The sequence below is a fragment of the Cupriavidus sp. GA3-3 genome (assembly GCF_000389805.1).
Taxonomy (GTDB): domain Bacteria; phylum Pseudomonadota; class Gammaproteobacteria; order Burkholderiales; family Burkholderiaceae; genus Cupriavidus; species Cupriavidus necator_D.
Genome location: NZ_KB944480.1, coordinates 1 through 49,622, shown reverse-complemented (window position 1 = coordinate 49,622; position 49,622 = coordinate 1). Strand labels below are relative to the sequence as shown.

At 68.2% G+C, this 49,622-nt stretch carries 50 protein-coding genes and 1 rRNA gene; 27 read left to right on the top strand and 24 right to left on the bottom strand.

Going from position 1 to position 49,622, the window contains the following annotated elements; all coding sequences use genetic code 11:
- The 5 genes from C265_RS17495 to C265_RS17475 form a co-directional block, all read right to left on the bottom strand.
- Positions 1–162, bottom strand: a 16S ribosomal RNA gene (locus C265_RS17495); the annotation flags it as partial.
- A gap of 574 nt (positions 163–736) precedes the next feature.
- On the bottom strand, positions 737–1,513 hold the full coding sequence (locus C265_RS17490) for an enoyl-CoA hydratase (RefSeq protein ID WP_010809914.1): 777 nt from the start codon (positions 1,511–1,513) through the stop codon (positions 737–739).
- Between the two features lie 93 nt (positions 1,514–1,606).
- Positions 1,607–2,359 carry an amino acid ABC transporter ATP-binding protein gene (locus C265_RS17485; protein ID WP_010809913.1) on the bottom strand — a complete coding sequence of 251 codons (753 nt, stop codon included), beginning with the start codon at positions 2,357–2,359 and terminating at the stop codon, positions 1,607–1,609.
- 37 nt (positions 2,360–2,396) lie between these two features.
- Positions 2,397–3,050 carry an amino acid ABC transporter permease gene (locus tag C265_RS17480; protein ID WP_010809912.1) on the bottom strand — a complete coding sequence of 218 codons (654 nt, stop codon included), beginning with the start codon at positions 3,048–3,050 and terminating at the stop codon, positions 2,397–2,399.
- A 112-nt stretch (positions 3,051–3,162) separates the two neighbouring features.
- Complete coding sequence (locus C265_RS17475) at positions 3,163–3,948, bottom strand: amino acid ABC transporter substrate-binding protein (RefSeq protein WP_010809911.1); 786 nt, start codon at positions 3,946–3,948, stop codon at positions 3,163–3,165.
- 266 nt (positions 3,949–4,214) lie between these two features.
- On the opposite strand from C265_RS17475, the gene paaG reads away from it, so the two are divergent.
- From paaG to paaK, 3 genes are read left to right on the top strand one after another with little or no spacing between them, the layout of a single operon-like run.
- Positions 4,215–5,039 carry a 2-(1,2-epoxy-1,2-dihydrophenyl)acetyl-CoA isomerase PaaG gene (paaG, locus tag C265_RS17470; RefSeq protein WP_052181647.1) on the top strand — a complete coding sequence of 275 codons (825 nt, stop codon included), beginning with the start codon at positions 4,215–4,217 and terminating at the stop codon, positions 5,037–5,039.
- Between the two features lie 40 nt (positions 5,040–5,079).
- Positions 5,080–5,532: a hydroxyphenylacetyl-CoA thioesterase PaaI gene (paaI, locus tag C265_RS17465; protein WP_010809909.1), complete on the top strand. Its 453-nt coding sequence runs from the start codon at positions 5,080–5,082 to the stop codon at positions 5,530–5,532.
- A 49-nt stretch (positions 5,533–5,581) separates the two neighbouring features.
- On the top strand, positions 5,582–6,886 hold the full coding sequence (gene paaK, locus C265_RS17460; protein ID WP_010809908.1) for a phenylacetate--CoA ligase PaaK: 1,305 nt from the start codon (positions 5,582–5,584) through the stop codon (positions 6,884–6,886).
- 57 nt (positions 6,887–6,943) lie between these two features.
- Here paaK and C265_RS17455 read toward each other — a convergent pair whose 3' ends face one another.
- Positions 6,944–8,080, bottom strand: coding sequence for a murein transglycosylase A (locus tag C265_RS17455; protein WP_010809907.1), 1,137 nt, complete (start codon positions 8,078–8,080; stop codon positions 6,944–6,946).
- Positions 8,081–8,195: 115 nt separating this feature from the next.
- Between C265_RS17455 and C265_RS17450 the strand changes: the two genes are divergently transcribed.
- Positions 8,196–8,411 carry a hypothetical protein gene (locus C265_RS17450; RefSeq protein WP_010809906.1) on the top strand — a complete coding sequence of 72 codons (216 nt, stop codon included), beginning with the start codon at positions 8,196–8,198 and terminating at the stop codon, positions 8,409–8,411.
- A 13-nt stretch (positions 8,412–8,424) separates the two neighbouring features.
- Here C265_RS17450 and apaG read toward each other — a convergent pair whose 3' ends face one another.
- The gene (gene apaG / locus C265_RS17445; protein ID WP_010809905.1) at positions 8,425–8,799 is read right to left on the bottom strand and encodes a Co2+/Mg2+ efflux protein ApaG; all 375 of its coding nucleotides are present in this window, start codon (positions 8,797–8,799) and stop codon (positions 8,425–8,427) included.
- 241 nt (positions 8,800–9,040) lie between these two features.
- Between apaG and rpe the strand changes: the two genes are divergently transcribed.
- The 8 genes from rpe (at position 9,041) to C265_RS17405 (ending at position 16,473) form a co-directional block, all read left to right on the top strand.
- Positions 9,041–9,742 carry a ribulose-phosphate 3-epimerase gene (gene rpe / locus C265_RS17440; RefSeq protein WP_010809904.1) on the top strand — a complete coding sequence of 234 codons (702 nt, stop codon included), beginning with the start codon at positions 9,041–9,043 and terminating at the stop codon, positions 9,740–9,742.
- Entirely contained in the window at positions 9,739–10,482 is a 744-nt protein-coding gene (gph, locus tag C265_RS17435) for a phosphoglycolate phosphatase (protein WP_010809903.1), read from the top strand. Before rpe ends, gph begins: the two co-directional genes overlap by 4 nt.
- 421 nt (positions 10,483–10,903) lie before the next feature.
- Positions 10,904–12,421 (top strand): anthranilate synthase component I, encoded by a 1,518-nt coding sequence (trpE, locus tag C265_RS17430; protein ID WP_010809902.1) that lies wholly within the window; start codon positions 10,904–10,906, stop codon positions 12,419–12,421.
- A gap of 20 nt (positions 12,422–12,441) precedes the next feature.
- Positions 12,442–13,011: an aminodeoxychorismate/anthranilate synthase component II gene (locus C265_RS17425; protein ID WP_010809901.1), complete on the top strand. Its 570-nt coding sequence runs from the start codon at positions 12,442–12,444 to the stop codon at positions 13,009–13,011.
- 62 nt (positions 13,012–13,073) lie between these two features.
- Entirely contained in the window at positions 13,074–14,099 is a 1,026-nt protein-coding gene (gene trpD, locus C265_RS17420) for an anthranilate phosphoribosyltransferase (protein WP_010809900.1), read from the top strand.
- 11 nt (positions 14,100–14,110) lie between these two features.
- Positions 14,111–14,914, top strand: coding sequence for an indole-3-glycerol phosphate synthase TrpC (gene trpC / locus C265_RS17415; protein ID WP_010809899.1), 804 nt, complete (start codon positions 14,111–14,113; stop codon positions 14,912–14,914).
- Positions 14,915–15,035: 121 nt separating this feature from the next.
- Complete coding sequence (locus tag C265_RS17410; RefSeq protein ID WP_010809898.1) at positions 15,036–15,665, top strand: CYTH domain-containing protein; 630 nt, start codon at positions 15,036–15,038, stop codon at positions 15,663–15,665.
- A gap of 31 nt (positions 15,666–15,696) precedes the next feature.
- Positions 15,697–16,473 (top strand): uracil-DNA glycosylase, encoded by a 777-nt coding sequence (locus C265_RS17405; protein ID WP_010809897.1) that lies wholly within the window; start codon positions 15,697–15,699, stop codon positions 16,471–16,473.
- A 4-nt stretch (positions 16,474–16,477) separates the two neighbouring features.
- Here the strand turns inward: C265_RS17405 and C265_RS17400 are convergent, their stop codons facing one another.
- A complete protein-coding gene (locus tag C265_RS17400; protein WP_010809896.1) occupies positions 16,478–16,756 on the bottom strand; it encodes an acylphosphatase in 279 nt (92 codons plus the stop codon).
- A 211-nt stretch (positions 16,757–16,967) separates the two neighbouring features.
- Between C265_RS17400 and C265_RS17395 the strand changes: the two genes are divergently transcribed.
- The gene (locus C265_RS17395; protein ID WP_010809895.1) at positions 16,968–18,719 is read left to right on the top strand and encodes an ABC transporter permease subunit; all 1,752 of its coding nucleotides are present in this window, start codon (positions 16,968–16,970) and stop codon (positions 18,717–18,719) included.
- Between the two features lie 7 nt (positions 18,720–18,726).
- Positions 18,727–20,058 (top strand): nitrate/sulfonate/bicarbonate ABC transporter ATP-binding protein, encoded by a 1,332-nt coding sequence (locus C265_RS17390; RefSeq protein ID WP_010809894.1) that lies wholly within the window; start codon positions 18,727–18,729, stop codon positions 20,056–20,058.
- 10 nt (positions 20,059–20,068) lie between these two features.
- Here C265_RS17390 and C265_RS17385 read toward each other — a convergent pair whose 3' ends face one another.
- The 5 genes from C265_RS17385 to C265_RS17365 form a co-directional block, all read right to left on the bottom strand.
- Positions 20,069–22,456 carry an FUSC family protein gene (locus tag C265_RS17385; protein WP_010809893.1) on the bottom strand — a complete coding sequence of 796 codons (2,388 nt, stop codon included), beginning with the start codon at positions 22,454–22,456 and terminating at the stop codon, positions 20,069–20,071.
- 50 nt (positions 22,457–22,506) lie between these two features.
- A complete protein-coding gene (locus C265_RS17380; protein ID WP_010809892.1) occupies positions 22,507–24,321 on the bottom strand; it encodes a M61 family metallopeptidase in 1,815 nt (604 codons plus the stop codon).
- 76 nt (positions 24,322–24,397) lie between these two features.
- Positions 24,398–25,402 (bottom strand): MDR family oxidoreductase, encoded by a 1,005-nt coding sequence (locus C265_RS17375; protein WP_010809891.1) that lies wholly within the window; start codon positions 25,400–25,402, stop codon positions 24,398–24,400.
- A 112-nt stretch (positions 25,403–25,514) separates the two neighbouring features.
- A complete protein-coding gene (locus C265_RS17370; RefSeq protein ID WP_010809890.1) occupies positions 25,515–26,273 on the bottom strand; it encodes a DsbC family protein in 759 nt (252 codons plus the stop codon).
- A 51-nt stretch (positions 26,274–26,324) separates the two neighbouring features.
- Positions 26,325–27,620: a UbiH/UbiF family hydroxylase gene (locus C265_RS17365; RefSeq protein WP_010809889.1), complete on the bottom strand. Its 1,296-nt coding sequence runs from the start codon at positions 27,618–27,620 to the stop codon at positions 26,325–26,327.
- Positions 27,621–27,732: 112 nt separating this feature from the next.
- Here C265_RS17365 and ychF point away from each other — a divergent pair, with 112 nt between their 5' ends.
- A complete protein-coding gene (ychF, locus tag C265_RS17360) occupies positions 27,733–28,824 on the top strand; it encodes a redox-regulated ATPase YchF (protein WP_010809888.1) in 1,092 nt (363 codons plus the stop codon).
- 74 nt (positions 28,825–28,898) lie between these two features.
- Here the strand turns inward: ychF and C265_RS17355 are convergent, their stop codons facing one another.
- From C265_RS17355 to C265_RS17345, 3 genes are read right to left on the bottom strand one after another with little or no spacing between them, the layout of a single operon-like run.
- Positions 28,899–29,396: a GDYXXLXY domain-containing protein gene (locus tag C265_RS17355; RefSeq protein ID WP_010809887.1), complete on the bottom strand. Its 498-nt coding sequence runs from the start codon at positions 29,394–29,396 to the stop codon at positions 28,899–28,901.
- The gene (locus C265_RS17350) at positions 29,393–30,511 is read right to left on the bottom strand and encodes a DUF4401 domain-containing protein (protein WP_010809886.1); all 1,119 of its coding nucleotides are present in this window, start codon (positions 30,509–30,511) and stop codon (positions 29,393–29,395) included. Before C265_RS17350 ends, C265_RS17355 begins: the two co-directional genes overlap by 4 nt.
- Positions 30,508–31,533: a DUF2157 domain-containing protein gene (locus C265_RS17345; RefSeq protein ID WP_010809885.1), complete on the bottom strand. Its 1,026-nt coding sequence runs from the start codon at positions 31,531–31,533 to the stop codon at positions 30,508–30,510. The genes C265_RS17350 and C265_RS17345 overlap by 4 nt, the downstream gene beginning before the upstream one ends.
- A gap of 155 nt (positions 31,534–31,688) precedes the next feature.
- Here C265_RS17345 and C265_RS17340 point away from each other — a divergent pair, with 155 nt between their 5' ends.
- Positions 31,689–32,489 (top strand): 5'-methylthioadenosine/adenosylhomocysteine nucleosidase, encoded by an 801-nt coding sequence (locus C265_RS17340; protein WP_010809884.1) that lies wholly within the window; start codon positions 31,689–31,691, stop codon positions 32,487–32,489.
- Positions 32,490–32,538: 49 nt separating this feature from the next.
- On the opposite strand, the gene C265_RS17335 is transcribed toward C265_RS17340, so the two are convergent.
- Complete coding sequence (locus C265_RS17335; RefSeq protein WP_010809883.1) at positions 32,539–32,784, bottom strand: hypothetical protein; 246 nt, start codon at positions 32,782–32,784, stop codon at positions 32,539–32,541.
- Between the two features lie 180 nt (positions 32,785–32,964).
- On the opposite strand from C265_RS17335, the gene hemA reads away from it, so the two are divergent.
- The 6 genes from hemA to C265_RS17305 all read left to right on the top strand — a co-directional run bounded on the left by hemA (position 32,965) and on the right by C265_RS17305 (position 38,075).
- Positions 32,965–34,269 (top strand): glutamyl-tRNA reductase, encoded by a 1,305-nt coding sequence (gene hemA / locus C265_RS17330; RefSeq protein WP_010809882.1) that lies wholly within the window; start codon positions 32,965–32,967, stop codon positions 34,267–34,269.
- Between the two features lie 100 nt (positions 34,270–34,369).
- Positions 34,370–35,452, top strand: coding sequence for a peptide chain release factor 1 (prfA, locus tag C265_RS17325; protein WP_010809881.1), 1,083 nt, complete (start codon positions 34,370–34,372; stop codon positions 35,450–35,452).
- A 190-nt stretch (positions 35,453–35,642) separates the two neighbouring features.
- Positions 35,643–35,972 (top strand): hypothetical protein, encoded by a 330-nt coding sequence (locus C265_RS17320; protein WP_010809880.1) that lies wholly within the window; start codon positions 35,643–35,645, stop codon positions 35,970–35,972.
- Positions 35,973–36,116: 144 nt separating this feature from the next.
- A complete protein-coding gene (prmC, locus tag C265_RS17315) occupies positions 36,117–37,010 on the top strand; it encodes a peptide chain release factor N(5)-glutamine methyltransferase (RefSeq protein ID WP_010809879.1) in 894 nt (297 codons plus the stop codon).
- 121 nt (positions 37,011–37,131) lie between these two features.
- On the top strand, positions 37,132–37,443 hold the full coding sequence (gene grxD / locus C265_RS17310; RefSeq protein ID WP_010809878.1) for a Grx4 family monothiol glutaredoxin: 312 nt from the start codon (positions 37,132–37,134) through the stop codon (positions 37,441–37,443).
- A gap of 8 nt (positions 37,444–37,451) precedes the next feature.
- Positions 37,452–38,075, top strand: coding sequence for a UbiX family flavin prenyltransferase (locus C265_RS17305; RefSeq protein ID WP_010809877.1), 624 nt, complete (start codon positions 37,452–37,454; stop codon positions 38,073–38,075).
- Between the two features lie 69 nt (positions 38,076–38,144).
- Here the strand turns inward: C265_RS17305 and C265_RS17300 are convergent, their stop codons facing one another.
- From C265_RS17300 to C265_RS17290, 3 genes are all read right to left on the bottom strand, one after another.
- A complete protein-coding gene (locus C265_RS17300; RefSeq protein ID WP_010809876.1) occupies positions 38,145–38,357 on the bottom strand; it encodes a hypothetical protein in 213 nt (70 codons plus the stop codon).
- A 142-nt stretch (positions 38,358–38,499) separates the two neighbouring features.
- On the bottom strand, positions 38,500–40,017 hold the full coding sequence (locus C265_RS17295; protein WP_010809875.1) for an aldehyde dehydrogenase family protein: 1,518 nt from the start codon (positions 40,015–40,017) through the stop codon (positions 38,500–38,502).
- Positions 40,014–41,195, bottom strand: a complete 1,182-nt coding sequence (locus C265_RS17290; RefSeq protein ID WP_010809874.1) for a saccharopine dehydrogenase C-terminal domain-containing protein — start codon at positions 41,193–41,195, stop codon at positions 40,014–40,016. Before C265_RS17290 ends, C265_RS17295 begins: the two co-directional genes overlap by 4 nt.
- A 128-nt stretch (positions 41,196–41,323) precedes the next feature.
- Between C265_RS17290 and C265_RS17285 the strand changes: the two genes are divergently transcribed.
- Both C265_RS17285 and dapB read left to right on the top strand, forming a co-directional pair.
- Positions 41,324–41,773, top strand: coding sequence for an Lrp/AsnC family transcriptional regulator (locus C265_RS17285; RefSeq protein ID WP_010809873.1), 450 nt, complete (start codon positions 41,324–41,326; stop codon positions 41,771–41,773).
- 44 nt (positions 41,774–41,817) lie between these two features.
- Positions 41,818–42,627: a 4-hydroxy-tetrahydrodipicolinate reductase gene (dapB, locus tag C265_RS17280; protein WP_010809872.1), complete on the top strand. Its 810-nt coding sequence runs from the start codon at positions 41,818–41,820 to the stop codon at positions 42,625–42,627.
- Positions 42,628–42,667: 40 nt separating this feature from the next.
- On the opposite strand, the gene C265_RS17275 is transcribed toward dapB, so the two are convergent.
- The 3 genes from C265_RS17275 to C265_RS17265 all read right to left on the bottom strand — a co-directional run bounded on the left by C265_RS17275 (position 42,668) and on the right by C265_RS17265 (position 46,101).
- Positions 42,668–43,402: a hypothetical protein gene (locus C265_RS17275; protein WP_010809871.1), complete on the bottom strand. Its 735-nt coding sequence runs from the start codon at positions 43,400–43,402 to the stop codon at positions 42,668–42,670.
- 154 nt (positions 43,403–43,556) lie between these two features.
- Positions 43,557–44,555, bottom strand: a complete 999-nt coding sequence (locus C265_RS17270) for a tripartite tricarboxylate transporter substrate binding protein (protein ID WP_010809870.1) — start codon at positions 44,553–44,555, stop codon at positions 43,557–43,559.
- A 52-nt stretch (positions 44,556–44,607) separates the two neighbouring features.
- Positions 44,608–46,101, bottom strand: a complete 1,494-nt coding sequence (locus C265_RS17265) for an acyl-CoA synthetase (RefSeq protein ID WP_010809869.1) — start codon at positions 46,099–46,101, stop codon at positions 44,608–44,610.
- A 127-nt stretch (positions 46,102–46,228) separates the two neighbouring features.
- Here C265_RS17265 and C265_RS17260 point away from each other — a divergent pair, with 127 nt between their 5' ends.
- The 3 genes from C265_RS17260 to C265_RS17250 all read left to right on the top strand — a co-directional run bounded on the left by C265_RS17260 (position 46,229) and on the right by C265_RS17250 (position 49,147).
- On the top strand, positions 46,229–47,143 hold the full coding sequence (locus tag C265_RS17260; RefSeq protein WP_010809868.1) for a LysR family transcriptional regulator: 915 nt from the start codon (positions 46,229–46,231) through the stop codon (positions 47,141–47,143).
- A gap of 137 nt (positions 47,144–47,280) precedes the next feature.
- Complete coding sequence (locus C265_RS17255; RefSeq protein WP_010809867.1) at positions 47,281–47,796, top strand: helix-turn-helix domain-containing protein; 516 nt, start codon at positions 47,281–47,283, stop codon at positions 47,794–47,796.
- Positions 47,789–49,147 (top strand): MATE family efflux transporter, encoded by a 1,359-nt coding sequence (locus C265_RS17250; RefSeq protein ID WP_010809866.1) that lies wholly within the window; start codon positions 47,789–47,791, stop codon positions 49,145–49,147. Before C265_RS17255 ends, C265_RS17250 begins: the two co-directional genes overlap by 8 nt.
- Before the next feature lie 174 nt (positions 49,148–49,321).
- Here C265_RS17250 and C265_RS17245 read toward each other — a convergent pair.
- A partial coding sequence (locus C265_RS17245; RefSeq protein ID WP_010809865.1) for an IS256 family transposase occupies positions 49,322–49,622 on the bottom strand: 301 nt, incomplete at its 5' end.

Below are 49,622 nucleotides of genomic sequence, written 5' to 3'. Positions count from 1 at the left end.
CTAATCTTTCGACTAGTTATCCCCCACTACAGGGCACGTTCCGATGTATTACTCACCCGTTCGCCACTCGCCACCAGGCCGAAGCCCGTGCTGCCGTTCGACTTGCATGTGTAAGGCATGCCGCCAGCGTTCAATCTGAGCCAGGATCAAACTCTTCAGTTCAATCTCTGTGTGGACCCGAAGGTCCTCGCTCTTTCGAGCGGTCGCTCACTCTCAGAAAACTGACTGACCAGATCCGAAGATCCAGTCACGTTTTGCTGTGCGAGCACTGTATAACTTGTGAAGCAACACTGTCCGAAGACAGCGGCGTCCGCTACCCAGCGCCCACACTTATCGGTTGTTTGGTTGTTAAAGAACTTCGCCGCCGGCTTTGCCGTTCAGCGCCGCTGCGTTGTCTGCAGCAGAGAAACGAGATTATGCAGAGCTTTCTTCGCTTCGTCAACCGTTTCAGCATCTTTTTTTGCTGCGGCCAGCGCGCCAACTTCGCTGCGCCAACCATCCCGGTCGACCCCGCATCCCTTGCTGCGTCTGCTTTGCAGCGCTGCGTTGTGTGTTGCGAGGGGGCGAATATTAGGCCGGATTCGCGCACCTTGCAACAACTTTGTCACAACGATCCGCTAGGGGTTCCGGGGATTATGTCGTAAGCCATTGAGTGGCAAAGGAAATCCCCGAAATGACGAGTGCGGGAGAAACATAATACCCCCGCACTGCCCTCGGGTATTCCCTGATCCGGGCCTTAGCGATGCTGGAAATTCGGGCTGCGCTTCTCGACGAAAGCAGCCATGCCTTCCTTCTGGTCTTCGCTGGCGAAGGTGGCATGGAACAGCCGGCGCTCGAAGTGCACGCCTTCGGCCAGCGTGGTCTCGTAGGCGGCGTTGACCGACTCCTTGATCATCATGACCACCGGCAGCGAGAACCCGGCGATGGTTTCGGCAGCCGCCAGCACTTCGTCCAGCAGCTTGTCGGCCGGTACCACGCGCGATACCAGGCCCGAGCGCTCGGCTTCGGCGGCATCCATCATGCGCGAGGTCAGGCACAGGTCCATGGCCTTGGCCTTGGACACCGCGCGCGGCAGGCGCTGGGTGCCGCCGGCGCCGGGCATGGTGCCCAGCTTCACCTCGGGCTGGCCGAACTTGGCCGAATCCGCCGCGATGATGATGTCGCACATCATCGCCAGCTCGCAGCCGCCGCCCAGCGCATAGCCGGCCACGCCGGCAATCACCGGCTTGCGGATCTTGCGGATGGTTTCCCAGTTGCGCGTGATGTAATCGCCCTTGTACACATCCATGAAGGAATACTTGGCCATCATGCCGATATCGGCGCCGGCGGCAAAGGCGCGCTCGCTGCCGGTAATGACGATGGCGCCGATGCCCTCATCCTGGTCGAAGGCGGTCAGCGCGGCGCCAAGCTCGTCCATCAGCGCGTCATTGAGCGCGTTCAGGGCCTTCGGGCGGTTCAGCGTGACCAGGCCAACACGGCCACGGGTTTCGACCAGGATGTTTTCGTACGGCATGTCTTCTCCTATGTATTTGCAGGCGGATGGCACTGTCGCCACCGGCTGCGGGCTATTCTGCCACCTGTTGTGGCGTGGCGGCGCAGGCGCCCCCTAGAGCATGTGCGCCAGGAATTCGCGGGTGCGCGCGTGAGCTGGGGTCCCGAACACTTCCTCAGGCGACCCTTCCTCAAGAATCCTGCCCTCATCCATGAACACGACGTGGTTTGCCACTTCCCGCGCAAACCCCATCTCATGCGTGACGACCAGCATGGTCATATGTTCTTCGGCCAGTTGCCGCATGGTGCGCAGCACCTCCCCGGTCAGTTCCGGGTCCAGCGCCGAGGTCGGCTCGTCGAACAGCATGATGTCGGGCTCCATGGCCAGCGCCCGCGCAATCGCCACCCGCTGCTTCTGGCCGCCGGACAGGCGCGCCGGGTAGCTGTCCCGCTTGGCCAGCAGGCCGACCTTGCGCAGCAGCTCTTCGGCCTTGGGCACCACCGCGTCGCGCGCCAGTCCCTTGACGGTCATGGGGGCTTCGATGATGTTCTGCAGCACCGTCATATGCGGAAACAGGTTGAACGACTGGAACACCATGCCCATCTTCCGGCAGATGCGCCGCACTTCAGCGTCCGGCACATATCTGGCTGTGCCGTCAGGGCCGGCGGCCGTCAGCGCCTCGCCTTCGATTTCAAGGGTGCCGCGGTCAATCACCTCAAGATGATTCAGGCAGCGCAGCAAGGTACTCTTGCCCGAGCCCGAGGGCCCGATCACCGCGGTGACATCCCCCTTGCGCAAGGTCAGGGAGACACCGCGCAAGACCTCCAGTGGCCCGAACGATTTGAACAGATCCCGCGCCGCGATCATGATGCCGGGCGCATTGTGGGAATTGGCGCCGGTCGGGCTAGTCATCATGTTTGGCATAGCGTTTTTCGAGATTCTGGAAGAACCAGGTCAGAATCAGCGTCATCACCAGATAGAAGAGCGCAGCGACCAGAAAAGGCGTGGTGGTGAAATCCCGCTGCACGATGCCGCGCGCGGTGCGAAGAATATCGTTGAGGGCCAGCACGTAGATCAGGGACGTGTCCTTGATCAGCGTAATGGTTTCATTGCTGACCGGCGGCAACACCCGGCTGACCATCTGCGGCAGCACGACCCGCCGCATGGTCTGGAAATAGGTCATGCCCAGCGCCTTGCTGGCCTCATACTGGCCGCGATCGACCGACTTGATCCCGGCGCGGAAGATTTCCGCGAAATAGGCCGCGTAGTTCAGGGCGAAAGCCACCACCGCCGCGGGAAAGTCAGGCAGGCGCACGCCGATGACGGGCACGAACGGCAGTGCGAAATAAATAAACAGCATCTGCAGCATCAGCGGCGTGCCGCGCATCAGCCAGATATAGCCATTGACCAGGCCGCTCAGCCACGGCCATGACGAGATGCGTGCCAGCGCCAGCGCCAGCCCCAGCGGCACTGACAGGGCGAGCGTGATGGCGAATAGTGTGAGCGTGACTTGCGCACCCTGCGCCAATGGCGCCAGAAGAGATAAGACGTAGTCCATGCTCGCGCGAAACAAGAAGGAGGTGGGATCCCGGGCGCCGGGACGGCGCCCTGGGTCCGGACATGGCGCGGCGCCCTGCCTGAACGGCGCAGGGCGTCACGCAGCGTCTGGATTACTTGGTGATGTCAGTGCCGAACCACTGGGTGGCGATGCGGGCTGCCGTGCCATCCTGCTTCATCGAGGCCAGGGTCTTGTCGAGCTTGCCGAGCAGCTCGGCGTCATCCTTGCGCACGCCGACGCCATATTCTTCCGTGCCGAAGTTTTCCTCCAGCACCTTGTATTCGCCGGCACGCTTGCTGATCAGGTAGCGGCCTACCACTTCATCCACCACAATTGCGTCAAGGCGGCCGGTCGACAGGTCCATCAGCGCCGTCACGTTATCGCCGAAGGTCTTGAGTTCCTTCAGACTGGCGGCGACCTGGCTTTCCTTCTTGATCGCATCCACCGCGCTGCTGCCGTCCTGCGCGCCGACGATGCGGCCGGCCAGGTCGGCCTTGGCTTTCACCGGCGAGCTGGCACCGACGATGACGATCTGGTGGTTGGTCATATAGGGCGCGGTGAAGCTGATGTTCTTCTTGCGCTCTTCGGTGATGGTCAGCCCGTTCCACAGCACATCCACGCGCTTGCCGTTAAGTTCCGCCTCCTTGGCGCTCCAGTCGATCGGCTTGAACTCGACCGTCATGCCGAGACGGCGGCTGGCCTCCTTGGCCATGTCGATATCGAAGCCGACCAGCTCGTTGTTGTTATCGCGAAAACCCATGGGCGGGAAGTTGTCGTCCAGGCCGACAATGATCTTGGTGGCCGTGTCGGCGCCGGCAGCGGAGGCCGCTTCTTTCTTGCCGCACGCCGCAAACAGGGCCACGGACGAAATCAGGAGTAATGCAGCGATCTTCTTCATAGGAATTCCAATGCGAATAGGCGAGCATGCCGGGATCCGCACACAGATGTCGGCCGGCAGGTTTCAGATTGTTGTTGGCAGCGCGATTATAGAGCGACGCCCGCGCCCGGCATTGCGGACCCTGCCGGCCTTGGAAGCCACGTGCCAACCGGCAGCCCAAAATAGTGCTAACATTTGCCGACCGACTGGTCGGTTTATTTAAGAGGCGCCGTCGACAACAGCCGCCCGCGCCGACCGCGACAAAATATCCGGCAGGAGACAACCCAATGCCCCCGATGTCCACCTCCGCTGGCCAGCCGGTCAGCATCGATGCCGGCCCGGTCTTGCTGCAATGGCAGGGCCCGGTGGCCGTGATCACCCTGAACCGCCCCGACAAGCTCAACAGCTTCACCCGCGCGATGCACCAGGCGCTGCAGCAGGCGCTCGACCATGTCGAGGCCGGCGGCGCGCGCGCCCTGCTGCTGACCGGTGCGGGCCGTGGCTTCTGCGCCGGCCAGGACCTGGCCGACCTGGATTTCACGCCGGGGCACATGACCGACCTGGGCGAGCTGATCGATACCTGGTTCAACCCGCTGATCCGCCGGCTGCAGGCCCTGCCGCTGCCGGTGGTGGCCGCGGTCAACGGCACCGCGGCCGGCGCCGGGGCCAACCTGGCGCTGGCCTGCGACATGGTGCTGGCGGCGCGCTCGGCCAGCTTTATCCAGGCTTTCGTCAAGATCGGGCTGGTGCCGGATTCGGGCGGCACCTGGCTGCTGCCGAAGCGCATCGGCATGGCGCGCGCGCTGGGCCTGGCCATGACCGGCGAGCGGCTGAGCGCCGAAGAGGCCGAGAAATGGGGGCTGGTCTGGGAGACCATGGACGACCCGCTGCTGCCGGAACAGGCGCTGGCGCTGGCCACGCACCTGGCCGGGCAGCCGACCCGCGCGCTGGCCGCGATCAAGCGCGCCATGCATGCCAGCGCCACCGCCACGCTGGACGCCCAGCTGGACCTGGAGCGCGACCTGCAGCGCGAGCTCGGCCAGTCCGCCGACTATGCTGAGGGCGTCAACGCCTTCCTCGAAAAGCGCGCCCCGCACTTCACCGGCAAGTAAGCCGCGCGGGCCTGCCCGCCACTCTATATAGGAGACCAGCTTGAAACAGGACCCCCAGGCCCTCGCCGAAGCGGCCGCCGCCGCCATGTATGAAGCCGACACCTGCAGCCGCTGGCTGGGCATCACGGTCGAGGCCGTGCGGCCCGGCTACGCCCGGCTGACCATGCCGGTGCGCAAGGAATTCCTCAACGGGCACGGCATCTGCCACGGCGGCCTGATGTTCACGCTGGCCGATTCGACCTTCGCTTTTGCCTGCAACAGCCATAACATCAACACCGTGGCGGCAGGTTGCAGCATCGAGTTCCTCAAGCCCGTGCACGGCGGCGACGTGCTGACCGCCGAGGCCACCGAGCAGGTCCTGTCCGGCCGGCACGGCATCTACGATATCCGCGTGACCAACGCCGCGGGCCAGGTGGTGGCGATGTTCCGCGGCAAGTCGGCGCAGATCAGGGGACATGTGGTGCCGCCGCCGGAAGGGACGGAAGGCACCTGAGCAAATCCGGCAAGATACTTAAGATAAACGCCCCCGTGCAGGAGACGACATGAGCACGCGCCTGACCGATCTGCCCCTGGATGCGATCGAGACCGCCAGCCGCGCCGAGCTGCAGGCCTTGCAGCTGGAGCGGCTGAGATGGTCGCTCAACCACGCCTACGCCAATTCGCCGGTGTACCGCCGCAAGTTCGACGAAGCCGGGGTCCACCCCGACCAGCTGCATTCGCTGGCCGACCTGGCGCGCTTCCCGTTCACCAGCAAGCAGGACCTGCGCGACAACTACCCGTTCGGCATGTTCGCGGTGCCGCAGGACCGCGTGGCGCGCATCCACGCCTCGTCCGGCACCACCGGCAAGCCCACCGTGGTCGGCTACACGCTCCAGGACATCGACAACTGGGCCACGGTGATGGCGCGCTCGATCCGCGCCTCGGGCGCGCGGCGCGGCGACAAGGTGCACATCAGCTACGGCTACGGGCTCTTTACCGGCGGCCTGGGCGCCCACTACGGCGTGGAAAAGGCCGGCCTGACCGCGATCCCCTTCGGCGGCGGCCAGACCGAGCGCCAGGTGCAGCTGATCCAGGACTTCAAGCCCGAGGTCATCATGGTGACGCCCAGCTATATGCTGGCGATCGCCGACGAGTTCGAGCGCCAGGGCATCGACCCGGCCAGCAGCTCGCTGCGCGTGGGCATCTTCGGCGCGGAGCCGTGGACGCCGGAAATGCGGCTGGCGATCGAGAAGCGCATGGGCATCTCGGCAGTCGATATCTATGGCCTGTCAGAGGTGATGGGCCCGGGCGTGGCCAATGAGTGCGCCGAGACCAAGGACGGGCCGACCATCTGGGAAGACCATTTCTACCCCGAGATCATCGATCCCGACACCGGCGCAGTGCTGCCCGACGGGGAGTTCGGCGAGCTGGTGTTCACCTCGCTGACCAAGGAGGCGATGCCTGTGGTGCGCTACCGCACCCGCGACCTGACCCGGCTGCTGCCGGGCACGGCGCGCCCGGCATTCCGCCGCATGGAGAAGATCACCGGCCGCACCGACGACATGATGATCGTGCGCGGGGTCAACGTGTTCCCGTCGCAGATCGAGGAACAGATCCTCAAGCACGCCGAGCTGGCGCCGCACTACCAGTGCGTGCTGGCCAAGGACGGCCACATGGACACGCTGACGGTGCGCGTGGAATGCGCCCACGGCAGCGAGCCCGCGCTGGCGCAAGGCGCGCGCGAGCGGCTGGCGCAGGAGATCAAGGCCTATATCGGCGTCACCGCCGGCATCGAGGTGCTGCCGGAGGGCGGCGTCGAGCGCTCGGTGGGCAAGGCGCGGCGGATCGTCGACCAGCGCCCGCGCTGAGGGCTGTCCACCATGAAGAAAGGGCGCCGCGATGGCGCCCTTTTTGCGTTGCCGAGGTCAGCTGCGCGGCATCAGCACCCACATGCGGCCGCCCTGCTTCATGCGGCCCGCGGTCTCGCCGGCGGCATCGCCCGCACCCCAGAAGAAATCCGCGCGCACCCCGCCCTTGATGGCGCTGCCGGTGTCCTGCGCGAACATCAGCCGCTGGATCGGCTCGGTCGACAGCGGGCGCGTGGTCGACAGGAATACCGGCACCCCCAGCGGGATGGTGGCCGGGTCGACCGCGATCGAGCGCTCCGCGGTCAGCGGCACGCCCAGCGCGCCCACCGGGCCGTCGTTGTTGGCCGGCAGCTCGCGGAAGAAGACAAAGCGCGGGTTGATGTTGAGCATCTCGTCGACGCGGCCCGGGTTGGCGCGCGCCCACGCCTTGATGCCCTGCATGGTGGCCTGTGCCGGCGTGATCTCGCCGCGGTCCAGCAGCCATTTGCCGAAGGAGCGGAACGGCTGTTCGTTGGTGCCGCCGAAGCCCACCCGCATGATGCTGCCATCGGCCATGCGGATGCGGCCCGAGCCCTGGATCTGCAGGAAGGCGGCCTCGACCGCGTCATCCACCCAGACCAGCTCGCTGCCGCGCATGGCCGGGTTCTGCAGCAGCTCGGCGCGGGCCGGCAGCGGGCGGTTGCCGAACTGCGCCGGCTTGCGGTACAGCGGCACCTGGAACTTGCCCTGGCGCGTGCGCGAGCCGTGCAGGATCGGTTCGTAGTAGCCGGTGATCAGGCCGTAGTCAGTGCCATCGCCGTTGACCACGCGGTACGGCTGGAAGTTGCTTTCGAAATAGGCGCGCATGGCGTTGAGGTTGCCGGCATCGACCATCATGCCGGCGGCACAGGCGCGGCTCCACTCGGCGCGCTTCTTCAGCGCCTGGCAGCTGGCCTGCAGCGCGGGCCAGGCGGCGCGCACGTCGTCCTGGGCCCAGCCGCCGATCTCGGCCCAGCTGGCGGCCTGCAGACTGCCTTTCTGCGACGAGGCCGTCGGCGGCGTGGTGCCGGCCGGGCCGGTCTCGATGCGCGGCGGCGGGCCGCTCATGCAGCCGGCCAGCAGCACGGCCGCGCCGGACAGCGCCAGCCAGCCGCGAATGCGCAGCGAGCGCCAGGGAGAAACCGGGGAAATCGGGAAAGAGTCTGCGTATGCCATCTTGCTATTGTTCAAAATCCGGGCCGGCGCAGCTTGCGGGGCCGATTGCCCCTACAATCCCACCGTCATCCTTCAACCACCGCCTGCGCCCCCGCGGGCCTGCGCTGCATCCGCCATGAGCAAGTTCTTCGAAGCCCATCCCATGCTGCTGTTCGCCCTGGAAGCCGGCGTGGCGCTGTTCCTGCTGATCTTTATCGTGGTCTGGACCATGGGCACGGCGAAAAAGAACCCGCGTCCCACGCGCGCCCCGTCCGAGCATCCGTCGCGCCAGCCGGCGCAGGGCGCCGCTCAAGCGCCGCCGCAGGATCAGGACAGCGCATCGCGCCAATAGGTTCCCGGCAGGGTCAGTGCAGCATGCGCGGCAGCACCAGCGCGAATTCAGGGATCGGCACCTCGAAGCGGTGGCCGTCCTCGGCCACGCAGAAGTATTCGCCCTTCATCGATCCCACCGGGGTCGAGATGGTGGCCCAGCTGGTGTATTCGAAATGCTCGCCCGGCTTGAGCAGCGGCTGGTGGCCGACCACGCCCAGGCCCGCCACTTCCTGCGTGCCGTTGTCGCTGTCGGTGATGACCCAGTGGCGCGAGATCAGCTGCGCCGCCACCTCGCCGGTATTGTGGATGGTAATGGTGTAGGCGAAGGCATGGCGCCCGCGCTCAGGTTCTGACTGGTCCGGCAGGTACTGGGTGCGTACCGAGACGGAGAAAGCGTACTCGCTCATCGTGGGCAGGGCCGGCGTGAGGCGCCAGGCAGGGAAGTGGGTAGCCGCATTGTGCGGGATGGCCGCGGCACGGGCAAGAGCACGGGCAAGATCACCGAGCGCCGGGGCAGCGGTAGAATATAGCCCTTTCAGGTCCGGGCCGCGCCGGACGCCCCGCCTGATCCCCTCTGGCGCCCGCCCCTGGGCGCGCCAGAGACGCAAAAAACAGCATTCCCCAGCACCCCACCTCCTAGCCGCCGACATGAGCACGCCCACCTACCGCATCGCCCCGTCCATCCTGTCCGCCGACTTTGCCCGCCTGGGCGAGGAAGTGCGCCGCGTGACCGAGGCCGGCGCCGACTGGATCCACTTCGACGTGATGGACAACCATTACGTGCCCAACCTGACCGTGGGCCCGCTGGTGTGCGAGGCGATCCGCCCGCACGTGACCGCGCCGATCGACGTGCACCTGATGGTGCGCCCGGTGGACCGGATCATCCCGGACTTTGCCAAGGCGGGCGCCAATATCATCACCTTCCACCCGGAAGCCAGCGAGCACGTGGACCGCTCGCTCGCGCTGATCCGCGACCACGGCTGCCAGGCCGGCCTGGTGTTCAACCCGGCCACGCCGCTGCACCACCTGGACCACGTGATGGACCGCCTGGACGTGATCCTGCTGATGTCGGTCAACCCGGGCTTCGGCGGCCAGTCGTTCATTCCCGAGACGCTCAACAAGCTGCGCGCCGTGCGCCAGCGCATCGATGAGTACACCGCCCGCACCGGCCGCACCATCCTGCTGGAAGTGGACGGCGGCGTGAAGGTAGACAACATCGCCGAGATCGCCGCGGCCGGCGCCGACACCTTCGTGGCGGGCTCGGCCGTGTTCGGCAAGCCCGATGCGGACGGCGGTTACCGCGGCATCATCTCGGCGCTGCGCGGCGAACTGGCCAAGGCCGGGCAATGACCGAGGGAGTGTTCCTGCGCCGCAACGACTGGCGCGGCATCGAAGGCGTGATCGTCGACCTCGACGGCACCATGGTCGACACCGCGGGCGACTTCCACGCCTCGATCAACGCCATGCTGCTGGCGCTGGGCCGCCAGCACCCCAACCTGGGGCCGGCAGCGCCGATGTCGGAGGCGGAGATCGTCAGCTATGTCGGCAAGGGCTCGGAAAACCTGATCCGGCGCGTGCTGGACGCGCGCTTCTCGCCGCTGCACGCCAACAGCCTGTTCGCCGACGCCTATGCGCTGTACGACCGCGAGTACATCCGCATCAACGGCCAGTTCTCGCAGGTCTACCCCGGCGTGCGCGAAGGCCTGGCGGCGATGAAGGCGGCCGGGCTGCGCCTGGCCTGCGTGACCAACAAGCCCTACAGCTTCACCGAGCCGCTGCTGGCCAAGACCGGCCTCGCCCAGTACTTCGAGCTGGTCTACGGTGGCGACGCCTTCCCGCTGCGCAAGCCCGACCCCTTCCCGCTGCTGAAAGTGGCCGACGCCTTCGGGCTGGAGCCGTCGGCAATGGCGGCGCTGGGCGACTCGGAAAACGACGCGCAGGCGGCCCGCGCGGCCGGCATGGGCGTGCTGCTGGTGCCCTATGGCTACAACCATGGCAACCCTGTACAAGCCGTTGACGCCGATGGTATAGTCGACTCCATTGCCCACGCCGCAGCGCTGTTTGCAGCACACTGGGCAGGTCATCGATAGTCCGAATTTCGTCGATCCCGACCAAACCCCAAACATTTCATGTTTCTCAACCGCAAACGCATCTCTTCTGGCAGTGATCGGCAGGCTTGGCCCTGGCGTCGCTGGCGCGCCTCCCAACAGGCGTAAAGTGCGTTCGCGAGTCTGCTGACGAGCCCTCGACCCGAGGGCCTCGCCACACCGGCCCAGCTGCCGGGCATTCCCACCAAAACCCGCCGCAAGCCAGCGTAGCCGCCATATTCGTGTGCTACGTTTAGCTCAAGAACGCGCCGCACGCCCTTCCCCGGCCGTGTGCAGTCTTGTCCGCAAGCCGCTTGCACCACGGCCCGCCAACGGGGCGGGTATCCATTCGCTCCAGCCTGATTGCCGACAAGCGGCGCCGCGCCCCTCCACCGCGCAGCGCGCGCCGCACAAGAGGACCGACATGACCGAACTGGAATTCAAATCGCTGGCCGACCAGGGCTACAACCGCATCCCGCTGATCGCCGAGGCCTTTGCCGACCTGGAAACGCCGCTGTCGCTGTACCTGAAGCTGGCCCAGTCGCAGACGCGCGGCGTCAACACCTTCCTGCTGGAATCGGTGGTGGGCGGCGAGCGCTTCGGGCGCTTTTCGTTTATCGGCCTGCATGCCCGCACGCTGCTGCGAGCCTTCGGCAACCGCACCGAGGTGGTGACCGACGGCAAGGTGGTGGAAACCCACGAAGGCAACCCGCTCGACTTCATCGCCGAGTTCGAACAGCGCTTCAAGGTGGCGCTGCGCCCGGGGCTGCCACGCTTCTGCGGCGGCCTGGCCGGCTACTTCGGCTACGACGCGGTGCGCTATATCGAGAAGAAGCTCGCCGACACGCACAAGCCCGATGACCTGAACCTGCCGGACATCCAGCTGCTGCTGTGCGAGGAACTGGCCGTCATCGACAACCTGTCGGGCAAGCTCTACCTGATCGTCTACGCCGACCCGACCACGCCGGAAGCCTATTCGCGCGCCCGCCAGCGCCTGCGCGAGCTGCGCATGAAGCTGCGCCAGCCGGTGGATGTGCCGGTCACCAGCCCGTCGGTGCAGACCGAGGTCTACCGCGAATTCGCCAAGGCCGACTACCTGGCCGCGGTGCACAAGGCCAAGGAATACATCATGGCCGGCGACATGATGCAGGTGCAGATCGGGCAGCGCCTGGTCAAGCCTTACCGTGACGCGCCGCTTTCGCTGTACCGCGCGCTGCGTTCGCTGAACCCGTCGCCGTACATGTACTTCTACAACTTCGGCGACTTCCAGGTGGTGGGCGCCTCGCCGGAGATCCTGGTGCGCCAGGAAGAACGCAAGGTCGGCACCAACGGCGACATGCGCAGCGAACACATCGTCACCATCCGCCCGCTGGCCGGCACGCGCCCGCGTGGCAATACGCCGGAGAAGGACGCCCAGCTCGCCACCGAGCTGCTGCAGGATCCGAAGGAGATCGCCGAGCACGTGATGCTGATCGACCTTGCGCGCAACGATATCGGCCGCATCGCCGAAACCGGTTCGGTCAAGGTCACCGACAAGATGGTGATCGAGAAGTACTCGCACGTGCAGCATATCGTCAGCTCGGTCGAAGGCACGCTGCGCGAAGGCATCAGCAACCTGGACGTGCTGCGCGCGACCTTCCCGGCCGGCACGCTGTCGGGCGCGCCCAAGGTCCATGCGATGGAGATCATCGACGAGCTGGAACCGCGCAAGCGTGGCATCTATGGCGGCGCGGTGGGCTACCTGTCGTTCGGCGGCGAGATGGACCTGGCGATCGCGATCCGCACCGGCATCGTCAAGGACGGCAACCTCTACGTGCAAGCCGCCGCCGGCATCGTTGCCGACTCGGATCCCGAAGCCGAATGGAGGGAAACCGAAGCCAAGGCGCGCGCCGTGATCCGCGCCGCCGAGCAGGTCCAGGATGGCCTGGACTCCGACATCTGAGAGAACAGGAGACAGACGCCATGCTGCTGATGATCGACAACTACGATTCGTTCACCTATAACCTGGTCCAGTATTTCGGCGAACTGGGCGAGGACGTGCGCACCTACCGCAACGACGAGATCACCATCGAGGAGATCGAGGCGCTCAAGCCGGACCACATCTGCGTCTCGCCCGGGCCGTGCAGCCCGAAGGAAGCCGGCATCTCGGTGGCGGCGCTGCAGCACTTTGCCGGCAAGATCCCGCTGCTGGGCGTGTGCCTGGGCCACCAGGCCATCGGCGAGGCCTTTGGCGGCAAGGTGATCCGCGCCAAGCAGGTGATGCACGGCAAGGTCAGCACCATCGAGACCACGCAGCAAGGCGTGTTCGCCGGACTGCCCAGGCACTTCGACGTGACGCGCTATCATTCACTTGCGATCGAGCGCGAAACCCTGCCCGATTGCCTGGAGATCACCGCCTGGACCCCGGACGGCGAGATCATGGGCGTGCGCCACAAGACGCTCGCCGTTGAAGGCGTGCAGTTCCATCCCGAGTCGATCCTGTCCGAACATGGCCATGCGCTGCTGGCCAACTTCGTCAAGGCGCCGCGATGAGACTGCTCGATTCCGCACCTTCCAGCCCGCACCACGCCATCCAGACTGTCAACGAGAACGCCATGATCACGCCGCAAGAAGCCCTGACGCGCTGCATCGAGCACCGCGAAATCTTCCATGACGAGATGCTGCACCTGATGCGGCAGATCATGCAGGGGCAGATCTCGCCGGTGATGGCCGCCGCAATCCTGACCGGCCTGCGCGTCAAGAAGGAAACCATCGGCGAGATCTCCGCCGCCGCGCAGGTGATGCGCGAGTTCGCCAACAAGGTGCCGGTGGCCGATCGCGAAAACTTCGTCGATATCGTCGGCACCGGCGGCGATGGCTCGCACACCTTCAATATCTCGACCGCATCGATGTTCGTCGCGGCCGCCGCCGGCGCCAAGATCGCCAAGCATGGCAACCGCGGCGTCAGCTCCAAGTCGGGCAGCGCGGACGTGCTGGAAGCGCTGGGCGTGAACATCATGCTGACGCCCGAGCAGGTCGGCCAGTGCATCGAAGAGACCGGCATCGGCTTCATGTTCGCGCCCACGCACCACCCGGCGATGAAGAACGTCGCCCCGATCCGCAAGGAGATGGGCGTGCGCACCATCTTCAATATCCTGGGCCCGCTGACCAACCCGGCCGATGCGCCCAACATCCTGATGGGCGTGTTCCATCCCGACCTGGTCGGCATCCAGGTGCGCGTGATGCAGCGCCTGGGCGCGAAGCATGCCATCGTGGTGTACGGCAAGGACGGCATGGACGAGGTTTCGCTTGGCGCCGCCACGCTGGTGGGCGAACTGAAGGACGGCGAGGTGCGCGAATATGAGATCCACCCCGAGGACTTCGGCCTGCAGATGATCTCCAACCGCGGCCTGAAGGTGGCCGATGCGACGGAGTCGAAGGAAATGCTGCTTGAAGCGCTGACCAACGTACCGGGCACGCCGCGCGAGATCGTCTCGCTGAACGCCGGCACCGCGCTGTACGCCGCCAACGTGGCCGACTCCGTCGAAGACGGCATCCGCCGCGCGCGCGAGGCGATTGCCAGCGGCGCGGCGCAAGAGAAGCTCGACCAGTTCGTGCGCGCCACCCAGCAGTTCAAGTAAGAGACGCGAATATGTCCGACATCCTGCAAAAGATCCTGGCCGTAAAGGCCGACGAGGTCGCCGCCGCACGCAAGAAGCGCGACCTGCCCAGCCTGCGCGCGGAGGCCGAAAGCCTGCGCACTGAGCCGGGCCTGGCACCGCGCGGCTTTGAGCGCGCGCTGCGCGAGAAGATCGCCGCCGGCCAGGCCGGCGTGATCGCCGAGGTCAAGAAGGCATCGCCGTCCAAGGGCGTGCTGCGCGAGCACTTCGTGCCCGAGGCCATTGCCGAAAGCTACGCCAGCCATGGCGCTGCCTGTTTATCGGTGCTGACCGACGTGAACTTCTTCCAGGGACACGCCGACTACCTGAAGCGCGCCCGCGGCGCCTGCCCATTGCCGGCCCTGCGCAAGGACTTCATGGTCGACCTGTACCAGGTGTATGAAGCGCGCACCTGGGGCGCCGACTGCATCCTGCTGATCGTCGCCGCGCTGGACCCGGGCCTGATGGCCGAACTGGAAGCCTGTGCGCTTGAGCTCGGCATGGATGTGCTGGTGGAAGTGCACGGCGACGACGAGCTCGACGCGGCGCTGCGCCTGAAAACGCCGCTGCTCGGCGTGAACAACCGCAACCTGCGCACCTTCGAGGTGTCGCTGGACAACACGCTGGACCTGCTGCCGCATATGCCGGCCGACAAGCTGGTGGTGACCGAGTCCGGCATCCTCGGCCAGGCCGATGTGAAGCGCATGCGCGATGCCAACGTGCATGCGTTCCTGGTGGGCGAAGCGTTTATGCGGGCGCCGGATCCGGGCGTGGAGCTGGCACGGCTGTTTGCCTGAGCTAACGCCTGCCGACGCACGCTGGCGGTTTGCTCCCTTCTCCCGCAAGCGGGAGAAGGGGCCGGCTAGCGGTGACTGGAAAGACATCGCCCTCGCCAACCCTCTGAAATCGCCTGCTGCCATGCCCCAGGAAATCGAACTGAAACTCGCCGTCCCCGACGACGCGCTGGCCCCGCTGGCCGCCTGGCTCGACGCCAACGGCGCCCCGCAGGGCGAAGCCACGCTGCTCAACGTCTACCTCGATACCCCGCAACGTGAGCTGGCACAGGCGCGTGCCGCGCTGCGGCTGCGCCGCAAGGGCGCGCAATGGCTGCAGACGCTGAAGACCGCCGGCAGCAGCCAGGGCGGCCTGGCCACGCGCCATGAATGGGAGACGAAGATCGCCGGCGAGGCCATCGAGCTGCAAACCTTTCCCGCGGAAGCGCAAACCGTGCTCGCGCCACTGATCGGCCGGCTGGCACCGGTGTTCCGCACCGACTTCGTCCGCCGCACCTGGCTGGTCACGCAGGACGGCGCCCGCATCGAGGCCGCGCTCGACACCGGCACCATCGCCGCGCCGGCCAGCGCCGCGCAGGAACCCATCCAGGAACTCGAACTGGAATGGCTCGATGGCGACGCCGCGCACGCGGCCGATGCCCTGCGCGCCTTTGCCGCGCGGCTGGCCACCGTTGCCGCGCTGGCCCCCTCGGACCTTAGCAAGGCCGCCCGCGGCTACCGCCTGGCGGGAATTGCCGAAGGCAAGGCCTCATAATCGCGGTTTTCCCGCCAAGCTTTCCTTACACATGCAAGCCGATCTCTTCGCCGCCGAAGCCCCCCGCGCCCCCGGCGAACCGTCCCCTGCCGCCAGCCTGCAGGCCCAGGCCGACGCCCTGCCCGCCGCCTGGCGCACATTGCTGGACCCGTGCATCCGCGTGCCGGCGTGGCAGGAGCTGGCCGCCTTTGTCGACGGCGAACGTGCCGCCGGCAAGCCGGTATTCCCGCACCATGTCTTCCACGCGCTGCACCTGACCCCGCCCGACGCGGTCAAGGTGGTGATCCTGGGCCAGGACCCCTACCACGGCACCGGCACGGTCGGCGGCGTTGAGCTGCCGCAGGCGCACGGGCTGGCGTTCTCGGTGCCGGAAGGCATCAAGGTGCCGCCCAGCCTGCGCAACATCTTCAAGGAAATCGCCGCGGAGTTCGGTGCCAACGACAACTGCGCGCCGCGCGCCTCCGGCAACCTGGAAGGCTGGGCGCGCCAGGGCGTGCTGCTGCTCAACACCGTGCTGACGGTGGAACAGGGCCAGGCCGCCAGCCATGCGCGGCGAGGCTGGGAAGCCGTCACCGATTGCCTGATCCAGAACCTCGCCGCCAGCCGCCCGAGTCTTGTGTTCATGCTGTGGGGCAGCCACGCGCAGGCCAAGAAGCCACTGCTGGGCGCCGGCCACTGCGTGCTGGAAGCGCCGCATCCGTCGCCGCTGTCGGCGCACCGGGGCTTCCTGGGCTGCGGGCACTTCCGCGAGGCCAACCGCTGGCTGGAAGCGAACGGCCGCACGCCGGTCGACTGGACCGCGGCCTAGTCCATCAGATCGTCGGCCGGAATTCGAAACCGGCAAACTCCCCTTCCCCAGGCCCGACCTCGACCAGCGTCACCTGCGCGGCCGGCGGGCCCTGTTCCATCCACGCCTGCAGGGCTTCGAGCTGCCTGACCGTGCCGTGCGCCATCACCTCGACGGTGCCGTCGAGCCGGTTGCGCACCCAGCCGCCAAGCTCAAGGTCGTCCGCCGCGTCGGCGCAGGCGGCGCGGTAGCCCACGCCCTGCACGCGCCCATGCGCGACCAGGCGCCAGGTTTCCTTCTTCATGGCTTTTCCCTTTGGGCGCACGCCGGCAGCGTGCGCGATCTGTCATCCACACCAAGTAAACTAGACCGCCATGCCGGGCGTTACAAAGGGATGCGCGCCGCCCGGCGTGAAGCCGGCGGCATGCGGGCTTTGCCATTGTCCGCCGGGGCCGCGAATCAGGGCTGGGCCACAAGCCTTGCCATCCAAGCTCGATACAGCCCGAGAAGCGCCCATGATGCCACCCGCCGACCGCCGCGCGGCCCCGCCCGCCCCTGGCTTTGACAGCCAGCTGCTGCGCGCCCCGCCCAACCGCTTCGACCTGGCCCTGCTGCCGATCATCCTGGCCGTGATCGTGATGATCGCGTTCACCGCGCAGCAGATGAACGCCCCGTTCCAGCCCGACCAGCAACTGGCGGTGCACCTGGACGCGGCCTACCTGCCCTACTACCTGATGCGCACCAGCATCCGCATGCTGGCGGCGCTGGCGGCGTCGCTGCTGTTCTCGCTGGCGTTTGCCGCGCTGGCGTCAAAGAGCCGCACGGCGGAGAAGGTGCTGGTGCCGGCGCTGGACATCCTGCAGTCGATACCCGTGCTGGGCTTCCTGTCGATCACCGTGACCGGCTTTATCGCCCTCTTTCCCGGCAATATCGCAGGGGTCGAGTGCGCGGCGATCTTCGCCATCTTCACCTCGCAGGCGTGGAACATGGCGTTCAGCCTGTACCAGTCGTTCCGCACCATCCCGGGCGATTTGATGGAAGCGGCGGCCATGTTCCGGCTGTCGCCGTGGCAGCGCTTCTGGCGGCTGGAAGTGCCGTTCGCCATGCCGGGGCTGCTGTGGAACATGATGATGTCGATGTCCGGCGGCTGGTTCTTCGTGGTGGCGTCCGAGGCGATCTCGGTATCCGGCCACGACATCCGCCTGCCTGGGATCGGCTCCTATATCGCGCTGGCGATCCAGCAGCAGGACCTGGCCGCGATCGGCTGGGCCATCCTGGCGATGCTGGCGGGCATCCTGCTGTACGACCAGCTGCTGTTCCGCCCGCTGGTGGCATGGGCCGACCGCTTCCGCTTCGAGACCCTGGCGCAGGACAAGCTGCCGCAGTCGTGGCTGCTGGACCTGCTGCGCCGCTCGGCGTGGGTGGGTGCAGTGCTGGCGCAGACGGCGGCGCTGGCCGGGCGCACGCTGGCGTGGGGCGCGCGCCGCGGGCAGGCCCCGGCGCAGCCGGACAATCCGCGGCGCGCGCTTTGGTTCGGCCGCGTGCGCGACGCCGTGATCGTGCTGGTGGCATTGGCCGCGTTGCTGCGCGTGGGCTACTTCGTGCACAGCGAGGTGGGCTGGGCCGAAGTCGGCCATGTGCTGTGGCTCGGCACGATCACGATGGTGCGCGTGGTGGTGCTGATCGCGCTGGCGGCGCTGGTGTGGGTGCCGATCGGCATCCGCATCGGCCTGAGCCCGGAACTGGCGCGCATTGCCCAGCCAATCGCGCAGTTCCTGGCCGCCTTCCCGGCCAACCTGATGTTCCCGCTGGCGGTGATGCTGATCGTGCGCTTCGGGCTGAACCCGGAGATCTGGCTGAGCCCGCTGCTGATCTTCGGCACGCAGTGGTACATCCTGTTCAACGTGGTCGCGGGGGCGTCGGGCATTCCCACCGAACTGAAGCTCGCCGCGCGCAATTTCGGCCTGCGTGGCTGGCTGCTGTGGAAGCGCTTCCTGATCCCCGCGGTGTTCCCGAGCCTGCTGACCGGGCTGGTGACCGCCGCCGGCGGCTCGTGGAACGCGAGCATCGTGTCCGAGTATGTGACCTGGGGCGACCGCACCATCGTCGCCACCGGGCTCGGCAGCTACATCGCCGAGACCACCGCGCGCGGCGACTTCCCGCGCATTGCGCTGGGCATAGTCGTGATGGCGCTGTTCGTGGTCGGCTTCAACCGGCTGCTGTGGAACCGCCTGTATCAACTCGCGCAAGAGCGCACCCGCTTGTAAGGCAACGATGGCAGAGAACATTGCATCCACCGCCGCCCCCGCCGTGATCGAGCTGCGCGGCGTCGGCAAGATCTTCCGCACCGCCAGCCAGAGCGACCGTGCCGTGCTCGAAGGCGTGGACCTGACGCTGCGCGAGGGCGAGATCGTCGCCATGCTGGGCAAGTCCGGCTCGGGCAAGTCCACGCTGTTGCGCATCATGGCCGGGCTGGTCGGCGCCGACCGCGGCGAGGTGGACTTTCGCGGCGAACGGCTGGCCGGCACCGCCGAGGGCATCGCCATGGTGTTCCAGTCGTTCGCGCTGTTCCCGTGGCTGACGGTGCAGCAGAACGTTGAGCTGGGGCTCGAGGCCCAGGGCGTGCCCAGGGCCGAGCGCGAGCGCCGCGCCGAGGCCGCGATCGACATGATCGGGCTGGCCGGCTTCAACAGCGCACTGCCGCGCGAGCTGTCGGGCGGCATGCGCCAGCGCGTGGGCATTGCGCGCGCGCTGGTGACCGAGCCGGACCTGCTGCTGATGGATGAAGCATTCTCGGCCCTGGACGTGCTGACCGGCGAGACCCTGCGCGACGAGATGCTGGCGCTGTGGGAAAGCGGCCGTGCCAATATCAGGAGCATTCTGATCGTCTCGCACAATATCGAAGAGGCAGTGATGATGGCCGACCGCATCGTGATCCTGTCGAGCGACCCGGGCCGCATCCGCGCCGAGGTGCCAGTGGCGCTGCCGCGTCCGCGCAACCGCGACAGCGCGCAGGTGCGCGCGCTGGTCGACGAGATCTACGCGCTGATGACCGCCCCCGCCGCGGAAGCGCGCCTGCCCGCGCAAGCGCCCGCGCGCCAGATCGCCTACCGGCTGCCGGACACCGACATCAGCCAGATGGAAGCGATCCTCGACCTGCTGTGCGAGGCACCCTTCAACTGCCGCGCCGACCTGCCCCACCTGGCCGACGAAGCCGGCCTCACCGACGACGAACTGCTGCCTGCGTGCGAAGCGCTGCAACTGGTGCAACTGGTGTCGATCGAGCGCGGCGACATCGCCGCCACCGGGGCCGGCCGCGCCTGGTACGCCGCCGGGCCGCAGCAACGCAAGGTGATGTTCGGCCAGCAGTTGCTGGGCAACGTCGCACTGGCCGCGCATATCCGCCGCGAACTGGTGGCCAGCGAGGCCGGCGAGATCCGCGAAGAACAGGTGCTGCACGAACTGGAGCAGTTCCTGAAGCCCGCCGAGGCCGAGCGCGTGCTCAGCGTGGCGATCGGCTGGGGGCGCTACGGCGAGATCTACGAGTACCGCTACAACAGCGGCATGCTGACACTGCCCGAGGAAGAGCTGCCCGAGGCGCCGTAAGCCACCAGGCTCAGACGCGCGCCCGTATGGCGCGCCCGATGGCCCCCGTGCGCAGCGCGATCTTGGCCGCATCCTCGCGCAACGCGCGCAGGCGGCGGTCCAGCACCGCATTGGCCGGACGGCCGGTGGAGCTGGCGGTGGGACCAGCCTCATGGCTGGATTCGCCGGCGGCGGCCGCGTGCACCAGCACGTCGGTGCGGCGCTTGTCGGCCGAATCGGCCAGGCGGGCGCGGCGTTCGGCGACGGCATCCTCGGCGACTTCGACGCTGACGGTGGCCGCCACTGGTTCGGCATCGGCGACAGCTTCAGTGGGAGTTTCCTCCGCCTTGTCCGCGGCGGCAGGCGCTGCCTCCTTGCGTTCCAATGGCGTTTTCCCGCTGCGGATAAAGCCCGCGCCACGGCCGCCGCCCCGCTCATCGGCATGCAGCCGCTCGCTGGCCACCTGCAGGCTGTGGCTGGCGGCCTCGGTGGCCTGCTCGATCGCGGCTTCCGCGGCCGGGATATCGAGCTCGTCATAGTGCTGGCGCACCTGGATGCGCGCCGCCGCCACGTGCGCGGCCACCAGGTAGTTCTGCACGATAAAGCGGTTCAGGTTGTCCACCGCACGGTGCCGGCTCTTGGGCTCGTCCAGCATGCGCTGGAACGACGAGATCAGCGCCGACAGGTTGTCCATAAACTGCTTGCGCTGCACGCGGTAGGCAAAGTCATCCTTGGTCCTACGCAGCAGCAGGTCGCGCGTGGCGCCGATATAGCGGCGGTTGGCCTGCAGCACGCCCTCCACCAGCTTGGGGATGGCGCGGTATTCCCAGCTCGGCAGCACAAAGCTGAACATCGAGGCGATGATGCCGCCGATCACGGTATCCACCAGCCGCTCGCCCGCCACCGTGGGACTTCCCGGCATCAGCAGGTGGATCTGGATCAGCACCTGGATGCAGGCGGCAATCGCGGTGTAGCGGTACTTGATGGTCACGAACGCGGCGCTGGCCACCAGCGACAGGAACAGCACGCCCAGCAGGATCAGCGGCTGGTGCACCACCTTCAGGATCGCGACCGCGACCACGCAGCCAATCAGCGTGCCAATCAGGCGGTCGTTGTAGCGCTGCTTGGTCATGCTGAAGTTGGGCTTCAGGATGACGATGATTGTCAGCAGGATCCAGTAGCTGTGCGACACATAGGGCAGGTGCTCGGCAATCCACAGCCCCAGCGACACCGCCATCGAGATCCGCAGCGAGAAGCGGAACGCCGGCGAACTCCACTTCAGGTTGTCGCGCAGCACGCTGAACTCATACTTCTGGCGCGTCAGGAACGGCGTCATGTCCGAGCCGGGCAGCACCCTGGCCGGCTCCACCGGCGTGCGCGACGCTTCGTGCAGCTGGCCGACCAGCGTGATCGCGCCGCGCATCATGTCGAGCGTATCGACCAGCGCCGTCATCGCCGCCGGGTTGATATGGTGGTGGCGAAATTGCTCGACCTCGGCCTCGACCGCGCGCAGGCCCTGGCGATATTCCACCGTGGCGTACGAGGCGCGGCCGCGCGTGATCTCGTAGGCGATCTCTTCCACGTCCTTGCACATCTGCAGCACCAGCCCGCGCAAATGGTCCAGCACCGGCGTGCCGGCAAAGGTCTGGCGCAGCAGCGGATAGTCGGTGTTGGTCGACAGGATATACTCGTACAGGTCGAGCATGCGCAGGTGCACCTGCACCAGCAGCCCGTCGTGCGGAGTGCGGTTGCCGCGCAGCACCAGGTCGCGCGCGGCCTGCTGGCGCTCGGCCACCACGATCTGCTGGCGCACCAGCTGGTTGAACTGGGCCTCGTAGTCGTTGCCGGCGTCGTAGAAGCCGGCCTTGATCTCGAGATAGCCGGCCAGCTCATACAACGATTCGGCCAGCACCTGCTGCTTGGTGCGGCGCTCGGTGATCCAGCTCACCAGCATCGCATAGCCGAGATAAGCGACCGCGCCGATGCTGAACAGCGCCGCGTGCTCCAGCGCGCGCCGCACCAGGAAGTCTTCGTTGATGGTCAGCGTCATCACGAACAGCGCCGCGAACTGCAGCGGCAGCGTCTTGTTGCCGTACACCGTCATCATGCCGGCCAGGAACGTCACCAGCACCAGCAGGAACGGCATCACGCGCGGGAACGGCGTGGCCAGCGCCACCACCAGCGTGACCACGCTGCACAGCAGCACGCTGGCCATCATCTCGTTGAACTTGTGGTTCAGCGGGCTGGGCAGGTCCATCAGGCTGGTGCACAGCGCCCCCATCGACACCACCATCGCGGTGGGCAGGTCGCTGAAGTGCAGCGCGATCAGCGTGGCGCCGATCACCCCGGTGGCCGAGCGCAGGCCCCGGTAGATGTAGTGCGAATACAGGAAGGTGCGGGGATCGTGCGCGTATTGCATGCAGCGGGGGCGATGGCGTGCGGTGGCGGGTGTGGCAGCGGAAAACTAGTTCACTGGCCCAGCCAGCGCGAGCGCGCCGCGTGCCGTCCGCTCTCGAGCTTCACCTTGAACTGCGCCGCCGGCTCGCGTGCCAGCGTCACCGGCAGCACCTGCAGCTCGTCGCGGCGGAAGGCGTGCAGCTCGATGCGGTCGCCGCTACGGTAGCGCGCCAGCAGCTTGTCGATCTGGCCCGGCGCCACGCGCAGGCCGTCAATCGCCACCAGCAGGTCGCCGGCGGACAGGCCGGCGGCCTGCGCGGCGCCGCCGTCGAACACCTGCGCCACGCGCACCCAGCCCTCATCGCTCTTGACCTTGATACCCAGCGCCGCGGTGCGCGCCGGCTTCTGCGCATCGGCCTTGACGCCGAACGTTTTGAACAGCGCCGGCAGCGGCAGCTCGCCGGTGCCTTCGGTCAGCGAGCGCAGCAGCGGCCCCATGCGCAGGCCGGTGACTTCATCGAACAGCGCATGGACCTCGGCCTCGGTCACGCCGCGCTGCACCGCGCCCGGCGCGTAGAAGCCGCGGCCGTAGCGGCGCCACAGCGCGCGCATGACATCGTCAAGCGAGCGTCGCCCGCGGGTCTTGTCGCGAATGGTCAGGTCCAGCGCCAGCGCCACCAGCGAACCCTTGGTGTAGTAGCTGACGATGGCGTTGGGGGCGTTCTCGTCCTGGCGGTAGTACTTGGTCCAGGCATCGAAGGAGCTTTCCGCCACGCTCTGCTTGGTGCGGCCGCTGCCGCGCAGCACGCCGTTCCAGGTCTTGGCCAGCATCTCGATGTACTGCTCGTCGGTGATGCAGCCGGAGCGCACCAGCACCAGGTCGTCGTAGTAACTGGTGAAACCCTCGAACAGCCACAGCAGCGGCGTGTAGGTTTCCTCGGCCAGCCGGTACGGCACGAACGCGGCCGGCTTGATGCGCTTGACGTTCCAGGTGTGGAAATACTCGTGGCTGCACAGCCCGAGGAAGGTGCGGTAGCCCTCGCTGGTATCACTGTCGCCGCGCACCGGCAGGTCATTGCGCGCGCATATCAGCGCGGTGCTGGCACGGTGTTCCAGGCCGCCGTAGCCGTCGCTGGTGACCATCGTCATGAAGACGTAGCGGCGGTTGCTGTCCAGGAACGGCGCCTGCGCGGTCTTGGGCTCGAACAGCCGGATCTGCGCTTCGCAGATCCGCTTCAGGTCGCGGCACACGCGCTCGAGGTCGAGCTGCGGCACGCGCCCGGTGAAGACCACGTCGTGCTGCGCGCCGCAGGCGCGGAAGCTGGCCAGCTGGAAGGTGCCCATCTCGACCGGATGATCGACCAGCTCATCGTAGTCGGCCACCTGGTAGCGGCCGAAGCCGTAGCGCTTCGCGCCTGCGCGGCCGGGCGCTTCGCGCATGGCGGTGGCGACGCGCCAGCCGCGATAGGCCTCGCCGGCGGGCGCATGGATATCGATGGTGCATGGCCGCTCGGCCTGCCCGTCCACGCACAGGAACACCGAGCTGCCGTTGAAGAAGCCGTGGGTGGTGTCCAGGTGCGCCGCGCGCACCGACAGGTCCCAGGCATAGACCTCGTAGCTGAGCGTCAGCGGGCCGTCGGCCAGGCTGACCGGCGCGGCCTGCCAGCGCTGCTTGTCGAGCTTGGTCAGCCTGACCTCGCGCCCGCCCGCATCGGCGCGGATGCGCACGATATTGCGCGCGAAGTCCCGGATCATGTAGCTGCCCGGGATCCAGGCCGGCAGCGAGAAACACTGGCCGGCGGGATCGGGTTCGCTCACGGTGACGGTGACGGCAAACAGGTGCGCTTCAGGCTGAAGCGGGGCGATGGCGTAGCGGATCGGCGTCATGGGCAGGATTGTAACGTCGGCGCCAGGACACGGATGCAGCGCCGACGCGGTGGTGCATCAGGGCGACGGTGCGCGATCAGCCGCGATTCACATCCACCACCACGCGCCCGCGCATGCCGCCTTCCATGATCTTGCGGCCCGCCTCGATCGCGTCGCCCAGGCCGATCTCGCGCGTCAGCGCATTGAGCCGGTCCGGCTCCAGGTCGCCGGCCAGGCGCTGCCAGGCCTGCTCGCGCAGCGGCATCGCCGCCATCACACTGTCGATGCCGTGCAAGGTGATGCCGCGCAGGATGAACGGCGCCACCGACCCCGGGAAGTCAAGGCCCTGCGCCAGCCCGCACGCCGTCACCACGCCGCCGTAGCGCACCTGGGCGCAGGCATTGACCAGCGTGTGCGAGCCGACCGAGTCGACCACCGCGGCCCAGCGCTCCTTTTGCAGCGGCTTGCCGGGTACGCCCAGCTCAGCACGGTCGATCACGTCATCGGCGCCCAGCGCCTTCAGGAAATCCGCCTCCCGGGTCTTGCCGGTCGAGGCCACCACCTTGTAGCCAAGCTTGCTCAGCAGCGAGATCGCCACCGTCCCCACCCCACCGGAGGCGCCGGTCACCAGCACCTCGCCATCGCCGGGGCGCACCGGGCCGTCGACGCCGCCGCGCTCCAGCGCCAGCACCGACAGCATCGCGGTATAGCCCGCGGTGCCGATCGCCATGGCCTGGCGCGTGGTGAAGGCGTCGGGCAGGCGCACCAGCCAGTCGCCCTTCAGGCGCGCGCGCTGCGCAAGGCAGCCCCAATGCGTCTCGCCCACGCCGTAGCCGTTGAGCACTACCTTGTCGCCTGCCTTCCAGCGCGGGTGCGCGGATTCCAGCACCGTGCCGGCGCCGTCGATGCCCGCCACCATCGGCCACTTGCGCACCACCGGCGAGCGGCCCGTGATCGCCAGCCCGTCCTTGAAGTTGATGGTGGAGTAGTCGACGGCAACCAGCACGTCGCCGTCGGCGGGCAGCTGCGCGTCGTCGAGCGTGGCGATACTGGCCTGGGTGGCGCCGTCGGCCTGGGTCAGCAGCAATGCCTGGAAGGTCATGGTGTCTCCTTTGTCGCCTGCCGGCGATCGCATGGAATCAGGGAAAAGGCAGAATGCAGAACGGCCGGACAAGTCCGGCCGTCGATCGGGCCGGTACAGGTCCGGCGCGCGCTTATTTCTTGATGCTGGCGAGCTTGCGTTCCAGCGTGGCGACATCCGCCGCGCCGGGAATGCGGGTGCCGTCGGTGAAGAACACCGCCGGAGTGCCGGTCACGTTCATGCTGTGGCCCAATGCCAGGTTTTCTTCCAGCGGGGTCTTGCAGCTGCCGTTGCCGGTCAGCGCCACCTGCTTGAGCATCCAGTCGCGCCAGGCCTTGGTGCGGTCGGACGCGCACCAGACCTGCTTGGCCTTGGTTTCGGAATCCGGCGACAGCACCGGGTACAGGAAGGTGTACACGGTGATGTTGTCCATCTGCTGGAAGGTCTGCTCGATGCGCTTGCAATAGCCGCAGTTGGGGTCGGAGAACACCGCCACCTGGCGGCTGCCATCGCCCTTGGTCCACTTGATCGCGCGCGCCAGCGGCAGGTCCGACCACTTGATGCGGTTGATCTCGGCCAGCCGCTCCTCGGTCAGGTTGGTGCCGGTGCGGGTGTCGATCATCTCGCCGTTCAGGATGTAGCGGCCCGAGGCGTCGGTGTAGACCACCTGCCCGCCGATATTGGCCTCGAACAGGCCCGGCACCGGGGTCTTGCTCACGCTCTTCACTTCAGCACGGCCGCCCATCATCTTCTGCAGCGACTCCTTGATGCGGTCGGTGCCGGGCTCGCCCGCGGCCATGGCATGCAGCGCGAAGCCCGCCGCGGCCAGCCCGCCGGCGATGGCGGTGATCGCGGCGCTCATGGCGGGGCGGCGGCGCAGGAATGGGAACATGTGGACTCCAGAGTATTCGGTAAAGGGATCGGAACGTTGGCGCGGCCGCGGTCAGCCAAGCGCGCGCGCGATCAGGAAGCGCTTGAGCAAGGACTGGCCGCCGACCGCGCGCATGCCGGTGTTGCGCACCACGCGCGCGACGCCGCCCGGCAACGAGAACAACCGGTGCAGTCCGTCGGTGGCCGCGGTCAGCGCAAGCAAATCGGTGGCGCGGGCGCGCTCGTAGCGGCGCAGCAAGCGCAGGTCGCCCTCGCTGCGGAAAGGTTCTTTGTCGGCCATCACGCGGCCAAGTTCCGCGACGTCGCGCAGGCCCAGGTTCATGCCCTGGCCGGCCAGCGGATGCAACACGTGGGCGGCGTCGCCCACCAGCGCCACGTGCGGCTGCACGAACTGGTCGGCACGCTGCAGCACCAGCGGGAAGCCCTGCGCCGGGGTCACGCAGCGCAGCGCGCCGAACTGCGCGCCGACCGCGCCGCTGGCGCCCTGCATCACCGTGGCGGCGAGCGCCTCGGGCGACAGCGCCAGCAGCTCGCGCGCGTGGGCCTCTTCGGCGGCCCAGACCATCGACACATGGTTGTCCGGCAGCGGCAGCAGCGCCAGCACTTCGCCGTTGGCGGGTTCCTCGTCGGCCATCAGTTTTTCGGGCGCGCCCAGGAACCACTGCCACGCGGTTTCCTGGTGCGGGCGCTCGCAGGCGAAATTGGCGACCACGCCCAGCTGGCGGTACTTGCGCGTGCTGACGCCGATGTGGCATTGCTGGCGCAGCCAGGAGCGCGCGCCGTCGGCACCGACCACGCAGGCCGTGCGCAGCTTCTCGCCATTGCCCAGGGTCAGCGTGACGCCGTCAGGATCGCGCTCGAACGCGCTCGCCGTGGCGTCGTGCCAGGTCACCTGGTGCTGGAAGCCCAGCGCTGTGTCGAGCGCGCGCTCGACGTGGCTGGATTCGATGATCCACGCCAGCTGCGGCACCGCGGCCGCGTAGGCCGAGAAATGCAGGTCCCCGTCCAGGCTGGGCGAGGTCTCGGCCGCGCTGACATCGCCGAACACGCGCATGTCGCGCACCGGCTGGATCCGCGCCGGGTCCAGCGCCTCCCACACCCGCATGCGCTCCAGCAGCGCCTGCGAGCTGGCCGAGAAGGCGTAGATGCGGCTGTCCCAGTCATCCGGCCCCGCCGCCGTGCGGCCGCTGGCGCGGGGCGGCCTGGGCGCGACCAGCGCCACGTCCATGCCCTGCTGGGCCAGCAGCAGCGCGCAGGACTTGCCGACGATGCCGCCGCCGACGACAGCAACCTGGAAAGCGGAGGAGTTGCGCGCAGACGGGCGCGCGGACGCGTGGGATCGGATCATGGCTGGATTATAGCCACGTCACTCCTGGCCCCGCCCCACGCCGGCTCAACCCGGCCGATGGCGAGGCCCCCATCCGCTAGAATACGGGTTTTGCAATTTCCCGCCTTCTACCATGAGCCTCCAATGCGGCATCGTCGGCCTGCCCAACGTCGGCAAGTCCACGCTGTTCAATGCCCTGACCAAGGCCGGCATCGCCGCCGAAAACTACCCGTTCTGCACCATCGAACCCAATGTGGGCGTGGTCGAAGTGCCGGATCCGAGGCTCGCCAAGCTGGCGGAGATCGTCAAGCCGGAGCGCGTGCTGCCGGCCACGGTCGAGTTCGTCGATATCGCCGGCCTGGTGGCGGGCGCCTCCAAGGGTGAAGGCCTGGGCAACCAGTTCCTGGCCAATATCCGCGAATGCGACGCCATCACCCACGTGGTGCGCTGCTTCGAGGACGATAACGTCATCCACGTTGCCGGCAAGGTGGACCCGCTGTCGGACATCGAAGTGATCAACACCGAACTCGCGCTGGCCGACCTGGCCACCGTCGAGAAGGCCCTGGCCCGCTACATCAAGCCGGCCCGCGCCGGCGACAAGGAAGCTCAGCGCCTGGTCGCCGTGCTGGAAAAGGCGCAAGCCGTGCTGGACCAGGCCAAGGCCGTGCGCACCCTGGACCTGGCGCCCGAAGAGTGGGAAGCCATCCGGCCGTTCTGCCTGATCACCGCCAAGCCGACCATGTATGTCGCCAACGTGCGTGAAGACGGCTTCGAGAACAACCCGCACCTGGACGCCGTGCGCGAGTACGCCAAGCTGACCAATTCCCCCGTGGTGTCCGTCTGCGCCGCCATCGAAGCCGAGATCGCCGACCTGGACGATGCCGACAAGGCCGAATTCCTGGCCGACCTGGGCATGGAAGAGCCCGGCCTGGACCGTGTGATCCGTGCCGGCTTCAAGCTGCTCGGCCTGCAGACCTACTTCACCGCCGGCGTCAAGGAAGTGCGCGCCTGGACCATCCACGTCGGCGACACCGCCCCCAAAGCAGCCGGCGTGATCCACACCGACTTCGAACGCGGCTTTATCCGCGCGCAGACCATCGCCTATGAAGACTTCATCAGCTTCAAGGGCGAGACCGGCGCGAAGGAAGCCGGCAAGATGCGGGCGGAAGGCAAGGAGTATGTGGTGAAGGATGGGGATGTGATGAACTTCCTGTTCAACGTCTAAGACCGCCAGACGTCATGAAAAAGCCACCGCATGCGGTGGCTTTTTCTTTTGGGCCGGGGGACATCACTTTCGCCTCACAACCTCTCCATCCCCTTCCCCCGCAACCCCACCAGCAGCGCCTGCCCGTCCGCCCCCACGCGGAATTCCCCATACTGCGCCTGCGCAAACCGCTCGCCCTGCCCCTCCTGGAAGAAATACGCATCGGTCGACACCTGCACCCGCGTGCCGCCCCAGCTCGAGCGGGCGACCTGGTAGCGCAGCAGCTGCTCCCCTGCCGCCAGCGGCTCGCCGCCGTGTACGCGCACGAAGCTGGCCACGCCCTGTTCATCGCGGCGGATCACGGCCACGCCGTCGCGGGGTGGCCGGTCGTCCTGCGTCTGAGCGGTGCGGATCTGGTTGCCGATGTCAAAGTTCAGCGCCATGTAGTCGCCCTGCATCAGCGAGCGCGGGTCGGCCGGGGCGAGCTTGAGGTAGACGGTCTCACCGCGTGCCAGCAGGCGCTCCTTGCCGGCGATGCCGGCGGCGGCAAATGCCAGCGTCAGGGCCCAGGCGATCAGGATCCAGCGTTTCATGCGGCCTCCTTGCCGGTGCGGGTGCGCAGCAGCCGGTAGCGGCCGGCCAGCAACAGTGCGCCGGCCACGGCGAGCGTGGCGGACTTGGCCAGCAGGGTCCAGTGCAGCGCGCTGTAGTACCAGATGAAACCGACAGCGATGCTGGCGATGCCCAGGCCCAGCCACGGCATCGACGCGCGGCGCAACGCCAGGCCGAGCGCGAGAACTCCTGCCACGACCGCGGGCGCGGCCGCCATCAGCGCGCCGAAGGCCGCCACGCCGGCAAGGACGGCGCCCTGCAGGGCGGGGCTGAGCGCCAGCCGGCGGCATTCGGCGAGCGCGAAGCCGGCCAGCACCACTGTGGCCAGCCCGCCCGCGACCCAGTGCGCGAGCGGGATGCGTCCGGCTTCCGGGCCGCCCAGCCAGGCCAGCGGATGGCTCATGCCGGTGACGACCAGTGCGACGGCCAGCGTGAACAGCAGCGTCGCGTCGGCCAGCGGTTCCAGCAGCGTGTGGCGGCCGGCCGCGCACAGGCGTGCTTCGGCCAGCGTGAAACCCGTCACCAGCGCGCAGCCGAGCGGCACCAGCCAGCCGAGGGACCACGTCAGCAACAGCCAGTCGTCCGGCTCGCTGCCGGCCAGGACGAGATGCACGGCGCCTGCCAGCCCGATCCATGCGCCCACCGCGCACAGCAGCCGGTGCAGCCGGTTCGGGACCAGCAAGGCGAGCGCGGCCTCGAACAGTGCCAGCCCGGCCCAGAAGCCTGCGCTCTCGGTGACGCGCGTGAAGCCCAGGGCCTCGACCAGCCCGAACACGGCCATGCCCTGCCCGCTCAGGCTCACGGCCAGCGCGAATTGCCCCGCGGCAATGCCGCCGCCACGCCAGTACAGCAGCGCGGCCAGTGCGATCATGGCCAGGCCGGTCACCGCCATGGCAATGCCGTTCTCGCGCGCGGCGACGAAGACCGTGCCGACCAGGAAGAGCTGGAAGAACAAGGCACCGAGCCAGCCGGCCGCGCCCATCAGGCAGCGCACGGCCCAGGGGGTGTGGGTGTGGTCGGGCCGCTCGCCCTGTACCTCGCCGCGTGCGGCGAGGTCCTGCCAGAGGCGTTGCCCGGTCTGCAGTTCGGTCGTCATGCCTGCTCCAGTTGGCCGCGCCAGGCACGCATCAGCCAGGCGGCCGCGCCGGCGGCAAGGCCGATGGTCACCAGCCCGAGCAGCAGGAAGGCGCCGAAATCGTCCTTGCCCTCGAACAGCACCTTGGCGATGCCGGCCACCGCCAGCACGATGCCGGTCAGGCAGGCCAGGCTCAGCACCACGATGTCGAAGACGCGCTGGCGGAACCACCAGACCAGGGCGGCCAGGACCACCACCGCCAGCGCAAATGCAGCGCCGTCGAAATGGCTGTCCAGCAGGCTGGCCAGCCCGAGCGAGCCGGCGTGCACGCAGGCCATTGCGGCCAGCATGCGGCTGCCGGTCTGCCCACGGAAGCCCAGCGCCGGCGCCCGCGCGCACAGCAGCTGCCACAGCGCCAGTTGCAGCACCACCGCGCCCAGCAGCGCCAGCGTGGCGGTGCGTATATGGCGCGTATCGAACAGCAGCGCGAACACGCCTTCGACACCGAAGCGGATGCTGAAATAGCGCAGCAACGCCACGTTGCCGACCACGATTACCAGCCACCAGTGCGGTGCGGCGCACGCCGCCAGCGCCCAGGGCACCGCCAGCAACGCCCATAGCGCAAACAGCTGCCACGCGTCGGCGCCGGTCTGGTAGGTCTGCCCGATCACCGCAAGCAGCACGCCGGCGACGACCTGCGCGCCGCCCAGCGCGGCCCGGCCCGCGGTGTCGCCAGCCGGACGCAGCCAGGCAAAGGCGGCGAGCAGCGTGAGCGCGCCGGCCAGCAGGCCGAACTTGGAAAACTTGTGGAGATCCTGCCAGTTGAAGGCGAAGAACACGATCACGCCCGCGCACAGCAGTGCGGTGCCCAGCGCCATCAGCGCCGTGTCCAGCCAGCGGCGCCAGTCGGTGGCGACGGGCTCGGTGCGCGCCCACGGCGCAGTGACGCCGGCCGCGTCCAGGCGCCCCAGTGCGCGCCAGTCGGCCAGTGCCCGGCGGATGGCGCGCCGTTCGCCGGTGGCTACGGTGGGTGTGCCTTGCATGTAAGTGTCCTTACGTGCTGAGATGACGGGGACTTTAGCAAAGCGGCGCGGGGGCCGCACCTGTTCCGTGGGAGGGTGCGGTGCGGTCGCGCTCTGATCTATGCCCGGCCTGCGCGGGCCGGTATGCTGTGGTTTTCTCGTCCTGCGCCCGCTCCATGACTCTCGGAATCCTTGCCGCCATCCATGATGAAGTCGATGGCCTGGTGGCCGCCATGCGCCATGACGACAGCCGCGCCACGGTGCGCACCATCGGCATGCGCGACTACTATGCCGGCCAGCTGCTCGGGCAGCCGTGCGTGCTGGTGCTGGCGCGCATGGGCAAGGTGGCGGCGTCGGCGACCACGGTCACGCTGATCCGCGAGTTCGGCGCGACGCAGATCGTCTTCACCGGGCTGGCCGGGGGCATTGGCGCCGGCACCAATGTCGGCGACATCGTCATCGCCGACCGCACCATCCAGCATGACCTCGACGCACGTCCGTTCTTCGGCCGCCATGAAGTGCCGCTGCTGGACCGTGCCGAGTTCCCGGCCGACCCGGCGCTGACCGCCGAGCTGGAAGCCGCCGCGCGCGAATTTCTGCAGCTGGACCTGCCTGCCGAAGTGCCGCGCGAGGTGCTGGAACGATTCGGCGTAGCCGCGCCGGCGCTGCACCACGGAATGATCGCCAGCGGCGACCAGTTCATCGGCTCACCGGCGGCGGTGACGGAGTTGCGTGAGCGGCTGCCCGGATTGCTGGCGGTGGAAATGGAAGGCGCCGCGGTGGCGCAGGTCTGCCATGAATACGGCGTGCCGTATGCCGTGATGCGGACCATTTCGGACCGGGCCGACGATAGCGCCCATGTGGACTTCGCGGCATTCCTGAAGGATGTGGCCAGTCACTATTCCAGTGGCGTGCTGCGCCGGCTGCTGGCCGGAAGAGCCAAGGCCGACACTGTTCAAACGCCGGTCCGCTTCTGATCGCGATCAAGCGGCGAGCGGATTCCCGCCGCCGCGGTCAGTTCTGTTCTTACCGCCCGCGCGGCCGCAGCGCGCCCCAGGCCCCCACCAGCAGCGCCGAGCCGGCGATCACCGCCAGCCAGCTGCTGAGCTGCCCGTCGATAAACAGGTGCAAGGCCCGGCCGCCATAGAAAGCGCCCGCCGCACCCGCCGCACCCAGCACCAGCGCGGCCGGCAGGGTCACCACGCGCCCTGCCGGATGCAGCCGGCGCGCCGCCAGCCCCACCAGCAAACCCACGATCAAGGTGCCCAGCATCCGCTTCTCCTGTGTTGTCAGCATCACAGCCGCAAGGGCTGCGGCGTAACGATACTGCAATCCGGAGCCGCTGCCATGCCCCCGCCCGGCCCCGGATGGCCCAGCGCCTGCAATTAGCGATCCCGGCGGTATAATGGCATCCGGTCCGGCCACGCTCCGGACCGTACCCGTCCCCTACAAATGCAACTGCTCGCGATCGGCATCAATCACACAACGGCACCTGTCTCGCTGCGCGAGCGGGTGGCGTTTCCGCTCGAGCAGATCAAGCCCGCGCTGGGTGCGCTGCGCTCCCACCTGTCGGGGCGCAGCGGCACTGAAGCCGCCATCCTGTCCACCTGCAACCGCACCGAGATCTACTGCGCGACCGACGTCCTGACGCCGGGCACGGATGGTTTCGAGCACACCCTGCGCTGGCTGTCGCAGCACCACAACGTGCCCGCCGGCGAACTGGCGCCGCACCTGTACGCGCTGCCGCAGTCCGAAGCCGTGCGCCATGCCTTCCGCGTGGCCAGCGGCCTGGATTCGATGGTGCTGGGCGAGACCCAGATCCTGGGCCAGCTCAAGGACGCCGTGCGCACCGCCGGCGAGGCCGGCTCGCTGGGCACGTACCTGAACCAGCTGTTCCAGCGCACCTTCGCGGTGGCCAAGGAAGTGCGCGGCCAGACCGAGATCGGCGCGCATTCGGTATCGATGGCCGCAGCCGCGGTGCGGCTGGCGCAGCGGATCTTTGAAAGCGTCTCGACCCAGCGCGTGCTGTTTATCGGCGCGGGCGAGATGATCGAACTGTGCGCCACGCACTTCGCCGCGCAGCAGCCGCGCCAGATCGTGGTGGCCAACCGCACCGTGGAACGCGGCGAAAAGCTCGCCGAGCAGCTCTCCGGCCAGGGCCTGACCGCCAACGCGATCCGCCTGACCGACCTGGGCGAGCGCCTGCATGAGTTCGATATCGTGGTGTCCTGCACCGCCAGCTCGCTGCCGATCATCGGGCTGGGCGCGGTGGAGCGCGCGGTCAAGCGCCGCAAGCACCGCCCCATCATGATGGTCGACCTGGCCGTGCCGCGCGACGTCGAGCCCGAAGTCGCGCGCCTGGACGACGTCTTCCTGTACACCGTCGACGATCTCGGCGCGATCGTGCGTGAAGGCAATGCGATGCGCCAGGCCGCGGTGGCGCAGGCCGAGGCCATCATCGAAAGCCGGGTGCAGAACTTCATGCACTGGCTGGAAACCCGCAGCGTGGTGCCGGTCATCCGCGAACTGCAGACCAGCGGCGAAGCCATCCGCCAGGCCGAGCTGGAACGCGCGCGCCGCATGCTGGCACGCGGCGACGACCCCGAAGCCGTGTTGGAGGCCCTCTCCGGTGCGCTGACCCGCAAGTTCCTGCATGGCCCCACCCACGCACTGAACCACACCCAGGGCGAGGACCGCGAGGCGCTGCTGCGCCTGGTGCCGGGCCTGTTCCGCCACAGCAGCCACTCCGAGCGCTAGCCGCTCTGCCCTTGCGCCGCGCGCGCCCTGCCGCGCCGGCACGCCGCCACCCGCCCGCGGGTAGCCCCGGCCCCTGGCCCACCTCTTCCCCCCGCACCCGATGAAAGCCAGCATGCTTGCCAAGCTCGACCAACTGGCCGAGCGACTCGATGAAGTCAACGCCCTGCTCGCGCGCGAAGACGCGACCGCGAAGATCGACCAGTACCGCAAGCTCAGCCGCGAACATGCCGAGTTGTCGCCGGTGGCCGAGCAGTACGGCCAGTACCGCCAGGCGCAGGACGACCTGGCCACCGCGCAGGCGCTGCTGGACGATCCGGAGATGAAGGACTTTGCCGCCGACGAGATCGCCAGCGCGCGCGCGCGGCTGGAAGCCCTGGAAGCGAGCCTGCAGCGCCTGCTGCTGCCCAAGGACCCGAACGACGACCGCAACCTGCTGCTGGAAATCCGCGCCGGCACCGGCGGCGAGGAAAGCGCGCTGTTCGCCGGCGACCTGCTGCGCATGTACACGCGCTATGCCGAACGCCAGCGCTGGCAGGTCGAAGTGATGAGCGAATCGGAATCGGACCTGGGCGGCTACAAGGAAGTGATCGTGCGCATCGCCGGCGATGCGGCATTCTCCAGGCTGAAGTTCGAATCCGGCGGCCACCGCGTGCAGCGCGTCCCGGCGACCGAGGCACAGGGGCGCATCCACACCTCGGCCTGCACGGTCGCGGTGATGCCCGAAGCCGATGAAGTGGGCGAGGTCGAGATCAACCCGGCTGACCTGCGCATCGACACCTTCCGCGCCTCGGGCGCTGGCGGGCAGCACGTCAACAAGACCGATTCCGCGGTGCGCCTGACCCACCTGCCGACCGGCATCGTGGTCGAGTGCCAGGACGACCGCAGCCAGCACCGCAACAAGGACAAGGCGATGAAGGTGCTGGCGGCCCGCATCAAGGACATGCAGACGCGCGCCGCCCAGGCGAAGGAGGCCAGCACGCGGCGCAACCTGATCGGCTCGGGCGACCGCAGCGACCGCATCCGCACCTACAACTTCCCGCAGGGGCGCGTGACCGACCACCGCATCAACCTGACGCTGTACAAGATCGACATGATCATGGACGGCGACATGGATGAGCTGCTGTCGGCACTGGCTTCGGAACACCAGGCTGATCAGCTTGCTGCACTTGGCGAAGAGTCGTAAGCACCACAAAATGTCGTGCAACCGGCCTTCCGCCCCGAACACCGCGTAAAGTCGCCGATATCTTTGTATTTCTTGTAAATGCTTGAAACAGCACTGGTAGGGGTAAGGCGGCTGTCTATAATCGATTTCGACCGGCAAACGGAGAATGGTGCCGGGTAGTCACTCCCGAGAACATACCTAGGACGAAATCATGAAAAAACTGCTCGCGCTGTTGATGATCACCGCGGCCATGGCCGCTTGCAGCAAGAAGGAAGAAGCTCCGCCTGCCGCCTCGAACGCCGAGAGCGCCATGCAAAGCGCCGCTGAATCCGCCAAGGCCGCCGCCAGCGATGCCGCCGCTGCCGCCAGCAACGCCGCAGACGCCGCCAAGGCCGCCGCCAGCGGTGCCGCAGCCGACCTCTCGGCCGCCGCCGACAAGGCCAAGGCAGAAGCCGGCAGCGCCATGGCAGACGCCAAGCAGGCCGCCAAGGATGCCGTCAACACGGGTGCCGACAAGGCCAAGGACGCCGTCAATAAGTAATCGTCCCGGCGGGGGCATCGCGCCGCCCGCTGTCGATGAGCGGTACACTGGCGGCAAGCTGGAAGTCCCGCCCCAAAGCCCCGCCAGGCCTTTGCGCCGGTGGGGTTTTTTGTAGCCGGCAAAAGAACCGTCCCCTCCCTTTCGATGTCTTCCCCAAACTCTGCCGCGCTGCCGGCGACCCCCACGCTGCGCGAAGCCCAGACCCTCGCCGCCATGGCCGGGCTGCCTGCCCTGGAAGTGCGCATGCTGCTGACGCATGTCACCGGCCTGAGCCGCACCCAGCTGATCACCCGCGACACCGGCACCCTCACCATCGCCCAGCGCGACGCCTTTGCCACGCTGCTGGCGCGGCGGCTGGCGGGCGAGCCGATGGCCTACCTGATCGGCGAGCGCGAGTTCTTCGGCCGGAAGTTCCGGGTCACGCCTGACGTGCTGATCCCGCGGCCCGATACCGAAGTCGCCGCCGAAGCCTCGCTGGCGCGGCTGGCCGAGGTGCCGCAGCCGACCGTGCTGGACCTGGGCACAGGCTCGGGCATCCTGGCCGTGACGCTGGCGCGCGAGCGCCGGGATGCGCAAGTCTGGGCCACCGACATCTCGCCCGGCGCGCTGATGGTGGCGCAGGACAACGCCAGCGCGCTCGGCGCCGACCGCATCCACTTCCTGGTGTCTGACTGGTACGCGGCGCTGCCGCCAGGCCTGCGCTTTCACCTGATCGTCAGCAATCCGCCCTACATCGCCGCGGGCGACCCGCACCTGGTCGAAGGCGACCTGCGCTTCGAACCGATCGACGCGCTGACCGACCACGACGACGGCCTGTCCGACCTGCGGGCCATTGTCAGCGGTGCCGGCGCCCGGCTGCTGCCTGACGGCTGGCTGCTGATGGAGCATGGCTACGACCAGGCGCAGGCCACCCGCCAGCTGCTGGAGGACACCGGTTTCACCGAGATCTTCACCGCCCGCGACCTGGCCGGCCTGGAACGCTGCACCGGCGGGCGCTGGCAAGGCGCCCGGCCCGGCGGCACCACTGCCGGTCACTGAAGCCCGGCGGCGATTCCGGTAAAATCGCCGTCAGATCCCCGCCACGCGGCCAGGCCGCGTGGCGTCCCATTCTCCCCAGGCGGCGCCCGCGACACGGCATCGCCCCACTGAAAAGCAAACCATGAGCGACGTGCAGCAAAAGATCGATCAGATCGTCAAGGGCAACCCGGTAGTCCTGTTCATGAAGGGCACCGCGCAATTCCCGATGTGCGGCTTCTCGGGCCGCGCCATCCAGATTCTGAAGGCCTGTGGCGTGGACGCGCCGACCACGGTCAACGTGCTGGATGACGAAGGCATCCGCCAGGGCATCAAGGAATACGCCAACTGGCCGACCATTCCGCAGCTCTACGTGAACGGCGAGTTCATCGGCGGCTCGGACATCATGATGGAGATGTACCAGAACGGCGAACTGCAAACCCTGCTGAAGGGCTGAGTTCCTTTATGTCCGTGACTGGCGGCACACCCAAACGGCTGATCGTCGCCATCACGGGCGCCACCGGTGCCATCTACGGCGTGCGCCTGCTGCAGGTGCTGCGCGCGGCGCCCTCGGTGGAAACCCATTTGCTGATTTCGCCGGCCGGCGTGATGAACCTGCAGCACGAGCTGGACATCAGCCGTGCCGAGGTGGAGGCGCTGGCCAGCGTCGTGCACAACGTGCGCGACATCGGCGCGACCATCGCCAGCGGCTCGTTCCGCGCACAGGCGATGGTGGTCGCCCCCTGCTCCATGCGCACGCTGGCGGCGATTGCGCACGGCCTGTCCGACAACCTGATCACGCGCGCCGCCGACGTCACGCTCAAGGAGCGGCGCAAGCTGGTGCTGATGGTGCGGGAAACGCCGCTGAACCTTGCGCACCTGCGCAATATGACGGCGGTGACGGAAATGGGCGGGATCGTGTTCCCGCCGGTGCCGGGCTTCTACCAGAAGCCGCAAAGCATTGCCGAACTGGTCGACCATACGGTCGGGCGCGTGCTCGACCTGGTGGATTTGCCGGAGATCGGCCAGACGCTCGCGCCCAGCTGGGGCGGGCTGAACGCCCGGGCCGGCGACGCGGCCGGCAACTGAACTGCGGCCGGCGCGCAGCCTCTCTCTACGCGCCGGCATCCTCGCGCATTGTCGTGCCAACCGCGCTCATTACCAGCGGCGGTAGCCCCGGCCATAGTAGCCATGGCCATAGTAGCCGCCATAGCCGCCGTAGTAGTACGGCCGCGGTGCCACCACCACCGGCGCGGGCGCCACGTACACCGGCGCAGGGCCGACCGCGGGACCGGCAGGCGTGGGATAGACGGCGCAGCCGCCCAGCAGGGTGACGGATGCCGCAGCGGCAGCCAGTCCAATCGTCAGCATTCTCATCATTCGTCCTTGGGGTCGGAACGGGCATGTGCCTGCCCTGCTGACGTTATACGGGCAGAAAGCGTAATACGGCGTCAAAGGCGTGTAAGGCTTGTTACAGTTCCCTACGCGCCCTGTAACACGCCCAGGGATGCCGTCAGATCTCGAACCGTATCCCCTGCGCCAGCGGCAGCGAATCGCCATAGTTGATCGTGTTGGTGGCGCGGCGCATATAGCCCTTCCACGCATCCGATCCCGACTCGCGGCCCCCGCCGGTTGCCTTTTCCCCGCCGAAGGCGCCGCCGATCTCTGCGCCGCTGGTGCCGATGTTGACGTTGGCGATGCCGCAGTCGCTGCCTGCCGACGACAGGAAGCGCTCGGCCTCGCGCATCGATTCCGTGAAGATGCACGACGATAGCCCGTGCGGCGAGGCGTTGTTCAGCGCGATGGCCTCATCCAGCGTGGTGTATGGCATCAGGTACAGGATCGGCGCGAAGGTTTCGGTCAGCATGGTGTCGTGCTGGGCGTCGGTCATCACCAGCGCGGGCCGCACGTAACAGGCATGCGGGTAGCGGTCGGCCAGCAGCCGTTCGCCGCCGGTGACGATATTGCCCTGCGCGCGGCAGGCGGCCAGCGCATTGGCCATGGCATCGCCCGCGGCGGTGTCGATCAGCGGGCCGACCAGGGTGCCGTCAGCGAGCGGGTCGTCGACGGGCAGGCGGTCGAACACGGTGATCAGCCGGCTCGCCATGGTGTCCATCAGGTCGGCGTGGATAAAGCAGCGACGCAGCGTGGTGCAACGCTGGCCCGCGGTGCCGGCCGCGGCGAAGGTGATGGCCCGCACCGCCAGCTCGATGTCGGCCGAAGGCGCGACGATGGCGGCATTGTTGCCGCCCAGCTCCAGGATGCTGCGCTTGAAGTGCCCGGCGCAGGCAACGCCGACCTCGCGGCCCATGCGGGTCGAGCCGGTGGCGCTGACCAGCCGCACCGCCGGGTGCGACACCAGGTGGGTGCCCAGCATGCGCCCGCCCGGCAGCACCGCCGAGATGCCGGCGTGCTGCGGCGCCGCCGCGGCGAGCACGCGCTCCAGCAGGCCATGCGCGGCCAGCGCGCACAGGGTGACTTTTTCCGAGGGTTTCCAGATCACGCCGTTGCCGCACACCAGCGCCAGCGCCGCATTCCACGCCCACACCGCCACCGGAAAGTTGAAGGCCGAGATCACGCCGCACAGCCCATACGGATGCCAGGTCTCGCGCATCGCATGCTGCGGGCGCTCGGAGGCAATGGTCAGCCCGTGCAACTGGCGCGACAGCCCGACCGCGAAGTCGCAGATGTCGATCATCTCCTGCACCTCGCCCAGGCCTTCCTGCAGGATCTTGCCGGACTCGAGCGAGACCAGCCGGCCCAGCGCCGGCTTGTGTTCGCGCAGCACCTCGCCGAAGCGCCGCACGATCTCGCCGCGCGCAGGCGCAGGCAGCAGCGCCCAGGTGGTCTGCGCCGCGTGGGCGCGGGCGATCAGCGCATCGGCCTGCGCCGGCGTGCAGGCCGGGACATGGCCGATGGCCTCGCCATCGACCGGCGAGCGGACCGTCACGGCGCCGGCCGGCGTGCCCTCCCGCCACGGCCGCGGCAGGCCCAGCGAATCCCAGCAGGCAGCGAACTCTTGCGCTTTCATATGACGGTCTCCTGGAGCGGATGCTGCGTGTAATGGCGGCCGAAGCGATTGGCAAGGAAGGCGTCCAGCGGCATCGACTCCTGCCGCACGAAGCCGGATTGCGGCAGCGCGCCGGTGGCCACCATGTCCAGCGCGGTGCAGATGCCCGCGGCAGTGGTCAGCTGGATCGCGTTGACATGGCCCCCCTTGCCATCCACCCCGCCGATGCGCGCCGAGAACGAAGCCTGCGTCAGCGGCCCGCGCCCGCGTTCGCCCCCGGCCGGGTAGCCGGTGGCGGTGGCGAACACGATCACCACGTCCTGGTCGGTCACCGGGATGGCGCGATCGAAGATATCGCGCAGCCATTCACGGCGTTCGCGCAGGCGCAGGTCGTTGAGCAGCAGTTTCATCAGCGCGCAATGGCCCGGATAGCGGATGGACTTGTAGTCGACATGGCGCGCGCGGCCGGCCAGCGTCTCGGGCAGCGTGCCCAGGCCGCCAGATGTATTAAAGGCTTCGTACTCGATGCCGTCCAGCGCAAAGCTTTCCAGCCCCTCCAGCGCCGTCAGTTCCACGCGGCGGCCGTCGACGATGGCCTCGCACGGGTTGCAGTACTCGTTGATCAGTCCCTCGGTGCTCCAGGTCAGGTTGTACTTGAGCGCATTGCTGGGGTAGCGCGGCAGCGCGCCAACCCGCATCTGCAGGTCCAGCAGTTCCCCCCCGCCGCGCAGGAAGCGCTGCGCCAGGTCATGCCCGACCACGCCGATAAAGCCCGGCGCCAGCCCACACTGCGGCATCAGCACCGAGCGCGCGCTTTGCGCCAGCTGGCGGATGGCCTGGGTCGCGGCCACGTCCTCGGTCAGGTCGAAGTAATGCACGCCCAGGCGCGCCGCCACCGAAGCCACGCTGATCGCGGCGTGGAACGGCAGCGCGTTGAGCACGGCATCGGCGCCGGCCAGCAGCGCGGCGCAGGTGCCAGGCTCGGTGGGGTCGCCGGCGCGCGCCAGCACGCCGCGCGGCAGGCCGTCGAGGCGCCGTGCGTCATGGTCGACCACGCTGACGCGGTAGTCGCCACTGTCATGCAGCATGGTGGCAATGGTGCGCCCGATCTTGCCCGCGCCCAGCACCGCCACGTGCAGCGGGCGGGTCGCCTTGGGCAGGTCGCGCGGGGCCTGCCGGCCCAGGTTCGAGGCTTGCATGGTGTCTCCGTCCACAAGAAAAGGTTGTCCTGTTGACTGGAGTATGGATAGCCAGCGCGACACAATGAAGCCACAAGAACGACGAAAACCCGCCATAATCGAACGAAACGACGAACCATCCCGACGTAATGACCGAGCTCGACACCACCGACCGGCACCTGCTGTCGCTGCTGCAGGCCAATGCCCGCGAAAGCGCCGCCAACCTCGCCCGGCACCTGGGTATCGCCCGCACCACCGTGGTCGCGCGCATCGCGCGGCTGGAGCGCAGCGGGGTGATTGCCGGCTACGGCGTGCGGCTGGGGCAGCGCATGGAAGACAACGCCATCCTGGCCTATTGCGGCCTGTCGGTGCAGCCCAAGGCCGCGCCCGCGATCCTGCGCGCGCTGCAGCGCCTGCCCGAGATCGAAGAGGTCAATTCGGTCAGCGGCCCGGTCGACTACCTGGTGGCGATCCGCTGCGACACGCACGACCGCCTGGACCGGCTGCTCGACGAGATCGGCATGCTCGACGGCGTCAACCACACCACCACCTCGATCGTGCTCGCGCGCAAGCTCGACCGCCGGCGCGCTGCCGGCTGACGCGGTATGCTGCCAACCCGATCAAGCGTTTGCGGAGCAACAATATGAACAACCCGATCCGTGTCGCCGTGGGCGGCGTGACCGGCTGGGCCGGCGGCGAACTGGCGCGCGGCGTGGCCCATGCGGCCGACATGACCCTGGTGGCCGGCCTGTCGCGCGGCGCCGCCGGGCAGCCTCTGGCGCAGCTGACCGGCCATGCCGATACGCCGGGCGTGGCGGCCGCCAGCATCGAGGCCCTGGGGGAAACGCCCTACGACGTCTATGTCGAATACACCAAGCCGGGCATCGCCAAGCACAACATCCTGCAGGCGCTGGCGCACGGCGCGCACGTGGTGGTGGGCACCTCGGGGCTGACCGACGAGGACTATGCCGAGATCGACGCGGCCGCGCGCCAGGCCGACCGCGGCGTGCTCGCCTGCGGCAATTTCGCCATCACGGTGGTGCTGCTGCAGAAGTTTGCCGAGATGGCCGCGCGTCACCTGGAGCACTGGGAGATCATCGACTACGCCAAGGCCGGCAAGATCGACGTGCCCTCCGGCACCGTGCGCGAGCTGGCCTACCGGCTCGGCCAGGTCAAGGCCGCCGCGCAGGCGGTGCCGGTCGACCAGGTCAAGGGCCCGAAGGAAACCCGCGGCGCCACCATGTCGGGCACGCAGGTGCACGCGGTGCGGCTGCCGGGCTACCAGCTTGGCGTGGAAGTGATCTTCGGCGCCGACGGCCAGCGCCTGCACCTGAAGCACGAGGCCGGCGACGGCTCCACGCCCTATGTCGCCGGCGCGCTGCTGGCGATCCGCAAGGTCCACACCGTGCGCGGCGTGGTGCGGGGGCTGGACAAGGTGATGGAAGGGCTCTGAGGCCAGGTCAGCAGGCGGGCAGGCCGCCTGCTGCGGAGTGTTACCAGCTGCCAGGCTTCTCCGGCTTGGCGGCTGGCTTTGGCGCGGGCTTGGCGGCGGCTGCCTTGCCGCCCTTGGCCGCGGGCGCCGAGGCCGGATTGAGCTGCTTGTCCACCTCGGCATCCTTGTCCGCCATCAGCACGCGCGCCTGCGGCAGCAGCATTTCGATGGTGCCGGTGTTGGGGTCTTCCGGCATGGCGTAGAGCTCAACCGTCAGCGGCTTGTGCATCCAGCCGGCATGCAGCGTCTTGATGCTCTTGCCAGCCTTGTCGGGCATGTCGACCTGCTCCTGCCGGAACGGCTTGCCGTACAGCGCGCTGACGCTGTCGGCCGCGGCCTGCTGCGAGTTGGCGCCGGCGGTCGGGACCACCAGGCCGACCAGCGCGTTGCGGTCGACAAAGGCCAGCACAAAGGGGCCGTCCATGAAGGACGGGCGCTGCGCGCGCGGCACGCCGACCTGGCGCATCAGGCCATCGCCCTTCAGTTCGACACAGAATCCGGTGACATCGCGGCCATCGGGCGTGCGCTTGTCGGCGCAATCCGGCAAGGCCGGCAGCGGGTTGCCGATTTCCAGCATGGCCAGCAGCGGCGACAGCGCGCTGTTCTCGGCCTTGGCCTGGGCCTTGGCCGGTGCGGGGGCTGGTTTGGCGGCAGGGGCGGAAGCGGGGGCGGCAATGGCGCCGGCAGCGGCGCCCAGCAGGCCGGCAAGCGCCAGCCCGGCAACGGGGAATTTCAAATCGGACTCCTGATGAACGGCTCCGGGTTGGAGCCCGCCCCGGCCGGGTTGTTCCTGCTTGGCGCGGGCGGTGACGGGAAAGTCACCGGCGGCCTGCCAGGCCAGGGGCGAGCAGTAGCTTACCCCATGGCCCTGGCGGCTCCCGCACTTCCAGTCAGTCCAACGAAATGTTATTGGCCTTGATCACCTTGCCCCAGTGCTCGCGGTCGGCTTCGATATAGCGGTCGATCTCGGCCTGCGTGCGCGGCGCCTGCACGACCAGTCCCAGCGCGCTGAAGGTGGAACGGAACTGCGCGTCCTTGAGCACGTGGGCAGCGGCGGCCTGCAGCCTGGCCACCGCATCGGGTGGCGTCTGCGCGGGCACGGCCAGGCCGAACCAGGTGGCGGCCTGGAAGTTGGGATAGCCGCCTTCCGCCACGGTCGGCACGTCGGGCAGCACGTCCAGCCGGGTGCGGCCGGTGACCGCCAGCGCCTTGAGCTTGCCTGCCTTGATATGCGGCAGCGAGGTGCTGACCACATCCACCATCAGTTGCACGTCGTTGGCCAGCAGCGCCGACAGCGCCGGGGCGCTGCCGTTGTAGGGCACGTGGGTGACGCTGATGCCCAGCTCGGTCTTGAGCATTTCGGTGGCCAGCTGGAGCGCGTTGCCCAGGCCGACCGAGCCATAGTTGAGCTTGCCGCCCGCGGCCTTGGCGTAGGCCGCGAACTCGCGGATATTGCTGGCCGGCACCTTGCTGTTGGTCACCACCACCAGCGGCACCTCGGCGCCGATGCTGAAGATCTTGAAATCCTTGGGCGGATCGTAGTTGATCTTCTTGTACAGCATCGGGTTGAGCACCATGCTGCCGTTGGTGGCCAGCACCATGGTGTAACCGTCTGCCGGCGCACGCGCCACGCTGGTGGTGCCGATCATGGTGGCCGCGCCCGGGCGGTTTTCCACCACCACGGTCTGGCCCAGCTGGCGCGACATGCCGTCGGCCAGCGCGCGGCCGAACTGGTCGGTCGAGCCGCCGGGGGTGTAGGGCACCACCAGCTTGATCGGGCGATCGGGATAGGCGGCCTGCGCGGCTCCGCCCCACATGGCCAGCGCGCACCCCGCGCCGGCTGCCATCGCGGCGAGCCAGGCGCGCCGTCCGCTTGGTTTGTTCTGCATCGCGTCTCCTCCTGTTGTTATCGGTCGTGATCGATCCAGGCCGGGCACGCGCTCAGACGCGGCGCTGGCGGCCTTCCCAGTATCGGTCACGCAGCCGGCGCTTGGCGAGCTTGCCGGTTTCATCGCGCGGCAGCTGCGTCTCGACCACGATGCTGCGCGGCACCTTGAAGCCGGACAGCCGCTGGCGCAGCCAGTCGATCACCTCGGCCTCGCGGATCTCCACGCCTGGCATCGGCTGCACCATGCCCAGCAGGCGCTCGCCGTACTCGTCGTCGGGGATGCCGAACACCACGCAGTCGGCCACGCCGGGGTAGCGCACCAGCTCATGCTCGATCTCGGCCGGGTAGATGTTCACGCCGCCGGAGATCACCATGTCCGATGCGCGGTCGCAGATAAACAGGTAGCCGTCGGCATCGACATAGCCCATGTCACCCAGCGTCACCAGCCCGTCTCGGTCGATGGCGGCGCGCGCGGCATCATTGTTGCGGTAGCTGAAGTCGGGGTAAGCCGGCTGGCGCACGTAGACCAGGCCGATCTCGCCCGGCGCGCACTGGCGGCCGTTCTCGTCGAGGATGCGCAGCTGCGCGTCATCGACCGGTTTGCCGGCGGTCCCCGGGCGCGCGGCGGCATCGGCCGGCGTGGCCACGGTGATCATGCCGGCTTCGCTGGAGGCGTAGGTTTCGTGGATGACCGGGCCCAGCCATTCCAGCATCGCGCGCTTTACTTCGGGCGAGCACGGCGAGCCGGTGGAGGCGACGAAGCGGATCGAAGACAGGTCGTACCTGGCGCGCACCTCGGGCGGCAGCTTGAGCAGGCGCACGTACATGATCGGCACCAGGTAGAGCACGTCGATGCGGTGCTTTTCCACCAGCGCCAGCACCTGCTCGGCATCAAAGCGCGACGTGAGCACCAGGCGTTCGGCCATCTGCAGCGCGTTCTGGATAAACGAGCCCGGCGCGCTGTGGTACAGCGGCGCCGACATCAGCGTGCGGCAGCCCGGCTCGATGCCGTAGGTCTGCCTCACCACCGAGCGCATGCGCGCGAGCTGTTCCTCCAGCCGGTCCAGCGGCAGCGGCTGGCGCACCACGCCCTTGGGCCGGCCGGTGGTGCCGGAGGTGTAGGCCATATGGCCGCGCGGCGCCACGCGCGGGCCGTCGTAGGCCGGCTGCTGCGCCAGCCAGCTTTCATAGTCGATGGCGCCTTGGGCGGGGCCGCCCACCGACAGCACCGTCATGCCGGCCGGAACGGCGTCGCGCACGGCGGGCAGCAGGTCGGCCTGCACCAGCAGCACCCTGGCGCCGCTGTCGGTCAGCAGGAAGCGCACTTCCTCGGCGGTGAAGTGCCAGTTGATCGGGCAGTAGTAGCAGCCCGCGGTACGGCAGGCATGGACCACGTCGGCATAGGCCGGATCGTTACGCAGCAGCACGGCGACCACGTCGCCCTCCTGCACGCCCAGCGCGCGCAGGCCGCCGGCCAGGCGGGCGCCGCGCGCCAGCAATTCTTCGCCGCTGCGGTGCATGTCTTCAAACCAGAGGTCCGTGGCCATCCGTCGTCTCCTGTATGCGATCCGTTCTGTCAGCCGACCACTGTATCGGCGTAGCCGTGGATCGACAATCAGGTGCATCGGAATCACAATGTTGCACCAGACGCGACAATCCTGCAGGCAATCCCCGATGGACCTCAACCTGATCCAGGCCTTCGTCGACATCGTCGATGCGGGCAACCTGGCCGAAGCCGGCCGGCGCCGCGGCGTGACGCGCTCGCAGGTCAGCCGCCAGCTGCGTGAGCTGGAGCACCAGGCCGGCGCCCAGCTGCTGCGCCGGACCACGCGCCGGCTGGAGCTGACCGGGCCCGGCCATGCGCTGTACCAGCATGGCGTGCGCATCCTGCAGGAAGTGGCCTCGGCGCAGGCCGAGATCGACAGCCTGGGCCGGACCCTGCGCGGCCATGTGCGCGTGAGCGTGCCCACCGGGCTGGGCGATGCCTATATCGCGCCGCTGCTGCTGCAGTTTGCGCGGAAGCACCCCGGCATCACGCTGCGCGTGTTCTTCGCCAACCGCGTCAACGACCTGATCGCGGCCGAGATCGATGTCGCGCTGAAGGTCACCTCGGCGCCGCCGCTGGATCACGTGGCGCGTGAAATCTGCGACATCCGGTGGCAACTGTATGCATCGCCGGAGTACCTCGCAGACATCCCGCCAGTACAAGCGCCGCCCGACCTGACCGGCTGCAACTTCCTGTGCCCGCCATACCCGCCGCGCCAGTTCCCGCTGTCGCTGTACCGCGACAGCCAGCGCGTGGACGTGGCGCTGACGCCAAAGCTTCAGTCGGAAAACTTCCTGTTCCTGGCGCGCGCCGTGCGCGAGGGCCTCGGCATCGGCATGCTGCCGGTCTACATCGGCTGGGAGGAAGTGCGCGCCGGCCGGCTGGTGCCGGTGCTGCCCGACTGGCGCCCGGAGGGGCTGGGCAACAAGCTCTTCATCATCACCACGCCTAACCTGCACCCGTCGATGGCCACCCGCGCGCTGATCGGGTTCCTGCGAGAGGAACTGGACAAGCTTGAAGTGTTCCGCGACGCGGTGGCGTAGCCGGCACCGCTGGCCGGTGAACGAACGCTTTCCGGACTCAGGGTCGCAACCAGCCCTGCAAACTTTCGTTTTGCAAGCTATGCTCCAGAAAACTTGCACTTTGCAAGCAAGTCGACAGGACCAGAACGGCGGAGACCATGCCCCCTACCGATTTCACCTCGATGCCCTGCCCCGTGGCCCGCTCCATGGCCGTGCTGGGCGAACGCTGGGCCATCCTTGTGCTGCGCGAGGCCTTCTACGGCAGCACGCGCTTCGACGAGTTCGAACGCAACCTGGGCATCGCCCCCAACATCCTCAGCGCGCGCCTGAAGACGCTGGTGGCGCACGGGCTGCTGGCCCGCGTAACGCCCGAGGGCGGCGCTCGCCACGTCTACCAGCTGACCGACAAGGGCCGCGACTTCTTCCCGGCCTATGTCGCGCTCAAGGCCTGGGCCGACCGCTGGATGACCGACGAAAAGGGTCCGCTGACGCTGCTGCAGGACCGCCGCACCGGCGCCGAGATTGCCGAGCCGGCGCTGGCGCGCGCCGACGGCAGCGCGATCACGCTGGACGATTTGCGTGTCCTGCCCGGCCCCGGTGCCGGCCGCTTCCTGCGGCAGCGCTTTGGCGAGGCCGGGACAGTTGGCGAGCCAGGGGAGGCCCGCCATGACTGACACGCGCACATTGCCCGCGGGCGCCCTGCCCGCCGAGGCGGTACCGGCCACTGAAATTGCGCGCCGCATCGGCAAGCTGGCCGGACCGACCGCGCTGATCGCCGTGCTGCAGGCCGTGGCCCAGTTGATCGAAACCTGGCTGGCCGCGCGCCAGGGCACGGCGGCGCTGGCCGGCTGGGCGGTGGTGCTGCCGTTTGCGCTGCTACTGCAGCAGATGTCGACCGGAGCGATGGGCGGCGGCGTGGTCGCGGCCATCGCCCGCGCGCTTGGCGCCAACAAGCGCGAGGAAGCGTCTTCGCTGGTCATGCACGCGCTGCTGATCGCAGTGACCGCCGGGCTGGCCTTTGCGGTGGTGCTGGCGGGCTTCCCGCGCGGCGTGCTGGGCGCGGTGGCCGGCGCCACGGCGGCGGAGGCCGCTGCCAGCTATGCGATCTGGCTGTTCGGTGTCGGCGCCATTCCGGCGTGGCTGGCCAATACGCTGGCCTCGGTGCTGCGCGGCGGCGGCCGCCATGCGCTGGCCGCACGCGTGCTGGCGCTGATGTGGGTCGCTTTCCCCGCACTGTCGTGGCTGCTGGCCGAGCCTGCCGGCATGGGGCTGGCCGGCATCGGCGCCGCGCTGGCGGCGGTGTCGTGGGCCGCGGCGCTGGCGATGGCGATCGTGGTGGCGCGCGGCGGCGCGGGCTTCGTGCCGGTGCTGCGGGTGCGGCCGTCGTGGGAGCTGTTCGCGCGCATCCTGTCGGTGGGCCTGGTGGCGTGCGCGCTGGCCTCGGTGGCCAACCTGACCACCATCCTGGTCACCGCGCAGCTGCGCCACCATGGCACCGCGGCGGTGGCGGCCTATGGCATCTCGGCGCGGCTGGAATTCCTGATGATCCCGCTGGCCTTTGGCGTGGGCTCGGCGCTGACCGCACTGGTCGGCCGCGCCGTGGGCGCCGGCGACTGGCATACCGCGCGCCGCACGGCATGGGTCGGCGCGTTCCTGGCGCTGGCCATCGCCGGCACCGCCGGCATTGCCGTGGGCCTGGCGCCGGTGCGCTTTGCCAGCCTGTTCACCCATGACCCCGAAGTGATCGCCATCGCCGCGCGCGCGCTGTCATGGGTAGGGCCGGCCTTCGGCAGCTTCGGCCTGGGCATGGCGCTGTACTTTGCCTCGATGGGCGCGGGCCGCATGCGCTGGCCGGTGGCCGCAGGGCTGTGCCGGATCGCGCTGGCGGTGGGCGGCGGCTGGCTGCTGGCCAATGTGTTCGGGATGGGGCTGGACGGACACTTCCTGGGGGTGGCGCTGGGGATTACGGCCTATGGGGTGGTCACGGCGCTGGGGGTCAGGCAGGGGGAGTGGTCGGCGCGGTGAGGTCAGTGGCGTGAGCGCATTTCAACGCCTGCGGTTTGCTCCCCTTTCCCGCTTGCGGGAGAGGGGCTGGGGGTGAGGGCAGGCGCTGGCATACCGACGCGGGGCCTGTCAGTTTTTTTGTGTGCAGGGCAGGTAAAGGCTCACCGTCAATTCGACCGGTGAGCCAGCATTATCTCAACGATGCGGATGGGTGAAGCGGTCCTCGTAGAGGATCGCAAACTGGTTCATGGCAGCCTTCCAGTCATGCGTTGAACTGCCCCACTTCCCGGTGATGTTGCGCAGGGCCAGCCACAGGAGCTTGGTCGCCGCCTCATCGCTGGGGAAGTGGCCCCGCGTCTTGATGATCTTGCGCAGTTGCGCATTGATGCTCTCGATCGCGTTGGTCGTGTAGATGATCTTGCGGATCGCCGGCGGGAACGTAAAGAACGGGATCACCTGATCCCAGGCGCGGCGCCAGGACGCGGCGATCGGGGGG

Excerpts from the sequence above, each read along its gene's own strand:
- C265_RS17490 (WP_010809914.1), bottom strand. The coding sequence starts at position 1,513 with ATGCCGTACGAAAACATCCTGGTCGAAACCCGTGGCCGTGTTGGCCTG.
- C265_RS17485 (WP_010809913.1), bottom strand. The coding sequence starts at position 2,359 with ATGATCGCGGCGCGGGATCTGTTCAAATCGTTCGGGCCACTGGAGGTC.
- C265_RS17480 (WP_010809912.1), bottom strand. The coding sequence starts at position 3,050 with ATGGACTACGTCTTATCTCTTCTGGCGCCATTGGCGCAGGGTGCGCAA.
- C265_RS17475 (WP_010809911.1), bottom strand. The coding sequence starts at position 3,948 with ATGAAGAAGATCGCTGCATTACTCCTGATTTCGTCCGTGGCCCTGTTT.
- paaG (WP_052181647.1), top strand. The coding sequence starts at position 4,215 with ATGCCCCCGATGTCCACCTCCGCTGGCCAGCCGGTCAGCATCGATGCC.
- paaK (WP_010809908.1), top strand. The coding sequence starts at position 5,582 with ATGAGCACGCGCCTGACCGATCTGCCCCTGGATGCGATCGAGACCGCC.
- C265_RS17455 (WP_010809907.1), bottom strand. The coding sequence starts at position 8,080 with ATGGCATACGCAGACTCTTTCCCGATTTCCCCGGTTTCTCCCTGGCGC.
- C265_RS17450 (WP_010809906.1), top strand. The coding sequence starts at position 8,196 with ATGAGCAAGTTCTTCGAAGCCCATCCCATGCTGCTGTTCGCCCTGGAA.
- apaG (WP_010809905.1), bottom strand. The coding sequence starts at position 8,799 with ATGAGCGAGTACGCTTTCTCCGTCTCGGTACGCACCCAGTACCTGCCG.
- rpe (WP_010809904.1), top strand. The coding sequence starts at position 9,041 with ATGAGCACGCCCACCTACCGCATCGCCCCGTCCATCCTGTCCGCCGAC.
- gph (WP_010809903.1), top strand. The coding sequence starts at position 9,739 with ATGACCGAGGGAGTGTTCCTGCGCCGCAACGACTGGCGCGGCATCGAA.
- trpE (WP_010809902.1), top strand. The coding sequence starts at position 10,904 with ATGACCGAACTGGAATTCAAATCGCTGGCCGACCAGGGCTACAACCGC.
- C265_RS17425 (WP_010809901.1), top strand. The coding sequence starts at position 12,442 with ATGCTGCTGATGATCGACAACTACGATTCGTTCACCTATAACCTGGTC.
- trpD (WP_010809900.1), top strand. The coding sequence starts at position 13,074 with ATGATCACGCCGCAAGAAGCCCTGACGCGCTGCATCGAGCACCGCGAA.
- trpC (WP_010809899.1), top strand. The coding sequence starts at position 14,111 with ATGTCCGACATCCTGCAAAAGATCCTGGCCGTAAAGGCCGACGAGGTC.
- C265_RS17410 (WP_010809898.1), top strand. The coding sequence starts at position 15,036 with ATGCCCCAGGAAATCGAACTGAAACTCGCCGTCCCCGACGACGCGCTG.
- C265_RS17405 (WP_010809897.1), top strand. The coding sequence starts at position 15,697 with ATGCAAGCCGATCTCTTCGCCGCCGAAGCCCCCCGCGCCCCCGGCGAA.
- C265_RS17400 (WP_010809896.1), bottom strand. The coding sequence starts at position 16,756 with ATGAAGAAGGAAACCTGGCGCCTGGTCGCGCATGGGCGCGTGCAGGGC.
- C265_RS17395 (WP_010809895.1), top strand. The coding sequence starts at position 16,968 with ATGATGCCACCCGCCGACCGCCGCGCGGCCCCGCCCGCCCCTGGCTTT.
- C265_RS17390 (WP_010809894.1), top strand. The coding sequence starts at position 18,727 with ATGGCAGAGAACATTGCATCCACCGCCGCCCCCGCCGTGATCGAGCTG.
- C265_RS17385 (WP_010809893.1), bottom strand. The coding sequence starts at position 22,456 with ATGCAATACGCGCACGATCCCCGCACCTTCCTGTATTCGCACTACATC.
- C265_RS17380 (WP_010809892.1), bottom strand. The coding sequence starts at position 24,321 with ATGACGCCGATCCGCTACGCCATCGCCCCGCTTCAGCCTGAAGCGCAC.
- C265_RS17375 (WP_010809891.1), bottom strand. The coding sequence starts at position 25,402 with ATGACCTTCCAGGCATTGCTGCTGACCCAGGCCGACGGCGCCACCCAG.
- C265_RS17370 (WP_010809890.1), bottom strand. The coding sequence starts at position 26,273 with ATGTTCCCATTCCTGCGCCGCCGCCCCGCCATGAGCGCCGCGATCACC.
- C265_RS17365 (WP_010809889.1), bottom strand. The coding sequence starts at position 27,620 with ATGATCCGATCCCACGCGTCCGCGCGCCCGTCTGCGCGCAACTCCTCC.
- ychF (WP_010809888.1), top strand. The coding sequence starts at position 27,733 with ATGAGCCTCCAATGCGGCATCGTCGGCCTGCCCAACGTCGGCAAGTCC.
- C265_RS17355 (WP_010809887.1), bottom strand. The coding sequence starts at position 29,396 with ATGAAACGCTGGATCCTGATCGCCTGGGCCCTGACGCTGGCATTTGCC.
- C265_RS17350 (WP_010809886.1), bottom strand. The coding sequence starts at position 30,511 with ATGACGACCGAACTGCAGACCGGGCAACGCCTCTGGCAGGACCTCGCC.
- C265_RS17345 (WP_010809885.1), bottom strand. The coding sequence starts at position 31,533 with ATGCAAGGCACACCCACCGTAGCCACCGGCGAACGGCGCGCCATCCGC.
- C265_RS17340 (WP_010809884.1), top strand. The coding sequence starts at position 31,689 with ATGACTCTCGGAATCCTTGCCGCCATCCATGATGAAGTCGATGGCCTG.
- C265_RS17335 (WP_010809883.1), bottom strand. The coding sequence starts at position 32,784 with ATGCTGGGCACCTTGATCGTGGGTTTGCTGGTGGGGCTGGCGGCGCGC.
- hemA (WP_010809882.1), top strand. The coding sequence starts at position 32,965 with ATGCAACTGCTCGCGATCGGCATCAATCACACAACGGCACCTGTCTCG.
- prfA (WP_010809881.1), top strand. The coding sequence starts at position 34,370 with ATGAAAGCCAGCATGCTTGCCAAGCTCGACCAACTGGCCGAGCGACTC.
- C265_RS17320 (WP_010809880.1), top strand. The coding sequence starts at position 35,643 with ATGAAAAAACTGCTCGCGCTGTTGATGATCACCGCGGCCATGGCCGCT.
- prmC (WP_010809879.1), top strand. The coding sequence starts at position 36,117 with ATGTCTTCCCCAAACTCTGCCGCGCTGCCGGCGACCCCCACGCTGCGC.
- grxD (WP_010809878.1), top strand. The coding sequence starts at position 37,132 with ATGAGCGACGTGCAGCAAAAGATCGATCAGATCGTCAAGGGCAACCCG.
- C265_RS17305 (WP_010809877.1), top strand. The coding sequence starts at position 37,452 with ATGTCCGTGACTGGCGGCACACCCAAACGGCTGATCGTCGCCATCACG.
- C265_RS17300 (WP_010809876.1), bottom strand. The coding sequence starts at position 38,357 with ATGCTGACGATTGGACTGGCTGCCGCTGCGGCATCCGTCACCCTGCTG.
- C265_RS17295 (WP_010809875.1), bottom strand. The coding sequence starts at position 40,017 with ATGAAAGCGCAAGAGTTCGCTGCCTGCTGGGATTCGCTGGGCCTGCCG.
- C265_RS17290 (WP_010809874.1), bottom strand. The coding sequence starts at position 41,195 with ATGCAAGCCTCGAACCTGGGCCGGCAGGCCCCGCGCGACCTGCCCAAG.
- C265_RS17285 (WP_010809873.1), top strand. The coding sequence starts at position 41,324 with ATGACCGAGCTCGACACCACCGACCGGCACCTGCTGTCGCTGCTGCAG.
- dapB (WP_010809872.1), top strand. The coding sequence starts at position 41,818 with ATGAACAACCCGATCCGTGTCGCCGTGGGCGGCGTGACCGGCTGGGCC.
- C265_RS17270 (WP_010809870.1), bottom strand. The coding sequence starts at position 44,555 with ATGCAGAACAAACCAAGCGGACGGCGCGCCTGGCTCGCCGCGATGGCA.
- C265_RS17265 (WP_010809869.1), bottom strand. The coding sequence starts at position 46,101 with ATGGCCACGGACCTCTGGTTTGAAGACATGCACCGCAGCGGCGAAGAA.
- C265_RS17260 (WP_010809868.1), top strand. The coding sequence starts at position 46,229 with ATGGACCTCAACCTGATCCAGGCCTTCGTCGACATCGTCGATGCGGGC.
- C265_RS17255 (WP_010809867.1), top strand. The coding sequence starts at position 47,281 with ATGCCCCCTACCGATTTCACCTCGATGCCCTGCCCCGTGGCCCGCTCC.
- C265_RS17250 (WP_010809866.1), top strand. The coding sequence starts at position 47,789 with ATGACTGACACGCGCACATTGCCCGCGGGCGCCCTGCCCGCCGAGGCG.